The following is a 55,706-nucleotide window of genomic DNA, read 5'->3' as shown; positions in this document are numbered from 1 at the left end:
TGGCAAGCGATTTTATATCGTCAGTTTTTTTGTTCGGAACAAGTTTTGAATCCCTCAGTTTTAATCCAAACCATGCCACAGCAGCAGAGAATTTAAAATCGCCTGATGTGCTTTGCAGCGGAATTGGATTATTAGGTATTACCCTTATGATCTCGGTACTCTTATCCTCATCCGGCTTTTTAGACCTGAATTTTATCGTAGCCAGTTCATCGTTGTACTGATTGGCAGTACCTGTTGGCTGACTGTATTTCAGTTCAGGTGCGGCATTAAAGTAGTCACTTTTTATACCGGTTGGTATAATTTCATAAAGTGCTGTTACGGTATGGCCGCTGCCAAGCTCACCGGCATCTATGGCATCGTTGGCAAAATCCTCATCACGTAGTTTACGGTTTTCATAGCCTATCAATCGGTAAGACTGTACGTGTTTTGGGTTGAACTCGATCTGTATTTTCACATCTTTTGCAATGGCATACATCGACCCTTTAAACTCTTTGTTCAGATACCTGTCGGCTTCCTGCATATTGTCTATGTATGCATAGTTCCCGTTGCCTTTATCGGCAAGTATCTCCATTTTAGAATCTTTGTAGTTGCCCATACCGTAACCAAGGCAGGTAAGGAACACACCACTTTTACGTTTTTCTTCGATAAGGGTCTGCATGTCTGTGTTCGATGAAGCGCCTACATTAAAGTCGCCATCGGTAGCCAGTATTACACGGTTGTTGCCATTTTTTACAAAATTCTCTTGGGCTGTTTTATAGGCAAGCTCGATACCTGCGCCACCTGCTGTACTGCCACCTGCATTAAGGTTATCAAGGGCGGCGAATATCTTTTCTTTCTCGTCACCACTTGTAGAAGGCAATACCAATCCTGCTGCACCTGCATATACTACAATGGCTATCCTGTCTTTTTTACGCATTTGGTTTATCAGTACTTTCATGCTTTGTTTTAGTAAAGGCAATTTATTAGGTTCGTTCATAGAGCCGGAAACGTCTAACAAGAACACAAAGTTGGAAGCCGGCAGGTTATCATCCTGAATTATCTTACCCTGTAGCCCAATCTTCAATAGCTTGTGCTGAGGATTCCACGGTGCATCGCTGTACTCGGTATTGATAGAGAACGGTTCGTTGTTTACCGGCTGTGGATACTGGTACTTAAAGAAATTGATCATTTCTTCAATGCGTACCGCATCTTTTGGAACGGTCTGCCCATTGTTCAGGAATCGTCTGATGTTCGTGTACGAAGCGTTATCCACATCTATCGAAAAAGTTGACAATGGAGTAGTGGCAGGATTTTCGAACTTATTTTCTTCAAACGATTCGTAGTCTTCCTGGTCAACATTTATTAATGCCTGTTTAGGAGCCTCGGTAGTAGTAAAACTCTCTGGATGCTTTTTTTTCTGTTTCTCCAGTTTCTTATTTAGCTTTTCCAGTTTACGTTTTTCTTTATCGGTAAGGGCCTTTTTGGTTTTTACGATGATCACTCCATTAGCACCTCTGCTGCCATAGATTGAAGTAGCTCCGGCATCTTTAAGCACACTAATACTTTCAATATCATTTGGATTTATCTGTTTAAAATCATCAGTTTTCATCGGTACACCATCAATAACATACAGTGGTTCGTTATTTCCATTGATAGAACCAACACCTCTCAATACAATCGTACTGTTCGCTCCCGGTTGCCCTGAACCTGTACTGATGTTAAGTCCCGGTACCTGTCCCTGCAATGTTTGTATAAAGTCAGCATTAGGTCTGCCTTCGATGGTTTTAGAAGTTATAGTTGTGGCAGCAACATTGCTTTGAGGTTTCGTGGTGGTTCTGTAAGTCTCAGCTACTACCGGTGCACTAACGTAACCCTGTGATGTCGCAGTTGAATTTTTAGCTGCTTCTTTGGCTTCTTTTTTAGCCTTTCTTTCTTCTCTGCGCTCCTCACGCATTGCTTTTCGTTCTTCAGCGCTGCGATATGAGGTTGTTCTGTAAGCTTCAACAACAACATCCTCAAGCACATTTGCATCATCACTAAGTTTAAAGTTTACATTTTTGCTCCTGCCAAGTGTAATGGTCTGAGTTTGCATACCAACAAATGAAGCGATAAGCTTTTCACCCTCTTTGGCATCAATCATGTATTTACCGTCAAAATCGGTTTGGGTACCTTTTGTTGTGCCCTGTATTATAACATTTGCTCCCGGTACCGGTAAACCACTACTATCGGTTATAACTCCTGATACCATTTTCTTTTCTACACTGACAGGATTTATAATAGTTGCAACGGGTTCTGCCACAGGCTGAATAGTGACTAAGGTTGCTGGTTCTATGGTCTGCACTTTGTCTTTGCTTTTGGCATTTGGCTCGGTATAATTAACATCTCCTGTAGGGCTGGCTGTTGCGGAGCTTTCCACTACATTATCATTTAAGGTTGGAGTATAGGCATCATATTTTACTGAATACTCCTCTTTCGGTTCATTTGTAACAGCATTCATACCTGAAGCCATGACTTCCATCGGTGCAGTTTTTGTTTCTGTAGTAACAACCTCTTCTTTCCCCTCCGTTTTAGCAGGGTCAAAAGTTTCTTTTACCTTTTGGGTATCTATAACGGTTATGCTATTTTCAGGAGTAAGTTTTGGCGCAATAACAGGGTTGTTTTTTTCGTTGGTCAGCATGAAGAAGCCAACACCCATAAACAGTAAGAATACCGCAGCCATACCAGTGTATTTCCACCAGGCAGCAATCCTGCGCTGTTTTTTATTGTCCAGTTTCTCCTCCACGCGGTTCCATACCGCTTCCATACGGGCAAAATCCTTTTGTTCGGCTTTGCCTGCTGCCTCTTTAAACTGTTCGTATATTTTATCTTGATTTTCCATGACTGTTCTCGTTTTGATAATAAACACTGTTTACTAATTCCTTTAGTTTCGTGCGGGAGACGTTTAATTGTGATTTGGATGTTCCCTCAGAAATATTCAGCATGGAGGCGATCTCTTTATGAGAATAGCCTTCTATGGCATACAGGTTAAATACCGTCCTGCAGCCTTCCGGCAGATGGGTGAGCAGGTTCAGCAGGTCTTCTTCCTCAAGCCCGGCCGACTGGGTTTCGGATGGTTCGCTGCTTCGGCTCATGTCTTCAATGTAGATATTGAAGTTCACATTTTTCTTAAGGCTCATCAGGCAAAGGTTAACCGCAATTTTGCGGGCCCATGCTTCAAAGGCCTTATCTTCTTTCAGTTGGTCAAGTTTGGTAAAAATAGTATAGAAGGCATCGGCCATCGCCTCTTCTATCTCTTCCTCGCTTTTCAGGTACCTTTTGCAGGTATGGTACAGTTTAGGAGCCATAAGCTCATACACCTGCCTCTGTGAGTCCCGGTGCATTTTCCTGCATGCTGATATGAGTTTTTCGTCCATCACAATTTGTCTCTTTTCTATATAGATTATAAAAGTGATGAAAAGGTTGGGAAGGGTATGAAATTTTTTTGTTCAGGGTTTAGCGTTTTGTGTTCTGAGTTTTGCGCAGGAGTGAGCAACCCTGAACCCGAAACCCGAAACTCAAAACTACTTCTCAAGCGTAAGCTTATAAATATTACTTTCGGTAGCATCACTGTCGGTATCTTCGCAAAGAAGGAATTCGAGCTTATCGCCCTGTTTTTTATACAGTGTAAGTCCTTCGAATTTATTTTTATTGGAGATTATCTCAGTAAATTCAACTTCCATAGATTCGGTATCCATACGGCCGATAAGCGTACCCGCAATTTCTCCATCTTTATAGGTAGAGGTTGTTTTTTCGGCAGTTGCCAGAAAATAAAGCTTATCATCTATCAGTATCGCATCGGTAAAGCTGGAAGGCGCTCCGTTTATCAGCGGAAGTTTTACTTCGTTATAGATGAACTGAAACATAGACTCGTTAATATCACCATTCATGGTAAAAACGCCATTCTGTCCTTTAGGGCCATTGCCCCTGTTAAATACATACCATGTATTACCATCATAGGCAACGGCTTCAATGTTAAAATTCTCAGCATTAATTTCGCTGAAATCCTGCATGGCAAGGTAAAGATCGGTAGCATCTATTGGTGGATACACTTTTTTTGACTGACCGTCAACGTGTACTATGGTGTTGCGTTTAGCCGTAGAACCCGAACCGAAAAGATATAGTTCTTCACCAAAGGAGGTCAGTGCTTCAAAATCAGGCTTGTCTTTTTTCGGGACATTTTCAAGCGGTCCATCATACCCTTTTGGCGCAATATTGATTTTGTCCAGTTTTTTATCGGTCAGGCTATAGTCATAAAGTATATGGCTATTGTCAGATACAAGATACAGATTAGTGCCGTTTAATAACAGACCCGATGCAGAGCCTATACCTATGATGTGTAAAAACAGTTCCAGCTGAAACTTTTGCATAACATTATATTTTGAGAAAAATTCTTTACAATTTTAATTCTTACATTTATATAAAGATAAACCAATTATCCATGAAAGCAATCAATCCCGACGATTTTAGAGCCGATCATAAATTCAGTATCAAACACGCCCCAACACAGGTAGATTTAGGACTGACTGATGAACATAAAAAAGACGCTCTTAAAGAAGTCAGCAAAGAGCTTTCCAAACAGCAGGACAAGATGTATGCCAATAATCGTTACAGTGTTTTGGTAGTTCTGCAGGGAATGGATACATCAGGGAAGGATAGTCTTATCAGGGAAGTGTTTAAAAACTTTAATGCCAGGGGAGTAAATGTGTTTAGTTTTAAGCAGCCTACTTCAGCCGAACTGGAGCACGATTACCTCTGGCGCCATTATATAGCCCTGCCCGAAAAAGGCAAGTTTGCTGTATTTAATCGTTCGCATTATGAGAATGTTTTAGTTACACGTGTGCATCCGGAATATCTTTTAAAAGAAAATCTTCCGGGAATTGAAGATGTAAAAGATATACCAAAGGATTTTTGGCAAATGCGTTATGAACAAATTAATCATTTTGAGAAACATATAACCCAAAATGGAATGATTGTGCTTAAGTTCTTTCTGCATTTGGGTAAAGAAGAACAAAGGCAGCGCCTTTTGCGTCGACTGGAGAAGAAAAGCCATAACTGGAAATTTTCACCAGGAGATCTTGACGAAAGGGAAGTTTGGGAAAAATACCAGGAATATTATGAGGATATGATACAAAACACATCGCATAATCATGCGCCCTGGTATGCTATACCTTGTGATGATAAAAAAGCAGCACGATTAATGGTTGCCAGTATTATTCTTGAAGAAATCAAAAAATATGATTTCAGGGAACCTGAAGTAGATGAAAAGGTTCTGGATAATATTCATTTATACGAAAATAAACTTAAGAGTGAGAAGTAACTTGTCGGATATCAGAAGTCCGATACTCTATTTAGTGTACAAATCCAACAGGAGTGGCAACCCTGAACCCAATAACTACTCCAGGAGTAAATCCTGAAGTTCTTCCTGAGAAAAGCAAATCCCCATATGCTCGGCAAGTTCGTTTTCTTCTTCGGCACCGTCAATAAAATAAATGGGTATTTGTGAAGTTGCTTTCCTTTGACGGATGCTGTCGGCAGTTTGCCTGCAATGAGAGGGTTTGGTAGCATAGTTTATCACTATTACATCAGGTTTTAGTAAACCCGTTTTTCGGTAAGCTTCGCTACCATCACGAAGCTCAATGCCTACCACATCTGCATTTTTTTTACAGAAATCTATAAGGGGTGTAGTAAGCTCTTTAGACCAGTCAATAATAAATAATTTCATGGGTAATGTGTTGGCTATTACAAAAATAAAAAACCTGCAGCAATATACCGCAGGTTTTTAGCAAAGGTTAGTTCTGCACTTAGGTTATCTTAGGCATTACAGTTTAAAACCGTAAGCAAGTCTGAGGGCAATCTGGTCAGCATGAAAATCATTCATTCCCTCATACCTAACGCTTACGTCAATATGCTTACTTGCGTATCCTATACCCGGAGCCCATAAAAATGAAGTCTCATCATAGTCGTTTGTTACTGCAAAACCGGCACCTACTTCACCAAGTACGTAAAAACGGTCTTCCCATACAAAGGCTTTAAAACCTGCTTTAACAGGGATAAAACCAAGATCTTTAATTTCGTCATCACCAAACAGATTCGTAAAACCTGTTGTTAATGTTAAGGATGTTTTTTGGGTGAAGTCGTATTGTAATCTTACATCACAACCTAAAGCCCAGTTGAAGTAGTCGCCTGTAGTAACGCCGGCATTAACTCCAAAGCCAAGTTTAAATCCTTGGTCATACCCATCTGTAGAAGATGCACTATCCTGTGCAAAAGCTGTTGCGCCAAATGTTAGCATTGTGGCAAGCAGCAGGCCTCTTAATTTAATTCCCATTTTCATGATTTCTCTTGTTATTGTTAGTTATGGGTAAAATTAGTATGCCTGCATTATTAAAAAACACAACAATTCGTTAATTAGTTGTAATAAATTCATAAAATTAAAGAAATGTAAGGTTAATGTTTTGATTAATAATGTTTTAAGTTTTTCGCTTTTTAATCTCATCCTTCTGCCTACCTTTGCAAAAAAATTGAAGTGAATCTATCTGTTTATACAAAGGAATTTGGAGCTAATATCCGCTTGGCTTACCCTGTAATACTGGGGATGCTGGGACATACGCTCATTAGTGTAGTCGATAATATCATGGTAGGGCGACTAGGTGCTACCGAACTGGCAGCTGTTTCGCTGGGTAACAGTATGGTATTTATTGCTATGTCGGTAGGGATAGGTTTTTCTACAGCTATAACGCCAATGGTGGCACAGGGTGATGCTGCAAAAGATACAGCTACGGTGCGTTCAGCATTTCATCACGGCTTGTTATTATGTACCATACTAGGTATATGCCTGTTTGGGGTTGTGTATCTTGCCAAGCCTTTAATGCAGCTGATGCATCAGCCACAGGAAGTTATCGAACTTGCTTCGCCTTTTGTTGATTGGGTAGCATTTTCATTAGTGCCAATGGTTATTTTCCAGGGGTATAAACAGTTTGCCGACGGTATGTCACAAACAAAGTTTGCTATGTATGCCGTTATTGCTTCAAACATAATACACATTGGTATTAACTACGTACTTATTTATGGCGCGTTCGGATTCCCGAAACTTGGTATTATGGGTGCTGCATTGGGTACGGTAATATCACGTTTGTTTATGCTGGCCTATATGCACATCATGCTTTCGCGTCAGGAGAAAATGAAACAGTATTTTCATGGCTTCAGCTTTAGCGAGATTAAAAAATCAATGCTTAAAAAGATAACAGCACTTGGACTGCCATCGTCTATGCAGATGTTGTTTGAGGTGGCGTTGTTTACAGGAGCGGTATGGATTTCAGGTTCTATTGGTAAAACCAATCAGGCAGCCAACCAAATTGCTTTAAGCTTATCATCTATGACGTTTATGTTCGGGATGGGGCTTAGTGTTGCGGCTATGGTTAGGGTTGGGAACCAGAAAGGGCTCAGGGATTACAAAAACCTGCAAATTGTAGCACGTTCAATTTTTCTTCTGACATTGATATTAGAGATAGGCTTTGCATTAATGTTTATTGCATTCCATACCATATTGCCACATTTCTTCCTGAATATGGAAAATGTAGCACAGCTACAGGATAATACAGAAGTTATTGCTATAGCATCTCAATTATTGATTGTTGCGGCGATATTCCAGATTTCGGATGGATTGCAGGTGGTAGTATTGGGTTCGCTGCGAGGCTTGCAGGATGTTAAGCTGCCAACAATTATAACTTTTATTGCCTATTGGGTAATAGGTTTTCCTGTATCATTTTATTTAGGGATATATACCGAGCTAAAAGCTATGGGTATCTGGATAGGACTATTGTCAGGGCTTACCGTTGCCGCAATATTTTTGTATCTTCGCTTTAATTATTTAACGAATAAGATGATTAAATCAGTTGGTAGTGATCAGTCGCAGTCAACGGAAATAATCGCATAATGTTTGTCATTCTGAGCGTAGCGTAGTCGAAGAATCTTAGAGATTTCTCCACTTCGTTTCACTTCGGTCGAAATGACAGAAACTATAAACTTTACGACTTTAAAACTTTAGACTATATATGGAATTACCAAAATTTGTACTTGCCGATAATACGGATTACCCTGATGATATCTTTATTATCCATTTAGATTACCCTCGTTTTATCATCAATCTTAAAGATGATGAGGTTGAGTTCCTTGAAGAGCCGGAAGATCTTGATGAGAACGAGCTTAACGCAGAGATGGAAGGTCTTATCGAAGCGGCAAACAATTTTTACGATAGGGAAGTAGAACGTTACGAAGGACAATAGAAAGTATTCAGTTTGCAGTGGCAGTAGGCAGTATCTTTAGGACTGAAAACTGTGACTGCGACTGAAAACTATTTAAAATACTTTTCCAACAATACCTGAGCGGCTGCAAAAGGCGATAATTCGTTATTTTGCACCGCTTTTTTGTTTTGTTCCAATAATGCAGCTATATCTTCACGGGTGTAGAAATTATTCTTCAGTTGTTCGTTGATGGTTTCGGTAAGCCAGTAACTGTTCTGTTCGCTTCGGCGAAAGCCAAAAAATCCATTCTCCTGTGTCAGCTTAAGGTATTCGTTTATAGTTTCCCATACATCGGCAACACCATCGTGGGTTATTGCACTACAGGTAGTGACTTTTGGCTGCCATCCTGAATTCTTTGGTGGGAATAAATGCAATGCACGGTTGAACTCCGTTTTAGCAAGTTTAGCTTTTTTAATATTATCGCCATCGGCTTTATTGATAACGATAAGGTCGGCCATTTCCATTATGCCTCGCTTGATCCCCTGAAGTTCGTCACCGGCACCGGCAATCTTAAGTAGCAGGAAGAAGTCGACCATACTGTGTACTGCAGTTTCGCTTTGGCCCACGCCAACAGTTTCTATAATTATGGTATCAAAGCCGCAAGCCTCACACAAGATGATAGCTTCACGCGTTTTGCGTGCCACACCGCCGAGCGTGTCACCCGATGCTGAAGGACGGATATAAGCATTCTCATCTTTTACCAGCTCTTCCATACGGGTCTTGTCGCCTAAAATACTTCCATGTGAAAGTGAGCTGCTTGGATCAACAGCGAGTACGGCAACCTTGCGTCCAAGTGAAGTCAGGTGCTTACCAAAAGCTTCAATGAAGGTACTCTTGCCCACTCCGGGAACACCTGTAATACCTATACGCACCGACTTATCCGCGTGTGGCAGACATTGGTTAATGACATCATTAGCTTTTTCCAGATGCGACGGATTAGTGCTCTCCACCAAAGTAATGGCACGGCTAAGCGCGGTTTTGTCACCGTTTAGTATTCCGTTCACAAGTTCCTGAGCTGTAGGTTGTTTTTTTCTCAGGCGGGTTACATGCTCTATAGATGCTTTACTGATGCTCTCCGGCTGGTCTATGCCATCGACTTCGTGTAGTGCGGTTTTATGGGCTTTGGGCTTATCCACAGTATTAGATTAGAGAAGTAAAATTAAGGTTTTTCCTTGATTTCTTTGCCACGAATTATACGAATTAGCACAAATTAAAATGTCCTTTGTGGTAAACCTTACCACAAAGGACACAAAGTATATTCACCAGGTTATAAAGAATTGGTAAGAGTGGCAACTCTAAACTCTAAACCCGATAACCCAAAACTGATTAGTACGCTGCTGTAAAACGTAACTGGTGATGTTTTGGTGCTTCTACCTCGTCAGCAAGAACTACGGCAAGATCTTCACCTGAAAGGATACTGCGATTGTCAGCATTAAAAACAGGATTTTCAAGACCAAGACGGTAATGGCCTGTACGACCTGTATCAATACCCTGATGCATTTCGATAGCCGGACTGAAGAATGCCCAATCCAGTTCTTTTTCTTCTTTTAGGATGTTCAGGTAATCTCTGGCAGCAGTAGCACCGTCATGATATTCTTTAGGGAATTCCGGAGTATCTACTAACTGCACATTAGGTGCGATGTAAAGGCTGCCGGCTCCACCTATAGTTATGAAACGTTTAACTCCAGATAGTTTAACCGCCTCTTGTATAGATTTAGAACCTTCAAGGAAGTCGTTGTACAGGTTTGGATTAGTCCAGCCTGCGTTATATGAGTTCACTACCGCATTATGTCCTTTAAGGATATCGGCAAGGACCTCTGTGTTAAAGATGTCTGCTTTAACGGTTGAAACATTTGCAGGGACATCTTCCGATGGGTTTCTTGAAATTGCAGTAATCTCATGTCCTCGTGATGCAAATTCTTTTACTAATAATGAGCCCAGAAATCCTGTAGCTCCAACGATTGCTATTTTCATAAGTGTAAATAATTTATATGTAATCTTTATTGTTACAGTTTTGTGTAAAAAATTTTAAAAGTCTTTTGTAAATTCAAGCAACGAGATTTTCTCAAGCTGCCCGCTAATATTTTTATTGATATCGGTGTAAAGTGTTTCCAGGTTTTGGTTGATATTCTTCCCAACAGGGCAGGCCGGATTTGGGTCGTTTTTGGCATAGCCAAGGTGAACCGTTTCAAATGTCATGCAAAAAATGTCTTTTAGGGTAATCTCTTTTGCAGGTTTTAGTAATCGTGTGCCTCCATATTTACCTTCGCGGCTTTCTACGATGCTATGTTTTTTCAGGTTTGCAATTTCTTTGCGAACCAGTACAGGATTAATGTTCATACTACCGGCAAGATATTCGGACGACAGAAAGTCTTCCGGATGCTTGGATAGCAACGAAAGAATGTGAACCGTAATGGCGAATTTGCCTGAAATCATACTGTAATAAATTCTGTTACAAATATAAATAAGTTTTTAATATCTGCAAATTATTTAGTTACAGTATATTTCTGCTGATTTTATTGGGTGTATTGGGCATTGCACCTTAAATTTGTGTTCAAATTATTACACTGCCATATTTAATGGATAACATCATACTGATATTTGTTTGCCTGTTTGCAGGAATCGCCCTGCAGCGTGTGAAAGCTGTTCCGGCGAATGCACACATAGGACTCAACCAGTTTGTTATCAATATTTCGCTTCCGGCGCTTGCACTGTATTATATTCCCAAAATAGAGGTCAGTACAAAACTGCTATATCCATTGGCATCCGGCTGGATTGGATTCCTTTTGGCCTGGCTGTTTTTTGGAGTGTTAGGCAAATGCCTGGGCTGGCCCAAAAAACTCATAGGCTGTCTGATACTAACAGGAGGACTCAGTAATACGTCTTTTGTAGGATTCCCTATTATCGAAGCACTTTACGGCAAAAAAGGGCTAGAGACGGCTATTATTGTCGATCAGCCAGGAACCTTTGTGGTTATAGCTACCTTGGGTATTATTGTCGCAGTGGCTTATTCAAACGAAGCTACAGGGATTTCATCCTTATTCAGGAAGATACTGATATTTCCACCATTTGTGGCATTTTTTGTGGGTGTAATCATGAATAGTTGCGGTTATGATTTTATCGATATGCTGCAATCTGTTTTTCAAAAACTATCTTTTACTGTTACACCTGTTGCCCTTGTTGCAGTAGGATTACAATTGAAGATACAACGAAGAAACAAACACTGGGGATTCTTATCTCTCGGACTTTTTTACAAACTTATACTGATGCCCGCTGTTTTATTTTTGCTTTACAGGGTAATACTTGGAGGACAGGGCATGGAGGTTGATGTCTCTGTAATGGAGGCTGCAATGGCTCCCATGATATCGGCTGCTATACTGGCATCGTCATACAAACTTAAACCAAGGCTTGCAGGCATGATGATAGGGGTAGGGATACCTCTTTCATTTATTACGCTGGCGCTTTGGTATTATATATTGAATACATTTTAATTGCTATGAATAACGTTCAAACGGCTGCTATAAACGGGCAGCGTAAAGAGATAGTACAAAAAACAGTTTACTCCATACTTTTTTCGGTTGCGATAGCCCACATGCTAAACGACCTTTTGCAGGCGGTAATCCCTGCTGTATATCCAATTCTTAAAGACAAATATAATCTGACATTTACCCAGATAGGGCTTATTACGTTTTCCTATCAGCTGGCAGCTTCCATACTCCAGCCTTTTGTGGGTTTTTATACCGATAAAAAACCACAACCTTATTCTAAAATGTTTGGGATGTTGTTCACTCTTGCCGGGATCGTATTATTATCGTATGCCGCAAGTTTCGGGTTTATATTATTATCAGTAGTATTGGTTGGTATCGGTTCATCGATCTTCCACCCTGAAGCTTCAAGAGTTTCGTATCTGGCATCAGGTGGGAAGAGGGGCCTTGCACAATCCATCTTCCAGATTGGGGGTAATACAGGTACGGCTATCGGTCCGTTGCTTATTGCGTGGATAGTCGTTCCGCACGATCAGCATTATATTATTTGGTTCTCAGCTATAGCAATAGTGGCAATGGCTGTTCTTTGGCGTATAGGAAATTGGTATTTCCACCATTTGAATCTTAATGCAGGTAACAAGAAAGAAATTGTATTGCCGGATCTTTCGCAGCGAAGAATCGTTATTTCGGTAATTATATTATTGGTACTTATTTTCTCTAAATACTTTTATGTGGCGAGTATTACCAGTTATTTTACATTTTATCTTATAGACAAATTCCACTTGTCGGTTCAGGATGCACAGTATCATTTGTTTATCTTCCTTCTGTCATTAGCGATAGGTACTTTGTTAGGAGGTCCGCTAGGGGATAAATTCGGGCGTAAATATGTAATATGGTTTTCGGTACTGGGTGTAGCGCCATTTGCTTTGATGCTGCCTTATGCTAATTTGTTCTGGACTACTATTCTTTCGGTTATCATCGGAACATTGCTTGCCTCTGCTTTCCCTGCGATATTGGTATATGCCCAGGAACTTTTACCTAAAAAACTGGGAATGGTTTCAGGTTTATTCTATGGGTTTGCCTTCGGTATGGGCGGGCTTGGTGCTGCTATATTGGGTTATATGGCGGAGAAAACAAGCATAGATTATGTATACGATATATGTGCTTATCTTCCGTTAATAGGTGTAATTGCTATGTTCCTGCCCAATCTTAAGAAAAAGAGCTGATTTGTTCACAAAACTTTAACGTTTTTTCTGTAGTCATGTTCTAAATTTATAGGCTAAACCAAAATTTAAACATTATGTCTACAAAAAAATGGTCAATAGACCCATCGCATTCTGAAATACAGTTTAAAGTAAAACACCTTGTTATCTCTACCGTAACCGGCTCGTTTGACGAGTTTAGCGGTGAGGCAACTACTCCCGAAAATACATTTGAAGGAGGAGAGATAGCAGTCAAAATAAATGCAACCAGTATCAATACCAATAATGCTCAGCGAGACGGACACTTAAAGAGCGCCGATTTTTTTGAAACTGAAGGTCATCCTGAAATAAACATAAAAACGACTTCAATTAAAAAAATTGATGATGATGAATATGCCATTGTTGCCGATGTAACCATGAGAGGGGTGACAAAAGCTATTGAGTTTAAAGCAGAATATGGTGGTACTGCCAATGATGCTTATGGAAATACTAAAGTAGGCCTTGAAGTAAAAGGTAAGCTTAATCGTAAAGATTTTGGACTGAACTGGAATGCAGTTGTAGAAGGTGGTGGTCTTACTGTAAGTGAAGAGGTGAAACTGATTGCTAATCTGCAATTCATTCAGCAATAGTCATGTGGTTGTTTGATACGTCAAAAGATAAGAAGCTGTACCATACAGGTTTGTTTCTTATCAGGGTAGTTGTAGGCTGTTTTATGCTTACGCATGGTGCTAAAAAGTATATGATGCTTTTTTCCGGTGAACCTATACAGTTTGCTGATCCGATAGGAATAGGTCAGGCAAATTCACTTGTATTGGCTTTCGTCGCCGAGTTTGTTTGTTCTGTTTTTATTTTGATAGGTTTTGCCACACGATTAGTAGTCCTGCCACTAATTACAACTATGGCTATAATCGTATTTGTAGTACATGCTCCGGATGGATTTGAAAAACAGGAACTACCGGGCTTATATCTCACTATTTATGTATTACTACTTATAACCGGAAGCGGTAAATATTCTATAGATCATCTTATCTATAAAAAGAGAAGGCCAAAACTGTATCCTTAAGCTCAAATTATAGTATTTTTGAATCGTAGTTACGCTGATAAAATACCATGGAAAATATAATAATACCACAGGAAATGATTGTTTCACTTGAAAAGATAGTGGGGCAGTCATTTCTTTTTTTAGACGAAGAAACCAGAAAACATTACGGTCATGATGAAACGGAAGATTATAACTTTCCACCATCAGTTGTAATAAAACCAGGCAATACGCAGGAGGTTTCAGAAATAATGAAACTTGCAAACGAATATAAAATTCCTGTTGTTCCCATAGGAGGTCGTACCGGATTAAGCGGAGGTGCTCTTAGTATTTATGGAGGTATCGGGCTTTCTATGGAACGTTTCAATAAAATTGAAATTGATGAGCAAAATCTGCAGGGTATTGTTGAGCCGGCCGTTATTACGCAGGTTTTCCGTGAAGCCGCTTTCGAGAAAGGATTGTTTTATCCACCGGATCCAAGCAGCCAGGGTAGTTGTACCATTGGTGGGAATGTTGCCGAAAATGCAGGTGGCGCACGCGCACTTAAATATGGTGTAACAAAGGATTATGTGCTGAATCTGGAAGTTGTCCTGCCTTCCGGCGAAATTATGTGGACAGGTGCCAATACGCTTAAGAATTCCACAGGATATAACCTGACGCAGCTTATGGTGGGTAGTGAGGGTACGTTAGGAATAATCACTAAAATTGTAATGAAGCTTTTGCCAAAGAACTCGCATAACATACTAATGATGGTGCCTTTCTTTAAGTCTGCTCAGGCGTGTGAAGCAGTAGCTGAAATATTTCGTGCAGGAATAGTACCTAGTGCATTGGAATTCATGGAGCGTGATGCTATTGACTGGACACTTAAATATGTTGATGGTGTTAGCCTTGATATAAAAGATGAGGTTGAAGCACATCTCCTTATTGAGGTAGATGGTAATTATCCGGATATGCTTTTTGCAGAAGCGGAAAAGATAATGGGAGTGCTGGATCAGTTTGAGATTGACGAGATTCTTTTTGCGGATAGCGAAGAGCAAAAGAATGCACTTTGGAAAATGCGTCGTGCCGTGGGAGAGGCTGTAAAATCAAATTCGGTATATAAAGAAGAAGATACTGTTGTGCCACGTTATGAGCTACCAACATTATTAGCAGGAATAAAAGCTGCCGGTAAGAAATATGGATTCCATTCTGTTTGTTACGGGCATGCCGGTGACGGCAATCTTCATGTAAATATCATTAAAGGCGATATGAACGACGAAAACTGGAATACTGAAGTGCCTAAAGGGATTCGTGAGATATTTGAGCTTACAGTTTCCCTGAAAGGAACGCTGTCAGGTGAGCATGGCATCGGTTATGTACAAAAGAATTATATGGATATTGCTTTTAATGATACTCAACTGCAACTCATGAAGAGTATAAAGAATATATTCGATCCTAACAATATTCTCAATCCGGGGAAAATATTACCGGACAATTTATAAAAGCAGAACGCTCCTTTTTAGGAGCGTTTTTTTATTCGGTAGGTTTAGGGAAAGCTTTTGTCGCAACTTTACCGATGGTGAGTCCCTGTACTACTATAGAGAATACCACCACAAAATAGGTTATGGCAATAATAATGTCTTTATAAGGACCGTCATTTATTGATAAGGCTAATGCAATAGATACACCTCCGCGGAGACCTCCCCATACCAATACTTTGATGGTACCTTTGCTGAATTTTTCCCTGAACTTAATGAACTTCGTCGGTAGCCATATCGATATGTATCTTGAGAATAATACCAGTGCGATACATGCAATTCCCGGTAGCCAGTAACTATTTATATCTTTTATCACCAACAGGTTAAAGCCTATAAAAAGGAAAAGTATAGCGTTGAGTATCTCATCATTCAGTTCCCAGAATTTATCAAGGTAATCTTTAGTTACAGGAGACATTGCAAATCTCTTCTTGAAATTACCAATTATAAGTCCTGCAAATACCATGGTAAGCGGACCTGAGAAGTGCAGGGTAGAAGCAATCAGGTAACCTCCCATAACTACTGAAAGGGTTATGAGTACAGACACCTTGTAATCGTCAATTTTACGCATGGCTCTCGATGCGCCTATACCCAATGCTGTGCCTAACAGGAAGCCACCACCAGCCTCTTTAACTAGTAGCCATGCAGCATAACTAAAAGTAGGGTTGGGGCCATCCTGTGCCAACTGTAATATTACAGCAAAGACCACAACAGCTATGCCATCATTAAAAAGCGATTCTCCGGCAATCTTGGTTTCAAGTGATTTTTTTACACCGGCCTTTTTAAGGATACTTAGTACGGCAACGGGGTCAGTGGGTGATATTAGTGAACCAAATAACAGGCAATAGAGGTAAGGGAGTGTAATTCCTAAAAGGGGTAATATATAATACAGCAATGTCCCTACCGCAAAGGTTGATATTACTACGCTTACAGTTGAGAATACCATTATAGGGCCACGTTGTTCCCTCAGGTCTTTAAGATTTACATGGATTGCTCCTGCAAAAAGCAGAAAGTTAAGCATGGCTCCCATAAGTACCTGGGTAAAATCGAAACCATGTATGAGGGTAGAGATACGGTGTAAAGTATTAGGGAATGTTTTTCCGAAAAGTACCAGAAAAATAGAAACCGCCATAGCCAATACCATAACGCCTATGGTTGAAGGCAATTTTAAAAAACGGACATTAAAATAGGCAAAGAATGATGCCAGTACAATAAGAACAGAAAGCGAATAATATAACTCCATAGGCAAATAAAGAACATGTCAGTCTCAGGTATCTATTTTCAGCATGATGATTGATGATGATTTTAAAAAGACTTTTTTAGAGACTGTTGCTGAAAATAATAAAAAGTCGATATTTACAAATATATCGAAAAATAGCCTTAAATCCTAATCGGGACAGTGTCTGTTCACAAAAAAAAGCCCTGAAATTTCAGGGCTTTGGGGATGAAGTGTATGATGTATTTATGATTTTTTCTTAACCGATTGTCTTTTGGCTTCTTCTGCTTTTTTGGCTTCAGCATATTTAGCCAGTTTAGCTTGTTCAGGTGTTTGTGGTTCGGCAGAAGCTGCAACTTCTTCGATACCTTCTCCATCAAGTTCTTTCCTGATTACTTCATGAAGTGCTTCTCTGGCGTTTGGAGCAGAAGGATCTATGAAAGTCCATTGGTTAGATGTGCTTTCATCTGCAATAGCAATAATATGAAGGCGTTTTTTTACATCAACAGTATTGTTACTGTCAATATAATAAGCATCTTCAGTACCAAATAGTTTTTTGAAAAATGCTTCTTTTGCTGCTACATTTTCAGGAGCTGTTTTTTCTTTTAGCTCTACCGTTAACATAGTGTCATAATTTATAAGACAAAAAGTAGTGTATTCAGTTTTTTTAACTGCTCCATAATCAATTGATGGTTCTACTCTTACTCTGTGAACAATATAATCAGGGCCTTCAATTTTTTTCTGAAGCTGGTTAATATAATCTTCTTTAGTGACTACATTAAAATAGCCTGGGTATACTGTTCCTATAAGATCTTCATAATTTTCCTGATCTGTCAGGTCAATCATTTTTTGGGTAGCTGCTTTAAGGGAGTACTTGTCCTGTGCCTGACCGCTAAGGGACAATGCCAGAAGCAATGTAGCTGTAAATAATCTTGTTTTCATGATAGTTTAGTGTTTAGCATTTTCAAATATAGGGAATTGAAAAGAAATCATGGAAAAATGCCTCTTAAAATTTAAATTAAAGTTAAAATTGTCAAGATTGTTTTGTGGTGTGGTTGTAAATAAAAAAAGTCCCCAAATTATTTTGGGGACTTTCCTATACATATAGTGTGGATTACTCGTTAACGATGATCCATTCGCCTGTTGCCAGAAGGCCTTCGGCTTTTTTGAATTTCATTGTTTCCGTTTTTCCGCTCATAACGTGTTTTACAGTAACATTGTCGTTGCGGTTAATTTTCGGAGCATCCCTTACAATTGTTTCAACTGTTTGAGGACGACTTTGGCTTTGCTGAGCTACTTCACGTGCCTGTGCAGCCATTTCATCAGTATTCAGTACTTCGTCTTTAGACTCAGTATAGTTTTCCTTTATTACTTCCTGTCTTGCCTCCTGAATGTTGTTAGGGTTTTGTGACGGAAGATCCCCTTTGAAAAGGAATGAAATCACTTCACGGTTAATACCATCCATTGTTTTCTTGAACAGGTTGAAAGCCTCAAATTTATAGATAAGAAGTGGATCTTTTTGCTCGTGAACGGCAAGCTGTACCGATTGTTTTAGCTCATCCATTTTACGAAGGTGTTTTTTCCATGCTTCGTCAACAATGGCAAGTGTGATGTTTTTCTCGAAATCCTTAACCAACGTACGGCCTTCACTTTGGTAAGCTTTTTCAAGGTCAGTAACTACATTAAGGGTTTTGATACCATCTGTAAACGGAACAACGATACGCTCATATTGGCCATTGTTGTTTTCGTATACATTCTTGATCACAGGGAAAGCTTCGGCAGCATTACGCTCTGTTTTAGCATTGTAGTGGTCAAGTACTACCTTGTATATTTTGCCTGCAAGTTCTCTTTCAGAAAGCTTAGCAAATTCTGACTCAGTTACAGGAGAACTGATAGAGAATGTACGGATAAGCTCAAACTCAAAGTTTTTAAAGTCGTTTGCAGGTTTGTTTGTTTCAACGATAAGCTCAGCAGTATCATACATCATGTTAGCCAAATCCACTTTAAGGTGTTCTCCAAAAAGGGCGTGTCTTCTGCGTTTGTATACTACTTCACGTTGCGCGTTCATCACGTCGTCATATTCCAGAAGACGTTTACGTACACCAAAGTTGTTTTCTTCTACTTTTTTCTGAGCACGCTCAATAGACTTGGTCATCATAGAGTGCTGGATAACCTCGCCCTCTTTAAGTCCCATGCGGTCCATGATCTTTGCAACTCTTTCAGAACCGAATAAACGCATCAGGTTATCTTCAAGAGATACGTAGAACTGAGAGCTTCCCGGATCTCCCTGACGACCGGCACGGCCTCGTAACTGGCGGTCTACACGACGTGAATCGTGACGCTCAGTACCTATAATGGCAAGACCTCCGGCTGCTTTAACTTCAGGAGTAAGTTTAATATCGGTACCACGACCTGCCATGTTGGTTGCAATAGTTACAACGCCCGGCTTACCAGCTTCGGCAACAATCTCAGCTTCTTTTTTGTGAAGTTTTGCATTCAGTACGTTATGCGGTACATTACGCATTTTAAGCATACGGCTTAATAACTCTGATATCTCTACTGATGTTGTACCGATAAGTACCGGTCTTCCTGCAGCAGATAATGCAGTTACATCCTCAATAACAGCATTGAATTTCTCACGCATTGTACGGTAGATAAGATCCTGCTCATCTTTACGCGCAATACCTCTGTTAGTAGGGATTTCTACTACGTCAAGTTTATATATTTCCCAGAACTCACCCGCTTCAGTAACAGCAGTACCGGTCATACCGCCAAGCTTGCTGTACATTCTAAAGTAGTTTTGCAGGGTAATGGTTGCAAATGTTTGTGTAACGGCTTCGATTTTTACGTTCTCTTTTGCTTCAATAGCCTGGTGTAGTCCGTCAGAGTAACGACGACCATCCATGATACGTCCTGTTTGCTCATCAACGATAAGTACTTTGTTATCCATGATAACATACTCCGTATCTTTTTCAAATAGGGTATAAGCTTTTAGAAGCTGTGTTAGCGTATGGATACGCTCACTCTTAACAGCAAAATCTTTATAAAGTTCTTCTTTAGCTTCCGCTTCTTCTTCTTTAGAAAGTTTTTGTTTCTCTATTCTTGCAATCTCAGTTCCAATGTCCGGAAGTACAAAGAAATGGCTGTCAGTATCCTGAGAAAGGAACTGAATACCGTTATCGGTAAGTTCAACCTGATTGTTTTTCTCTTCGATTACAAAGTAAAGAGCCTCATCAATTTTGTGCATGTCGCGATTGTTATCGGCCATGTACTGGTTTTCTGTTTTCTGAAGTAGTTGCTTAACACCTTCTTCACTTAAGAATTTGATAAGGGCTTTGTTTTTAGGAAGACCTCTGTGTGCACGAAGCAACAGGAATCCGCCATCTTTGGTATTACCTTCACGGATAAGTTTTTTGGCTTCTGCCAATACTCCATTTATTAATGTTCTCTGAAGGTTTACAAGGTTGTCAATTTTTGGTTTAAGCTCAGTAAACTCATGACGGTCACCCTGAGGTACAGGACCAGAGATGATAAGCGGCGTACGTGCGTCATCTACTAATACTGAATCGACCTCATCGACAATAGCATAATTATGTTTACGCTGTACAAGGTCGTTTGGCGAATGTGCCATATTATCCCTTAGGTAGTCAAAACCAAATTCGTTGTTGGTACCATAAGTGATATCTGCCGCATAAGCTTTTCTACGTGCGTCAGAGTTTGGCTGGTGGTTATCGATACAGTCTACTGTAAGTCCGTGGAATTCGAAAAGCGGAGCTTTCCACGAGCTATCCCTTTTAGCAAGGTAGTCATTCACGGTTACAAGGTGTACACCATTTCCAGTAAGGGCATTAAGATAAAGTGGAAGGGTAGCCACAAGGGTTTTACCTTCACCTGTTTGCATCTCTGCGATTTTACCCTGGTGCAGTACAATACCACCTATAAGCTGTACATCATAATGAATCATATCCCAGGTAATTTCTTTACCTGCGGCATTCCATGAGTTAGCCCATACAGCATTGTCGCCTTCTATAACAATATAAGGTTTTGTTGCCGAAAGCTCCATGTCTTTAGGAGTAGCCTTAACAGTGATAGAAGTATTCTCTTTAAAACGTTTTGCAGTTTCTTTTACTACGGCAAAAGCTTCAGGAAGAATTTCCATCAATGTTTTTTCAGATAACTCATAGGCTTCTTTTTCAAGTGCATCGATAGAAGCATAGATATCTTCTCTTGCATCGATATCCTCGATTTTTTCAACCTCTTCCAGATAAGATGCTATTTTAGCGTCTTTCTCGGCACGAGCCTTACGGATGGTATCTTTAAAATATATTGTTTTCTCCCTTAGCTCGTCATGGCTAAGCTGAGCTAAAGCGCTTTCATAAGACTTGATCTTGTTGATCAGGGGCTGGATGGCCTTAACGTCTTTTTGCGACTTATCGCCTACAAAGGCTTTAAGAATGCTGTTTATTAAACTCATTATTTTGTAATTACTTATATTTAACTGTAATAGGATACAAATTTAGCCAAAAAAAAAGCCTCGCGGAGAGACTTTTCAATTGAATTTTATTTTTTCCTAGTATTCATCCTCGTTCCAAAGATAGTCTTCGTCGGTTGGATAATCCGGCCATATTTCTTCCATCGATTCATAGATCTCACCTTCGTCTTCAATGGATTGAAGGTTTTCTACTACCTCAAGAGGAGCACCGGTCCTGATGGCGTAATCAATAAGCTCATCTTTGGTGGCAGGCCACGGAGCATCACTTAAATATGATGCTAATTCTAATGTCCAATACATCTTCTAAACGATTAAAGTTTATGCAAAAATAAATTTTCTACTGAAATTGTCAAGTAAAAATTTGTTTATTTTATTTAAAAAATTAAGAACGTGTTTTCAGTACCCAGTGTTCAGTAATCAGTATTCAGATTTCTCTGTGTTTACTAATAATAGACAATATGTTCAACTAAAATGTCTACTTCTAGAAGTACTGCTAACTGAGAACTGAATACTGTAAACTAAAAACTCCTTAGAGTTTTTCAGGTATCCACTTCACTTCGTCAGCCTTGAGGTCATGGGACAACTTTCGTGCCAATACAAAAAGGTAGTCAGAAAGTCGGTTCAGATAGGTTAAAACCATCTCGTCAGTAGGCTCCAGGTCGTGTAAATGTACCGAAAGACGCTCTGCACGACGGCATACACACCTTGCAATGTGACAATATGACACCGTTGTATGTCCACCCGGAAGCACAAAATGCGTCATTGGTGGCAGTTCAGTTTCCATGTTGTCAATCTCGTTTTCAAGGAGTTCTACATCGTTGTCGGAAATTTTGGGGATGTTTAGTCTGTCTTTTCCGTTTTTCAAAACTGATTTTTCCGGGTCGGTTGCCAATATGGCACCTACAGTAAACAATCTGTCCTGTATTTTTTCTAATATTTTCTTGTAATCGGGATTAATATCCTGATCGCGGATAAGTCCTATGTGTGAATTAAGCTCGTCTACCGTACCATAGCTTTCAATACGGATATGGTGTTTAGGAACGCGTGTGCCGCCAAACAGGGCAGTAGTGCCTTTGTCTCCGGTTTTAGTGTATACTTTCATTATTTCTGGATTTTAGATTTTAGATCTTAGATTTCAGATTGAGCTTCACTCATGTATTCTAATACTAATAAGGAGTGGCAATCTAAAATCTAAGATCTACAATCTGAAATGTTATTTATGAGGATTAGGATTTACATTATCGCTTTCTATAATTCCGTCGCGAAGGCGGATTACCCTGTGGGCATAAGCAGCGATGTCTTCTTCGTGAGTTACAAGAATCACGGTGTTACCGTTAGCATGGATCTCTCCAAACAGTTTCATGATCTCTACAGAGGTCTTACTGTCAAGGTTTCCTGTAGGCTCATCGGCAAGTATGATGGATGGGTGGTTTACCAGAGCTCTTGCTACAGCAACCCTTTGGCGCTGACCTCCTGATAGCTGGTTGGGTTTGTGGTCCATCCTGTCCTGAAGGCCTACCTGAGTAAGTACTTCGGTGGCTCTGGCATTGCGCTCCGGTTTTTTATAACCTGCATATACCATTGGCAGGGCTACGTTGTCAAGCGCTGTGGTTCGGGGCATAAGGTTGAACGTCTGGAAAACGAAACCAATCTCTTTGTTACGGATGGCGGCAAGTTCATCATCAGCCATACGGCTGACATCTTTGCCGTTTAGGATGTAGTTTCCGCCGGTAGGGGTATCCAGACAACCTAATATATTCATAAGCGTACTTTTACCCGATCCCGATGGTCCCATAAGGGCAACATATTCTCCTTTATTTATATTGAGGTCAATGCCTTTAAGAACTTTTACGATTTCACTTCCTAAAGGGAAATTTCGTGTTATGCCTTTAATCTCTATTATTGGTTCTGACATGATTGATGATTTGAGGCCTAAAAGTAAGGATTTTTTTTGTTTCTGTCCGAAGTCAGAAGTCTGATGTCTGAAGATGTTTAGCAATTAATCGTAGTATCCTATACTGATAAGGTAATTTGAGATGGATGCAGCAATTATAGCTAATATGCTTATTAATAACATTATACTTATAAATCCAAATTTTGAATGTTTTATGCCGGCTTGTTTCTCTTCTTTATATTTTTTGAAGTTAAAATATAGCATCATAATAGCAGCGGGCAAAATAACCCAACTGTATTTTGTTGGATTCATTGCCGTGGGGAACATACTCAGAAACAGAAAGGAAGAGGCCAATTGACGGCCTTTATCTGTAGAGGATTTAGTTTGCATAGTTGGATTTGTTTTGGCTAATATAAAAAAAAACCACCCGCCTCTGCGAATGGTTTTCCAATTATAATAGATTAGTTGTTTATTATTTGCAATAAACGGGTTCAGCACTGCGCGGAAAAGTTTTTTCTTCCTGTATGCTGCCGTCTGTTTTATGTATTATCACCGAACATTTACTATGTGTTTTAGCCATAGCTATAGTTCGGTTTATTACATCCTGCTTGTTGCTCCCTGTTACAGATGTCCTTCCGGACTGTTCCAGCATGCTTTTCCAGCCATTAATGCCGTTTTGTAGTATATGATATATTCTGCGTTCCATGGTAGTATAAATTTTAGTTGTATGATAAAAGTACGCTCATTGGATGTATAAAAATCTTAACTATTTGCCAATTAACAGGTTTTCAACAGGCTAAGGATGTTAAAGTTGAAAAGTTCTAAGTTTTCTATAACGTTTTAGTGATATTTTTTTTAACTTTAGGTAACACAAAACCAAAGGCTTATGAAAAACATTATATTCTTTGTGTCGGTTATGGTATCGCTGGCTATGTGTCCGCTTCAGGATGGTTACCCTGTACCTCCTGATTGTCCTACAAGAATGTTTTATATTCAGCATTCTAATAGTCATAATACTTTTGTGTATGATGCAAATTTTGCCTCGGGTAAAATATTAAAAGAAAACGACCCTATACATGTGTATCGCATTAACTACAATAAAGGCGGTATAAAAGAAGAGCTTACAAATATGCAGCGCAAAATGGCCTATGGTGTCGAGTTTACAAAAACAGGCAGCAATACTTTTGATTTTACGCTTGCCGCCTATCCATCTAAAAAAATGACATTAAAATTGTGCAGCCAGAACAATCCGCGTGTTAGTGTTTATATCAATGGTAAGACAATCCATCTCAAAAGAATGTTCCTTTTCTGTAATAGGCTGGGCACTTCTGTTTCGTCTATTAATTTTTATGGTAGAGATGCGATTTCCGGAAAAGAAATAACAGAGAATTACGCTATTGATGATTAACTGGTTTATAATCTTTATTAAAGGCTCAAAGTACACTTTGGGCTTTTTTTATGCTGTAAATCATGATATGGGATTTCTTAAAAAGTTAATGAATTCTTAAGTATTCTTAATTGATAGTTAAGTGTATTAAATTATTCTTAATGAATTAAGATATGTTTTGCGGTTTGCTCTAATTTTGACTCCATCAAAGTAACTTAAAAAGCAAAACAACCATGAAAAGATTCAATTTAGCATTAGGCGCTGTCCTGATAGCAGCAGGATTTACATCTTGCAAAGACGAGAAAAAAGAAATGGCTAAAACTGAAGTTGACCACTATGTAGTATATGTTGACTCAATAAATGACCTTGATGCTGCGGAAAGAGCTGCAAACTGGGCTGCTATTGATGCAGAGTACCAAAGAAGGGTTACAGAAGCTGAGGCTGCTCTTGCTGCACTTGAAAATGATGCTGATGCACAAAAAAGAGTGAATGACAGCAAAGCTAAATACGATGGCGTAAAAGCACAGGCTGAAACTCAGGCTAAGGCCGAAGCGGTGGCTGCTTCAGGAAACGGATTAGCTGATACACTTTTTGGCCCTGGTAATGTTGTAGGAAACGATATGACATTTGCGTGGGTTAACAAAGACAACATTCTTAGTGTATATCAAAAATTCTACGAGACTTTTGATGCTGAGAAAAACGAATATACAAGACAGGATCTTGATAAAGTTAAAGCATGGTATGAGGCACTTGATGCCCGTAAAAATACTGTTGAAAAAGAAGGTCTTAGCGCTGATGATAACAGAAAAATTGCTGGTATCAAATTAAAATTCGCACCTAAATTCCGTTGGGAACGTATGACGGCTAAAGGTGAAGAGAATCAGGATGCTAAAGACAAAGCAAACTAAGAAGAGTTAAGGTTTTTTATAAATTTGTGTGAGTAAAGAGGGGTATGCTTAGGTGTACCCCTTTTTTATGATTATATAAAGCTTGTTTTAACCGTGGTTTAACTCCTACTGTGGTTTTTGATGTGTAACTTAGATATGTTAATCAATTAAATGCTATAAGTTATGCCGGCTAGAAAATCACCAGTGCCTCAAATTAAGGATATAGACCAGTATGAGGCGTTAAGAAGAAAGGGCTACAGCAAAGAAAAATCTGTAAGAATAGCTAATAGTGAAGGCGCTGAATACCGTGGAGGTAAAGCAAAAAAATATGAAGGCCGCACCAAGCAGGATATTTATAATGAAGCAAAAAAGGTGGGTATTGAAGGGCGTTCTAAAATGACAAAGGCTGAACTTATTCATGCGCTCCGCACCAACTAAGATTGTTTGTATAGCAATCCCCAAAGGTCTCTGGCTCCTAATGTGAAGTCGGCGACCTTTGATGTTTTTGTGCGGATATTAAAATGCTCTTTGGCCTGTTCCGGTCTGAAGAATACAATTCCTAAATGATATGTATCTATGCTTACGGTAATCCTTGGGTCTTTTTTAAGTGTTTCCCAGTCGTATTCTGCCTGTGCTGAATTATGTATTTTGCTTATTACGCAAACCGTTTTGCTTCCAATGTTTGATGAAAGATTCTCTATCTGAGGTAAAATAGCCTGACTGTCCATTGCAGATATATAGATCATATCAAGATTACCGCTGATAGGGGCAAATGTTGATAGGAACCATATCTTATGGTTCAGTTCTTCGGCGCATTTCCTTATGAGTTGGTTAATAGCAGTTGTGTCTTCACCCAAGGCTACCATTCTTTCACATTTCAGGTTTACCATTATCCTGCAAAGAATCTCGGTTGCTTCCTGACTCAAAACACGTGGATTGTCGGTCTTTACCGGAGCGTTGGTTTTTGTAAGCAGCGCTTTAGCGATCTTAAATACAAAAGGAGAGTGTACTCCGTGTAAATTAACTGAGTTCCAAAGAAATGAATTGTATGATAGTGTTGCCATAAGTATTCAGTCGCAGTCACAGTTTTCAGTATGAGTGAACTGTAAACTGTTCACTGAAAACCGTAAACTATTATTCTTCCATTTTAGCGCTTAGTTCAAACCAGCGCTCTGTTTTTTCGTCTATTTTGTTTAGGATAACCTGTAGTTCATCAGCTTTTTTGGCGATATCTCCCTCGGCAACCGATCCGTCCGAAAATTGCTTTTCTATGGCTTCTTTCTCGCGCTCAAGGTCTTTTATTTCCTTTTCTATTTTTTGGTATTCCTTTTGTTCGTTAAAAGTAAGTCCGGCTTTTACATTGCCCTGTTTCCAGGCTTTTTTGTTATCGCTGTCAGGTTTAATTTCTGTTTTAGCCGGTTCTGTACTGTCTTCATATGCACGGAAGTCGCTGTAGTTGCCCGGGAAATCTTCAATTTCTCCCTCGCCTCTGAATACGAAAAGGTGATCTACGATTTTATCCATAAAGTACCTGTCGTGTGAAACTACTAAAAGGCAACCCGGATAATCTAACAGGAAGTTTTCTAGTACGTTAAGGGTGACGATGTCAAGATCGTTGGTAGGCTCATCCAGAATCAGGAAGTTAGGGTTTTGGATAAGTACGGTACACAAGTAAAGTCGCTTTAATTCCCCTCCACTCAGTTTTTCTACAAAGTCGTATTGTTTCTTGCGGTCAAAAAGGAAGCGCTCCAACAGTTGTGCTGCTGATATGATGCGTCCTTTTGTTAGCGGAATGTATTCGCCAAACTCCTTGATGATATCAATTACTTTTTGTTCCGGTTTAGGGTTGATGCCGCTTTGGGTGTAGTAGCCTAACTTTATGGTGTCGCCTACAACAACCTTTCCGGCATCCGGTGGCATGGTTTGGGTAAGTATATTAAGGAAGGTTGATTTTCCTGTTCCATTTTTTCCGATGATACCTATACGTTCGCCACGGTTAAAGTTATAGCTAAAGTTTTCAAGGATTGTTTTGTCTTTGAACTTTTTAGAAACATTGTGAAGCTCTACAACCTTGCTGCCCATGCGTTCCATATTGATCTCCAGTTCCATCTGGTGGTCTTTACGGCGGCTATGAGCTTTTTCCTTGATTACATAGAAGTCATCCTGACGCGATTTTGATTTGGTGGTACGTGCCTTTGGTTGGCGTCGCATCCATTCCAGTTCTTTTACAAAAAGGTTTTTTGCTTTGTCTATGCTTGCATTTTCAGCAGCGATTCGCTCTTCTTTTTTAGCAAGATAATACGAGTAGTTTCCTTTGTATTGATACAGCTTGCCATTCTCAAGTTCGATGATCTCGTTACATACACGTTCCAAAAAGAAACGGTCGTGCGTAACCATAAACAGTGTCATATTTTCTTTAGCGAAGTAGTTTTCCAGCCACTCAATCATTTCAAGGTCAAGGTGGTTGGTAGGCTCATCCAGAATCAGTAAATCGGGTTTGCTGATAAGTATAATAGAAAGTGCTACACGCTTTTTTTGTCCTCCTGAAAGATTTTTAATTTTGAGTTTTATGTCTTCCAGCTTCAGCTTGGATAGGATTTGTTTATATTGGGTTTCAAAATCCCAGGCATTGTGCATATCCATGCGTTCAAAAGCTTTTTGGTAAGCTTCTTCATCGGCAGGGTTTTCAAGTGCTTTCTCGTATTGTTCGATTACTTTGAGGATCTCATTATCCGAAGCAAAAATGCTCTCTTCAATAGTTAGTTCCGGGTTTAGGTTGGGTTCCTGCGACAGGAAAGCCATTTTCATTTCCTTACGCATTACCACCTGTCCGGTATCAGGTGTGTCTTCTCCTGTAATAATTTTCAGGATACTGGTTTTTCCGGTACCGTTTTTGGCTACAAAAGCAATTTTTTGGTCTTTGTTGATTCCGAAAGATATGTTTTCAAAAAGGGTACGTTCCCCGAATGACTTAGATATATTTTCTACTGAAAGGTAATTCACTTGTATGCTGTTTTGTGCAAAAGTAAACTTTTTGTTTAAGGTTTAAAGTTTAAAGTTGTTCTGAAAGTTTTTTACTGATAACTATATATATGATGACCACCACTGTTTATGCGTGCTCTTGTAATTGTTGTACCATCTGCTCGGAAAGTAACATAATACCAAAACCAGAATCCATATAAGGTATACAATGCTTAATGAGAAGCCAAAGTTTTCTTCGGGCCTGAAAGCGAAACTCATTTTTAGTTTAAAGTTGTCTTCAAAAGAATAGCCTTCTGCAAAGAAAAGGGCAGTGCAAAGTATGTGTATAATATATATGTGTATCAGATAGTAAAAGAACGGTACGCGTCCAAAAATATTAAAGATGGCTGTAAAGCGACTTTGAATATTTTCTATTAGAGCCAGAACTATCAGCGCGGGTCCTAATGTCATGCAGGTATATAGGAGAGATGGCGGGTATTTTGTAACATTCAGAAAGGATAACAAAGTATAAGTGCTGTTGCGTTGCGTTTCCCACGGAGCGGGATCACCATAATCGTTCAATAATCGCAATCCTATGAATAAAACTATCAACAGACTCCCGGTTGTAATAAGAGATTTTCTTCGTGTTTCCGGCCTGACTTCACTATTAAACCATTTTCCTATTCCGTAGCCTAAAAGCATAATTCCTGTCCATGGTAATATGGCGTATGCAGTCATAATACGTATACTTCCTACTGCATAAGGTTCAAATTCGGTAATCAGGAAAAAATTAGCGGCTACATCAAGATTGTCGTTGGTTATTATTACGTAATCCATAATGTTATGGAGTAGAGTGAGTGCTATCCCGATGATGACAATCATCCAATACCTGAAGAAAATCAGTCCTGAAAAAATAACCATACTGCTCCCTATGGCCCATATAACCTGAAGGAAGAAAAAGTCAAAAGAAATATTAAAGCTCCATCCAAAGCCTACAAGGGTAAATTCGGCAAACATGAGCCATAGTCCTCTTGTAAATAAAAACCATGAAAGCTCCTTTTTTGTTTTGCGAAGGCTTTGCAGGTAAATTGATGTTCCGGAAAGTAAAACAAAGGTTGGTGCGCAAAAATGAGTGATCCATCTCGTAAAAAAGAGTGCTGGGGTAGTGGTTTCCATGTCGGTTGGGCTGCCATTCATCCCGTTGATGTGAAAGTAATCACGAACGTGGTCTAAAGCCATGATAGCCATAATGATGCCTCGTAACACATCTATCGACTGAATCCTCTTTTTTATAATGTCCATTTATTGGTTGGTTTTGGTAGTGTAAATATAGATTTTATTCACTTTAAATGAGTTGTTAAGACAAAAAGTCATGTAAAGCGACATTTTGTCTGTAAAAATAACATTGGAATAAAAGTTGACTATTACTAAGCAAATATTTGATATAAAACATTTTAAAAATAATATTATGAATATAGTAAAACGTAACGGTGCTCACGGATTTCCTGTAATGGATCAATTTTTTAGAGATATTTTAGGTGGTACTCAGGTAGCTCATGCATTGGTTCCTCCTGTAAATGTAAAAGAGAGCGAGAAAGCTTTTAATCTTGAACTGGTTGCTCCGGGCTTTAAAAAAGAAAACTTCAATATTGAGATTGATAACGATATGCTGACGATTTCTTCTGGAGCTAAAGCGGAATCAATTGAAAAAGAAGAAGGAAAATTTACAAGGAGAGAATTTCGTACCGCTTCATTTAAAAGGTCATTCAAACTGCCTGAAAATGTAAAAGCCGAAGAAATAAATGCTTCTTATACGGATGGTATACTACAGGTTAGTCTGCCCAAAAAAGAAGAAGCCCTGCCGCAGGCAAAAAGATCGATAGAGATTTCATAAATAATGATTGGATTTGGTTAGTTAGTTGATAAAAGCGCCCACTCAAGGGGCGCTTTTGTTTTTAGCCCCCCTCTCTTTTGGAGAGGGGGGTTGGGGGTGAGGTCTTTTAAAATTCTTAAATTCTGTTATCTTTGCCAAATGCAGCTTTCCGTAGTCATACTTAATTATAATGTCCACTATTTTCTGGAACAATGCGTGCTGAGTGTTCGGCAGGCTATTAGGGATGTTGATGCGGAAATAATTGTAGTGGATAATAATTCTGCCGACGATAGCTGCGCTATGATGAAGTCGCGTTTTCCCGGGGTAACGCTTATCGAAAATAAAGACAATGCCGGATTTCCTAAGGGAAATAACATAGGTGTTGCGGCTGCTAAAGGAGAATATGTGTGTATTCTTAATCCTGATACCGTAGTTGCTGAAGATACTTTTATAAAAGCGCTGGAGTTTATCAGGGCGCAAAAAGATTTTGGTATCTGTGGTGTAAAACTGGTAGATGGTACCGGTACTTTTCTGCCGGAGAGTAAACGAGGGGTTCCTACCCCCTGGGTGGCCTTTACTAAAATAGGTGGTTTTTATAAGCTGCTTCCTAAAAAAGAAATATTCAACCGCTATTATGCGCAGCATCTAAACGAAAACCAGAGTGGGAAAGTAGATATTCTTGTTGGTGCGTTTATGATTATGAAACGTGAACTCTATCTTGAAGTAGGGGGGTTTGATGAGGATTGTTTTATGTATAGCGACGATATCGATTTATCGTATACTGTGCTTAAGAAACAGCTTCGTAATTACTATTTTGCTGAAACTTCGGTAATTCATTATAAAGGGGAGAGTACGGTAAAAGATGGTACTTACATGAAACGTTTTCGTGAAGCGATGCAGTTTTTTTATAAAAAACATTTCAGGCGTTCGCCCATGTTTGATGTGATGATGCGTGTTGGTGCTTTCTTTTTTGCTGTGGTTAAGAAGAATAAAACGGCTCCTGCAAGGATACCTGAATATTATGTTTTAATTTCGAATAACGAAAAGCTTCGTTTGTCTTTAGAACAGAAACTTGGTAAAAAAGTGGACAGGGTAGAATCGTTACAAGGAGCACTGCTCAAAAGCAAAAAAGCAGAGATTGTGTTCGATAATGCGACTGTTAGCTTTAAAGATGCGATAGCTTTTATGCAGCAGCATAAAAATGATGGTTATACTTTCAAGATAAAACCTGCGGAATCTTCATTTATTATTGGTAGTAATAGCAGTAATGACAGAGGAGAAGTGATTTTGTTAGAGAATTTGTGATAAAAAGAAAAAAATATATAGTAAGTGAATAATTATTTTAAAAAAAGCAATGGCTTGTTTTTTTTATTAAATTCGCAAACTGAAATAGTAATTTTACCTTTAGGTTATCGATATGGCAAAATTTGAACTAAAATTACCCAAAATGGGTGAGAGCGTTGCTGAGGCAACTATAACAAACTGGTTAAAAAATGTTGGCGACCACATCGCGGCTGATGAAGCTGTTCTTGAAATCGCAACAGATAAAGTTGACTCAGAAGTGCCGTCTGAAGTGTCAGGAACACTTACTGAAATACTTTTTAACGTAAACGACGTGGTTCAGGTAGGCCAGACGATTGCCTATATTGAAACTGAAGGTGGGGTAGTTGTAGATGCTCCTAAAGAGGAAACTACAGTTGCTAATGTTCAGGTTATTGAAAAATCGGTTGAAGCTGCGGCTAATGCAGTTGCTGCTCCGGTGGATTTTTCAGGTTCTGATAAGTTCTACTCACCGTTGGTAAAAAACATTGCAAAAGAAGAAGGTATTTCTCTTGCTGAGCTTGAGGCTATAAACGGCTCAGGTAAAGAAGGCAGGGTTACTAAAAATGATATACTGGATTACGTTAAAAATCGCGGAAGCCAGCCTGCGTCAGTTGCGGCTCCTGCAGCGCCACAGACAATCCAGCAACCGGCAACCAACAACCAACAACCAGTAGCTGCCAAAGCTGCTCCGGTATCGGTTAATGGTGGTGACGAGATTGTAGAAATGGACCGTATGCGTAAGCTTATTTCAGGTTACATGGTACAGTCGGTACAAACATCGGCTCACGTACAATCGTTCATCGAAGTTGATGTAACGAACATTGTAAAATGGAGAGATAAGGTTAAAAATGCATTTGAGAAGAGAGAGGGCGAAAAGCTTACTTTTACTCCAATATTCATGGAAGCTGTAGCTAAAGCGCTTAAAGACTTCCCTGGGATGAATATCTCTGTTGATGGTGAATTCATCATCAAAAAGAAAAATATCAATCTTGGTATGGCAGCAGCTTTACCAAACGGTAACCTGATTGTTCCGGTAATTAAAAATGCAGACCAGCTTAACCTTGTAGGTATGGCTAAGGCTGTAAACGATCTTGGTAACCGCGCTAAAGCAGGTAAACTTAAGCCGGACGATACTCAGGGTGGTACATATACTGTAACTAACGTAGGTACATTTGGTAGTGTGTTCGGTACGCCGATCATTAACCAGCCACAGGTAGGTATCCTTGCTCTTGGAGCTATCCGTAAAGTACCTGCGGTTATCGAAACTCCGGATGGTGACTTTATCGGTATACGTCAGAAAATGTTCCTTTCACATAGCTACGACCACCGTGTGGTAGATGGTGCTCTTGGAGGATCATTCGTTAAGCGTGTTGCTGAATACCTTGAAGCATTTGATGTGAACAGGGATTACTAAGAAATAAATTTTTTATATACTGAAACGCCTCCGATCGGAGGCGTTTTTTATTTGTCTTCTTTTTTGCTTTCTTCCTTATAATGCTTTGCTGCACCTTCAATTCTTCTTTTTATTCTTGCCTGAAGGTTTCTAGGAGCCAATACTTTTACACATTCGCCAAAGCCCAATATCTCTTTTTCAAGTTCAAAGTTCAATATTACATCAATACGGATGATAATACCATCCTGATTGTCGCTCAGTACCTGCTGCGAATGGTGAAGCGGTTTTGTTATAACATAAGGAGCATTCATTTTGTCGAATTGTAATATCACCCTGTGCGCTCGGTCTCTGTGTGATTTCGTAACGCCTATCAGATCGTCAAAATAACGTTCAAAATTTACTCCTGTATATTCAACATAAGGCTCTTTTATTAATGGTTGAAACTCGATAATCCTGTCCAGTGCTAATGTCATGAGATAAGGGTTCTTCTTTTTCATGGCAACAACAAACCAACGATTACGATGCTCTTTAAGGAGGTAGGGGTAATAAATTTCTTTTGAAGGCTTTAAGGCTTTAAAAGACTGGTATTCTAAAAATAAAGCCGTCTTGTTTAAAATTGCCTGGTATAAAGGATTGATATGTTCAATACCCCTAAGCTTTTTATTGTCGTCAAACTGTATGTAGTTGGCAGTCTTCTTCGCTGATTTGTTTACGTTATTTTCCAGTTTGGCAATAAGCTCACTCATCTCGTCAAAGTAGTTGAAACCGTTAAGCTGCTTCAGTACGCTTACCACTTCTTTCATTTTCTCCATATCGGCATCATTTATGGGAGACTTTGTAATGCTATATGCAGGATCTTCGTAGCTGTAGAATTTTTTATCGGTGACTACAATAGGAGCGTTATAGCCAAGGCTGTCACTACGCATCACCTGAATGTCGGCCTGAATGGTGCGCTTGCTAACGCCGCTGGTTATTCCTTCATATTCATATAAGGCATCGGATACCTTTTCTATGATGTCATCCAGTGTCCATTTCCTGAAACGGTTTTTCAGGCATTCGTCTATGGTTTTATAGCGCAGCAGCGCAAGCTTGTTTGTAGCCATTTTGTTGATTTTGACGATTTTTAGCAAAAAATGCTTTTCAAAAATAAGTAAAATTGGTTTTACTGCGCAATGTATCTGCGTAGTAAAAGTTTTATCGATTTGTTTTGAAATTATTTTTGAAGTTAAGTTTTTGATTTACAGTGTTGTTTAAAAATATTTTCAAAATTTTTATTACTGCGCAATTTCACTGCGCACATGCACGCGCATCTTTGCAATGTCAGGATGAGACAACAATTACTCTCCTCACAAACAATAAGATAATAACCTAAAAAGATTCGTATTATGAAATTCAATTTTTTAAACAGGCAAAAAAACGTAACAGTAAATCATGAAGGTGCTAAAGCGTACAAGATGACACCGGAACTTGAATTATATTCTGCTGTGGTTACCACTGGATTGAATGATTCATTTTACGAGTCGGGTAATGAAAGGCTTGAAAGAATTAAAAATCTTATGGCCAAATGTGATACTGAATTTATTGCCAGACTTGCAGTGTATGCAAGGACAGAAATGTATTTGCGATCTGTGCCGATGGTGCTTTTGGTAGAATTAGCAAAACAAACATCAGGTACTGATATTGTGAGCAGGACTGTTAGCAATGTTATTCAGCGTGCCGATGAGATAACCGAATTGCTTTCATACTATCAGATTGCAAACAAACGTACTGAAACTAAAAAACTTAACAGATTGTCTAAACAGGTGCAGAAAGGTCTTGTGATATCCTTCAATAAGTTTGATGAGTACCAGTTTGCCAAATATAACCGTGCGACAGATGTAAAATTAAGGGACGCCTTGTTTTTGGTTCACCCAAAAGCAAAAGATGAATCTCAGCAGGAGATATTCAATAAAATTGCTGCCGATACATTGGCAACACCCTATACATGGGAAACAGAATTGTCTGAATTAGGTAAAACAAAATTTACCAATGCACAAGAGAAAAAAAGAGCTGTAGCCGCCAAATGGGGTGAGTTGATAGAGAGCAGGAAGGTAGGCTACATGGCGTTGATGAGGAACTTAAGGAATATTATTGAAGCTGAAGTTTCGGCAAAGCATATACGAATGGTATGTGAGTACATAGCCAATGAAAAAGCGGTTATGACTTCAAAACAATTGCCTTTCCGATTCCTTTCGGCATACAGGGAGATAAAAGATATTAAATCCGGTTACACTTCGGCAGTATTAAATGCGCTTGAGGATGCCGTGATGCATAGTGCCAAAAACATAAAAGGTTTCGGTTACACTACTTCGGTAGTAATCGCAGCAGACGTTTCGGGTTCGATGCAGCAACCGGTATCGGCTAAAAGCAAAGTGCAGTTGTATGATATAGGTCTTATGCTTGCCATGCTTATGCAGTCACAATGTAAAAATGTAACGACCGGTATGTTTGGTGACCGATGGAAAATAATCAATATGCCGCAACGAAATGTGCTTGCCAATGTTATGGAATTCTACCGTAGGGAAGGCGAGGTAGGTTATGCTACCAATGGCTACCTTGTGATAGAGGACTTAATACAGAGAAGGCATAAAGCGGATAAGGTAATGTTGTTTACCGATGTGCAGATGTATGATACCAAAGGAGTGTTTAACTCTTTTGAAAACTCATGGAACCGTTATAAAACCATAGCGCCAAATGCTAAATTGTATTTGTTTGACCTTGCGGGACATGGTGCTCAACCGCTTGATGTACGCCGAAATGATGTATACCTTATAGCGGGCTGGAGCGACAAGATATTTGATGTGCTTTTTTCTATGGAAGATGCAGGCAATGCATTGACTAAGATAAACAGTATAATGTTGTAAGTATACATTATAATTATTGCCTGTTAGCAAAGGTTTACGATTATGATGATGTGAGTGCTATTGAAGGGGGTGCAGTATCCGACGATAGAGAATGCTATAATCTGCTTGCAGGTTCGAATCCTGCCGTCTGAAAAGATTGAGGGTCCTGAATGGTAACGGCTACGGATATATAGCGCCTTTAATAGACTCACTTTCTTTGAAATAAATATAACAGGTGCCGTAGAGAAGGGTTACTTCGCACTTTTAATGCCCGGGTCGCGGGTTCGAGTCCCGCCATATCCAACGCTGTTTACAGATTGGGTATGTAGCTCAGTTGGTTAGAGCAGGATCTGTCCCTTTTCGTTTTTTGCCCTGTATTTTTAAACAATGGGTGTAGTGCTCCCGTAAACATGCGGATGCGGGAGCTTATTAAAAATATTAAAAAGCAAGGATAGGTGTCGTAGATAAGGAGTTCTTCGTTTCAGGTAGCGTAGTCGCCGGTTCGAGTCCGGCTGTTTCGAAAGAAGCATGGTGTAATTGGTAACACACGTTAGTAAGGCCTTTTCGAATTATTACCCTGTCTGAGTTATTGCAGAAATCTCCCGTAACCGCTGGATGTTACGGGAGAGTGCAAAAGAGAAAGTAAGTGTCGTATAAGAGAGTTACTTCGTTGGGTCGTGGGTTCGATTCCCACCACTGGGTAGGGTTTAGCCGGTGTAGCTCAGTTGGTAGAGCAAACATCTTTCTTACTGTCTTAAAATTGTAGCCTTACGTTATGGAAGTTCTCCCGTTAGCAAGCTGCGGCGGGAGTTTATAAAATATACAGGATGCCGTAGGTGCGGAATACTTCGTCTCAACTCAGGGGAGGAATAGCGCAGTCGTTTATTGCGGCAAGGCTATCCGGTTCGACTCCGGCAATGACGGGCCCCGATAAAAAAATACCTGCACCACTTTTGCTCCTGAAAATATAAAAATATTGAGATGCCGTTAATAAGTGTTACTCCGTTTGGTTGGCAAAATCGGGTTCGAATCCCGAAGTAAAAATCACTTGTTAGTTATAGCTCTTAATAAAAAAAGAGTGCCGTTGCCAGGGTGTTACTTCGACCTAAAAGAACTTTTTACACCCGGCAGTTATTGCCTCTTTTAAATTTTTAATTACAAAAGATTACGATAAAACAAACTAATTTTAAATTTCAAACCATACTGATTATGGAAACTATAGTGAACGGAACCGATTTATTGAATATTGGTTATAAACAAACAGAAGTATTAGGACAAGCGTTGAAGCTTGCTAATTCAAAATACAATGATCAGCCGAAGGAAGAGGTGCTGGCGCTTTTTAAAAAAGTAAAAGACTATCCTGAAAATTTCCTTGATGATGAGGTGCTGGAGCCATTGGCTTCTGCCATGATAGAAGAGGCTAATGCGCCTGTAGTTGAAACAATTCCTTTAAAGGAAACTGCTGAAGTTTACACTGTTTATGGGGAGTCTCATATTGAGCAGGGCGCTAAGGATCAGATGGATGTTGCTATGCGACTTCCTGTAACTGTTGCCGGAGCTTTAATGCCGGATGCGCATCAGGGTTACGGACTACCGATAGGAGGTGTTCTTGCAACAAAAAATGCGATTATACCTTATGGTGTAGGAGTGGATATTGGTTGTAGAATGGCGTTGTCGGTTTATGATATCCCTGAAGAACATTTTCTTTTAAATGAAGCCAAGTATAAAAGGGAACTTGTTGCACATACCAAATTTGGCGCTGGTCACGGATATCATGGGCAGTATAAAGCAGGTCATGAGGTGCTGGATAGAAACGAATTCAATATAGCGCCTTTCATTAAGAAACTTCATGATAAAGCCTGGTCGCAATTAGGAACATCAGGTGGTGGTAACCACTTTGTGGAATTCGGTATTATTGAGTTCGATAAAAGGGATGAGGTGCTGGGGATTGATAAAGGCCGTTATGTGGCATTGCTTACGCATTCAGGTTCAAGAGGATTTGGAGCTACCATAGCAGGGCATTATACAAAACTGGCAAAAGATATAACCAAACTTCCTAAAGAGGCTGCTAACCTTGCTTATTTGGATCTTAACTCTCAGGCAGGACAGGAATACTGGATTGCAATGAACCTTGCAGGTGATTATGCTTCGGCGTGCCATCAGGTGATTCATGATAAGATGAAAAAGGCTCTGGGTGCTGAGGTTTTAGCTAAAGTTGAGAACCATCATAATTTTGCCTGGAAAGAAATCCTGAACGGAGAAGAAGTGATAGTGCATAGAAAAGGCGCTACACCGGCTGGTAAAGGTGTTATGGGTATTATTCCGGGGAGTATGACGGCTCCTGGATTCCTTGTGAGGGGTAAAGGAGAGACTGAGGCGATTAACTCGGCGTCACACGGTGCCGGAAGGCAGATGAGCCGTACACAGGCGATAAAGAATATCACCAAAGCCGATATGAGGCAGATGCTGAAAGATCACGGCGTATCACTTATTGGTGCCGGAAGGGATGAAGCCCCAATGGCTTATAAGGATATCGAGGCTGTTATGGCTTCACAAACCGACCTTGTTGATGTTGTTGCTAAATTTACCCCTAAACTGGTACGTATGGCTGATGACGGAAGCAGAGAAGATTAGGATTTAATTTGAAACGGCCTCGCATTGCGAGGCTGTTTTCTTGTGTATATAGGTGTTTTACTTCTTAATAATCTTTTGTGTGAATGTTTCTTTACCTGATACCAGCTTTATGATATACGTACCGGTTTGAAGATCTGAAATTGAAATTGAAGAATTGATGTTATTGTATTCTTTCATAAGCCTTCCTGAAAGATCGTATATTGTTGCTCTATCTATTGTTGTGCCGTCAGTAGTTTGAAAATGCAAAACGTCTGAAGCTGGATTAGGATAAACTAAAGCATTGCTTTTAGGGAAACTCTTGGTGCCTAATGAACAATCTGCTGTAAATGAATAGGTAGTGTATAAATGTGTAATGTCCCAGTCAGAGTAAGGAAAAGCATTATTTTGAGCAGCTTCAGGGTTGTCAACTTCAATGCAAACATGATTGCTGGGTTCCGGTCCTCCCCAAATGTTTTCAAATTCGTTTATTATGATTTTCATATTAGGATTGTTGTTTCCGTTCTTGAGATTTATGTAATGTACCCCTCCACTAGCGCGTAAATCACTAATATTAGGATTTTGGCTAAGATCTATGTCCTGTATACTGTTCATGGGACCTACATCACCGGGGCCATTCGAAAAATAAAGGGACTCCAGGAGGGTGTTATGAGAAACGTCTATAGTCATAAGCATATTATAAGCACCGCAATCCAGATGTTTTAAATTCACCAACGTGCTAATATTGAGGTTTTCAATCATAGTGTAGTCTATGTCAAGGTTTTCAAGATTTGTAAAAGCCTCGATACCTGTTAGATCGGTAATGTAGTCTAAATCATTAAGGTTTTCATAAGTAATAGAAAGACTTGTTACAGCCAAGGCATCAGTTATTAGAATTTGTCCATTAACTATGTTGTCAGAATCAATTTCCTTATCGATAAGCAATTGTTCAAAAATTGGGTCAGGTATACTGACTGTTTGGGCCGAAAGGCTAAGCGTTCCTGTAGCAAGCAGGGATGTGAGTAATAACTTTTTCATAAGCAATTAATTTTTTAGTTATGATAAATGTAAGAAAAATTTTCAGTTTATGAAAATAAGATTCTTTGTATCCGGCATTTTGAACTTCATTATATTTGTAATAACCATACTTTAAATATAGATGAAAATCTTTTACTTCTTATCCCTGCCTGTAGTGTTTTGTTCTGTGATGCTTTCACAGAAAAATATCTCTTTCCGCGAAAGCGAAAAAGCAATTGTTCAGGATACGGTAAAAGAGTGGGCTGAGGTGAATTTTGAAACTCAGGGGATTCAGAATCGTATGGCGTATGCAGATACGGCTAACTTTATGCATAAGAAGATTTATCCGTGTGCGCGTTGTTTTTTACGCCCTGAAGTGGCTGAGGCTTTAGAGGAGGCAAATCAGAGGGCAAAAGATAAAGGGTATACTTTGGTTATATACGACTGTTATCGTCCGTATGGCTATCAAAAAGTAATGTATGATATTGTAAACGATCCGCGTTATGTTGCTCCACCGGGAAAAGGATCGAATCACAACCGTGGGCGTGCTATTGATCTTTCTCTTGCTGATGAAAGTGGTAATCTGCTGGATATGGGAACGCCATTTGATGATTTTACAGAGCTGTCTCATTATGATGCTGACGGCTTAAGTAAGGAGGCAAGGCATAACAGGAAGTTGTTGCGTACTATTATGAAAAAGGCAGGTTTTACGCCTTATAACAATGAGTGGTGGCATTTTGACTATAAAAAACAAAACTACGAAACGTCAGACTTTAGATGGGATTGCAATTAATTAAGGATTATTTGCGGTCTATTTATTGCTAAAAATTTCGGTAGTAAGGCATCTACTCTTATCTTTGTTCTTCAAGACAAATTTTATTTATGGAACTAAAGCTGCATAAGCCTATATGTTTTTTTGATTTAGAAACTACCGGTACGGATATTACTAAAGACCGTATTGTTGAGATTTCTGTGTTGAAGGTATATCCTAATGGTAATAAAGAAAGCCGTACATGGCTTGTTAATCCTGAAAGACCAATACCGCCTGCAACAACTGCTTTTCACGGGATAACCGATGATAAGGTAGCTAATGAGCCTACATTTAAGGAACTGGCAAATACAATACACAATATGATGAAAGATTCAGACCTTGGAGGATATAATTCTGACAGGTTTGATATTCCATTGTTGGCGGAAGAACTGCTTCGTGCCGGTGTGGACTTTGACATGAAAAACAGAGTGTCGGTAGATGTTCAGACGATTTTTCATAAAAAAGAAGAGCGTACGCTTAGTGCTGCTTATAAATTCTATTGTGGCAAAACACTTGACAATGCTCATACGGCAGAAGCAGATACCAATGCTACCTATGAAATATTAAAATCGCAATTGGAGCGTTATGATGATCTGGAGAATGATATGAGGGCACTTTCTGAATATACTACTCGTAAAAAAGTGGTTGACTTTGCAGGTTTTATTGTTCTGGATGCTGATGGTGAAGAGATATTTACTTTTGGTAAGCATAAAGGGGCTAAGGTAGAAAAAGTGCTTGAGCAGGAGCCGGGCTATTTTGGATGGATTCAGAATGCTGATTTTCCGCTATATACCAAAAAGGTGTTAACAGCAATAAAACTCAGAAAATTAAATAATAAATTGGCTTAATAATTTTCCCGGAATAACGATGAAGATAATTTGCATAGGCAGGAATTATGTGAAACACATAGAGGAGCTGCAAAATGAAAGGCCTGATGAACCTGTTATTTTCTTAAAACCTGATACAGCGGTGGTGCAAAAGCAGTTTCCGTTTGTAATTCCTGAGTTTACCAATGATGTGCATCATGAGGTTGAGGTACTGGTGAAAATAAATAAGGTAGGTAAATATATAGATGCAAAATTTGCACATAAATATTATGACGAAATAGGTTTGGGTATAGATTTTACTGCTCGTGACCTGCAGGCTAAACTTAAAGAAAAAGGGCTGCCGTGGGAAAAGGCTAAGGCTTTTGACGGATCGGCGGTAATTGGAGAGTTTGTTTCAAAAACTGAGTTTGCTGCACTGGATAATATTAATTTTGAACTTACTAATAATGGTAATGTTGTTCAGAGTGGTAATACACAGCATATGTTGTGGAAAATAGATGAGATAATAGCTTATGTTTCGCAGTATTTTACATTAAGGACCGGTGATGTTATTTTTACAGGAACGCCTGAAGGTGTTGCTAAAGTTAGTCAGGATGACGTGCTGGAAGGTTTTATAGAAGGAAGAAAATTATTCAGGATACAGGTAAAATAATGGCGCTATATTATAATTTATCAAAAGTATACGCAATCTCAGATAACGATGTGGAGTTTGCAAAGCAAATAGTAACGCTTTTTCTTGAAGAAGTGCCTGTAGAGGTTGTAAATGTAAGGGAAGGACTTGAGGAAAAAGATTACAACAAGGTGTATCATGCGGCTCATAAGATTAAGCCTACGCTGGATCTTTTAGGGATGGATCTGGCTTACGAGGATGTTTTGGTAATAGAGAGTTGGAGTCGTTCGCGCGGTAAAAGAAAAGAAATTAAGGATACTGTAAAGAGCCTTAAAGATTATATAAGCAAAACGGTAAAAGAACTTAAAAAAGATTACGCCATTTACTAATGAAAGCAGCAGTTGTTACTATAGGTGATGAAATACTGATAGGCCAGATAGTGGATACTAATTCGGCGTATATAGCCAAAGCGCTTGATAAAATTGGTATTGCAGTTTTAGAAACAAGATCTATAAGCGATGAGAGGACACATATTCTTGAAACACTGGCATATTTCCAGAACAGGGTAGATGTTGTAATTGTTACCGGAGGTCTTGGCCCGACTAAGGATGATGTTACCAAAGAATCTTTTTGTGAGTACTTTGATGATCATCTTATTCGTAATGAGGAATTGGAAGCTCATGTTGTTGCGCTTATTGAAAAGGCCATGAAACGGCCTGCTTCTCAAATGAACAAGGATCAGGCGTTGGTTCCTTCGCATGCCAGGATATTGTATAATGAAGTAGGGACTGCTCCCGGAATGTGGATGGAGCGTGCAGATACTGTTTTTATATCGCTGCCGGGTGTTCCTTATGAAATGAAATATATTATAGATAATGCTGTTATACCTGCTTTAATTGAAAAGTATGAGCGACCGTATATTATTCATAAAACAATAATTACACATGGGCAGGGTGAAAGCCTTGTTGCAGAACGTATAGAGGAATGGGAGAATAATCTTCCTGAGTTTATAAAACTGGCTTATCTGCCTAATCCGGGAAGGGTAAGGCTGCGCATGAGTGCCAGGGGAACGGATGAAGCTCTTTTGCAAAATGCTATTGATGCCGAAGCTGAGAAGTTGAAAGTCCTGATTGGTGATATTATTGTAGGTTTTGATGAAGGGGAAACCATTGAGGTGGTTTTAGGAAAATTGCTAAAAGATAAAGGTAAAACACTGGCTGTTGCCGAGAGTTGTACCGGAGGTAAAATAGCGCAAATGATAACTTCGGTAGCCGGTTCATCAGCTTATTTTAAGGGAAGCGCAGTAACCTATGCGACTGAAGCAAAGGTAAATATATTAAAGGTTGAACAACAGCTTATAGATGTGTTTAGTGTTGTTAGTTCACAGGTAGCCGAGAATATGGCTTTAAAAGCTAAACAGCTTTTTGGTTCGGATTATGCGGTATCTACTACAGGTAATGCAGGTCCGCTAAAAGGTGATTCTGCGGTAGAAGTAGGGACTGTTTTTATAGGAATTGCGACTCCTAAAGGTGTTTATAGTGAGAGATTAGACCTTGGACAACCTCGTGAAAAGGTGATTGAAAGGGCGTCAAACAAAGCTTTGGAAAAGATTTATCATGAAATTTTAAAAAACTAATTGATTATGTTTGTGTAATCATTTTATTTTTCTTTTCTTTGCACCCTGAATTTGAATAACGATATAAAAGCGAGAAATAATGTCAAGAGTTTGTGCCCTTACCGGTAAAAAAGCGATGGTTGGAAACAATGTTTCCCACGCAATGAACAAAACTAAAAGGAAGTTTAGTGTAAACTTAGTGAAGAAACGTTTCTATCTTCCTGAGGAAGATAAGTGGATCACACTTAGAGTAGCCGCTTCTACTATCAAGACAATTAACAAAAATGGTATTGCTGCAGTTTTGAAAGAAGCTAAAGCTAACGGGTTTATTAAATAATCCTTACCTAATAAATATATAGCAAGATGGCAAAGAAAGGTAATAGAATCCAGGTGATTTTAGAGTGTACTGAGCACAAAGCTTCTGGCGTTGCTGGAACTTCTAGGTACATTACTACTAAGAACAAAAAGAATACACCAGACAGGTTAGAGATTAAAAAATTCAATCCTATCCTTAAACGTGTGACTGTACATAAAGAAATTAAATAATTTATAAGTCATGGCAAAGAAAACCGTAGCAACTTTACAAACAGCTTCTAAGAGGTTAACTAAAGCTATCAAGATGGTAAAATCTCCAAAAACAGGAGCTTATACTTTCGTTGAGAGCGTTATGGCTCCTGAAGAAGTAGATGCATTTCTTAAGAAGAAATAATATCGTACACAATATATAGAAAAGCTACTTTCATCTAAGAAAGTAGCTTTTTTATTTTCTATATTTACCACGGAAAAACAAAAAACTACAACTGCTTATATGAACTTCTTTAAAAAAATATTTTCTTCTGAAAAGAAAGAAACATTAGATAAAGGACTTGAACAAACCAAAACTTCTTTCTTTTCAAAATTATCTAAAGCTGTTGCCGGTAAAGCAAAAGTAGATGATGAGGTGCTTGATAATCTTGAAGAGGTGCTTGTTTCTTCTGATGTTGGTGTTAATACAACACTTAAGATTATTGAGCGAATTGAAGAACGTGTTGCCAGGGATAAGTATCTGGGGACTGATGAACTTAATAAGATATTAAGAGAAGAGATTGCTTCATTATTGAGCGAAACCAATAGTGGTGAGGCTTCTGAATTTGAAATTCCTGCCAATAAAAAACCTTATGTTATTATGGTGGTTGGAGTTAATGGTGTTGGAAAAACTACAACTATAGGTAAACTAGCATATCAGTTTAAGAAAGCAGGATATAAAGTTGTATTAGGTGCTGCTGACACTTTTAGAGCTGCAGCCATCGATCAGTTACAGGTTTGGGCTGACAGGGTAGGTGTGCCTATTGTCAGACAGCAAATGGGTAGCGATCCTGCGTCGGTTGCTTTTGATACTTTACAAAGTGCTGTAAGCCAGGATGCCGATGTGGTTATTATTGATACTGCCGGACGTCTTCATAACAAAGTGAATTTGATGAATGAGCTTACGAAAGTAAAAAGAGTTATGCAAAAGGTTGTGGAAGATGCTCCACACGATGTATTGCTTGTTTTGGATGGCTCTACAGGACAGAATGCTTTTGAGCAGGCAAAACAGTTTACAGCAGCTACAGAGGTAAGTTGCCTGGCTGTGACTAAACTTGATGGTACTGCTAAAGGGGGAGTAGTAATAGGAATTTCAGATCAGTTCCAGATTCCTGTAAAATATATTGGTGTTGGAGAGGGTATCGAAGATCTTCAGGTATTTAATAAATATGAATTTGTAGATTCGTTCTTTAAATAAAATCACTATACATAATACAAAAAAAGTAACGCAATGCGTTACTTTTTTTGTTAGGAATAATACTATATTTGAAGTTTGTTAACCAACCTAAGTCCTATTTGTTTTTTTATGAGAAAAATTAGCTTACTGTTTTCGTTCTTTTTTACTCTGTGCGCGTTTGCCCAGGATGACTATAAAGGATATTACATAACTGAATCCGGAGAAAAAGTTAATGGCTTTTTTGAATTTTATGATTTTTTCAAAACAGAAAAATTAAAATTTAAAAAGTCAGGAAGTGGAGAATTTTCGCCGCTACCGAAAGATGTTGTAGAATACGGCATTGATGAGGGAAAGCAAAAGTTTGAGAAGCATATTGTTGAAACCGATATGTTGGGTGATAAAACTTACAGTAAAGATCCTCAGTTGTCATCACAGTCACTGTTTCTAAATGTTCTGGTTAAGGGAAAAGCATCGCTTTACTCTTATACTAAAGATTATAATACGTTTTTTTTCTTAAGTAATACTTCTATTAAGCAAGGTGCTGTAGAGCAGCTTATTAATAGAAAATATTTACTTCCGGAAGGTAAAACTGTTGATTCTCCAACATACAGAAGACAATTGTACAATTTGGTAAAGTGTGAGGGGCAGCAAGTTTCTGATTTTATTGCTATAACCTATGATAAAGATGCAATTGTTGGTGTTGTAAAGAAATATAATGAATGTTCCGGATCTAAGTCTGAAATATTTAGCCTTAATAGCAGAAAAGAATTTGCCTATAGTTTCTTTGCCGGAGTGCATTATGCTAATATGGGTATTTCGTATTATACCCCGGCAGTTGCAGACGAGTCTTCGCTGACTTTTTCTGCAGGAGCAGAAGCAGCTTATATTTTCCCTAATGAATCATGGGAGCTATACGCGAGAGGTGAATTTGAGCCATTAAATTATGAATTGGTTGATTCCAAAGATCAGGGGTATAATGTTTTGGAAAGTACTTTTAAAATGAGTGGGTATGCTTTTAACTTCTCATTTGGACCGCGTTATAAACATATCTTATCCAACAGAAGTAATATTTTTATGGAATGTGGTTTTGGGGTTTATCAACCAATAGGAGGTGAATTAGAATGGTATACTACGTTATATCCGCTTAATGATGGAATACCATATAGGGGAGATAATGGTAAATACAATTTGGCGACCAGTTTTGCTCTTAATTTTGGAGTAGGATATACTTTTAATAAGAATTATAGTGTCGCTGTAAAATACATTACAAACAGAGATTATATGGAGGACGTAGATGGTAGTTTTAATACAAAAGTCGGAAGATTGGGACTAGTATTTAGTTACAGGTTATGATAAAAATAAATGCGGTGATCAATTGATCACCGCATTTATTTTTCCCCATAGTTCGTTGTCAAAACCCGATAGCGCCCAGTTTTCTTCATCGGCGGCATCGCCCATTCGGATCACAACCATTTTTCTGGAGGGTATTACATATATCTTCTGGTCATTTTTCCCGAGTGCCATATACATATCGTTAGCGCCATTAGGTACCAGTGATCCATTGAATTGCAATTGCGATTGAGGTAAATGGTAACTTTCCTCACCATTTATCCACCATAGGTAACCGTATGATTTATTAATTTGCTGTGAAGTAGTTGTTGCAGCATTAAGATATTGTGAGTTTATTATCTGAGTGCCGTTCCAGTTGCCATTATTTAAAGCTAAAAGCCCAAAGCGAGCCATGCTTCGTGTTGTGCTCCAATATACGCTCAGGTCTTCACCACTATTGATCCATGATCCGGACATTCCAATCTTATCCCTTAACCTGTTATTAAAATAGTCACTCCAGGTTTGTCCGCTAGCCGCAGCTATTACATCCTGTAATTTTACATATACATTGTCGTAAGCCCATCGTGATCCTCCATCGGCAAGATACTGCAAATCTTCAGGGGCAACGCTGTCACCGCCTTCGTCGTTCAGTCCTGAAGTCATAGTGAGAAGGTGTTTGCAGGTAATAAGGTTTTCCTTATCCAAAGGTGCACTTGTCCATCCTGTTCCTATATAATCAGATACTTTGTTGTTGATGTTTAATAAACCTTCTTCCTGTGCTATGCCGGTTAAAGTAGAGGTAAGCGTTTTTCCGGCGCTTGCCCAATACCAGGGAGTAGTTGCAGTGTGCCCGTTAAAATACTCTTCCATAACAATACGTCCGTTTACAAGGATAATAAACGAGCGTGAATGTTTTATCTGAAGATAATCTAAAAGTGGTTGTATGGCGGCTTCGTTCCAATTGAGGGATGCAGGTGTTTTTGTTTCCCATGCGGTAGCATCGTTGGGAGGGAAGTACATTGTCTCATTGTCCGGATTTTCCGGTGTAGGGCTGTCATCAGACGAACTACATGATGTAAAAAGTAAAAGTCCTGATATTAGTAATAAAATGTTTTTCATGATGTTATAATTGGAGTTTAAATGTAATAAATACTTTCGCATGATATTATAAAAATAGACCATGTTTATTGCCTAAATTTGCTTCAAATAATCATTACTACTTATGAAAAAGTCTATTGTGTTCTTATTTGTGTCTTTTATAGCATTATCGTGTGGTCATACCGTTTCTGATGCTGATTTAGCTAAGCTAAACGGATACTGGGAAATTGAAGAGGCTATTATGGCAGACGGAGAAGCTAAAGAATACAAAGTGAATCCTACGATTGATTATTTTGAACTGAAGGGTAAGGAAGGTTTTCGTAAAAAAGTAATGCCGCAATTTGACGGTACATATCGTGTAAACGATTTGTCTGAGAAAATTGCGATAGTAAATGAAAATGGTAAAACTTATATTAGTTATACCACAGAGTATGCAAAATGGAAAGAAGAGCTTTTAGAGCTTGACGAAGAACATCTGGTAGTAAAAAACCAGCACAATATAGAATACCATTATAAGAAACCGCAACCTTTTTCAGTAAAATAATGGCAAAACGATTTAATGAAGAACAATCGGTAGGAGATGTGCTAAAACAGTTTATGCAGGAGAATAAGCTTCAGACCGGAATGGATAAGATAGATGTGCGGGACGCCTGGAAAAACCTTATGGGTAATGGTGTAAACAATTATACCCGCGACATTATGCTGAAGGGGACAACTCTTTATGTTGAACTTACATCGGCTGTATTAAGAGAGGAACTTAGCTATGGCAAAGCCAAAATTGTTAAGATGATAAACGAAGAACTGAAACGCGAAGTTGTAAAAGATGTAGTGTTACGATAACAAAAATGCCGCTGTAAAGCGGCATTTTTTATATAAAACTATTTGGTTCTAAATTAGAACTGCTCTCTTACAGCAAAGTGGAAAGTGCTCTCGATAGCAGCGTTCTCGTCGCTGTCAGATCCGTGAACTGCGTTCTCACCAATTGAAGTAGCATATTTTTTACGGATAGTACCTTCTGCAGCGTCAGCAGGGTTAGTAGCTCCGATAAGAGTTCTGAATTCCTCAACTGCGTTTTCTTTTTCAAGGATAGCAGCTACGATAGGACCTCTTGACATGAATTCTACAAGCTCGCCATAAAATGGTCTTGCGCTGTGAACAGCGTAAAATGCCTGAGCGTCAGCTACAGTAAGTTGAGTAAGTTTTAGCGATACGATTTTGAAACCTGCATCAGCTATCATTCCTAAAATACCACCGATATGCCCTTTTTCTACTGCATCCGGCTTGATCATTGTGAAAGTCCTGTTTGTTGCCATTGTAATTTTTAAATTTTTGCAAAAGTAGTGGTTTTTAGCCAATAACTATAACTTTTTGGGTTTCTTTATGGGATTTTTTGAAGTATTGAAAACTGCCAATATAATAACAAGATCATCTATAATTTCATAAATAATCAAATATGGAAAAACAGATAATTTGAGTTCTCTGTATTTATGGTCTTTTAAAGGGAATAGATAAGGATCGTCAAAAAGATATCTAAGGTTGTTTTTTAGATCGGCGTAAAATCTGATTCCTAAATTGAATTGTTTTTCTTCGTAATAATCTATGCTTTGATTAATCTGTTTTTGTGCAGTAAGGGAAATAATTACTTTAAATCCCATATTTTTTCTTTATTTCAGCATCAAATTCTTCGAATGTTTTTGCGGACTCAGGTTTTTTTAGGTATTCAGCTTTACTCTCCATAACAATAGATAATTGTTCGTCAGTTAGTAAAACCTCTTCATTACCTGATAATATGGCGTTTATCCTGTCGAGTATTTCAGGATTCTCCACCTTGTCAATGGCATTTTTTATCCTGTTTTTTTCTTCTGTAAGATTCATGGCGTGTATGATTTACAGTAAATTTAATAAAAATTATAGCACGATGATGTTAAACTCATGCTCTAAAGGTTTCAGATTGTCAAACAGTTCCGTTAAAAGTTTACCGTCAAATTCAAGATAGAATTCCGAGAAATTGGCTTTACGCTCCTGCAGGCTCTGGTTAGGGAAAAGCTCATTCTGTATTTGGGCAATACGTTCCAGTTGCTCGGCATGATTGCGTTTTTCGGCTTTTAGCAAACGTTTTTCGAGATTGTCCAGTCCTTTAAGTTGTTTTAATTCCTGTGCTTTTACGGCTCCTGTAAACGAAGCATCTGTTTTAGTAGCTATTGTATTCAGGTTTTCAAACTGCTCTCTCAGGAATTCTTTCTGTGCCGAAAAATCAAGTTTAAACTCAGAGAACGACTGAACCCTCTTATTGATAAGCTGCTGTTGTTTTGAGAAAACATCAGCCCAGGTCAAATATAATTTATCTAGCTTATCGGCTTGTTTTTTAGTTGCTACAAGTACTGAGTTGCGCAAAAGTAATATCGGGAAAGTAACATTAGCTGAGTTAAAATATGATTTCAATTCCAGCCAATAGGCAATCTCGCCACCCCCGCCTATGTAACATAGGTTTGGTAATATCACTTCCTCATATAGCGGACGCATGATAACATTCGGACTGAATTTTTCAGGATTGGATTCCAGCAGTGCCAAAATCTCAGTTTCAGAGAATTTCAGTTCAGTATTATTGATGTGATAGATGCCGTCCTGAAGAAGGATGCGCTCCCTGATGTTGTCTTCTATGTAAAACAGGTTTATTTCCCTAGGGTTGACCTGTATGCTATAATTTTTAAGAAGATGGGCTGTTTCTGCTACTTTTTGATGTGAAGTCTGTTTTAGTAGCTCTTCTTTAACGTGAGGGGCAAAAAGCCTCTTAAGTTCGCTGTCGTCACCATCAATTATGACAAGACCTTCGCTTGCGAATAGCTCATTAGCTAAATAACGAGTGGCATCAGCAAGGTTAGAGTGTTTCAGGTAAGCATTTTCAAAAAGCTCTTTTAGCCAATTTGCATTTTGTCCGATCCCCAGTTCTTTTTCGAAGACATCAAGAACAGCCGTAAGCCCTTCCGTAGATAGTCTTCCAACCGGGCCGGTGCTTTCTCTGGTCCATTTTATCTTCTTATCCCTGAAGTTAAAGTAATTGATCTCTTCAAAATCGTGGTCTTCGGTCGCCATCCAGTAAACCGGAACGAAGTTTTTGTCAGGATAAGCTTCTTTCAGTTGCCTGCTAAGGTTGATTGCCGAAACAATCTTGTACAGGAAGTATAACGGGCCTGTAAATAAATTTAGCTGGTGGCCGGTAGTTACTGTAAAGGTATCGTTGCCGGCCAGCAGTTTTATATTTTGTTGGGTATAAGCCGAAGTGCTGGTTTCTTTATACTGCCTGTTTAAAGCGTTTACAAGCGTTTCGCGAAATGCAGTGGAGTAAGTTGCCTGCTTTTCTTCTATCTGAAGTTTAAAATTCTCAAGATTAGGGAAGCGGTTGTATAAAGGCTTCAGTGTATCTTTCTGGTTAAGGTAATCGTTTATGATTGGAGTGAAATATCCTGAACTCTGGAAGCTGATACAGTCTGATGGCATTTTAGTATAAATTTTCCCGTAAAATTACGCAAAAAACAATTTCAATATCATTTTTAATGACATATCAAATACGTCATAATTTACGAATTAACGGCTTCTTCCCAAACGTCTTTGAGGCTAAGGAAGCTGTTGTAAGCAAATTCGGCGTTAGGGTATTCAATAAGAACCTCGTTTTCTACGTCGATAAGTTCATGGATTCTTTTCTCAGGATTATAAACGTACTCCTTTTTGCTTTCAAGCTGGATCTTAATAAAGTTCGGCTGAAGTTTAATGTTTGTAAAGCCTTCAGCATTTACGGTTATACTTTTTACCTTGCTGAGTTCTACCAGCGTGCCGTTCAGGTTAATTATTTTTTTCATATTCAGTGGGGGTTTGAGCCGGCAAATATACTGAAAATTTCACCTGATATTTAACAATCAATTGATTATAAAATAATATGATAAAATGAGGTTATGCGTATGATGAATATTGTTTATCGGATTAATGAAAAATGACCTTTATATTCTTTTCCTTCTCTTTTTACCACAAACCAATAGTCTGTTGCTGGCAAAGGTTTGTTGTCAAGAGTACCATCCCAGCCTGATTCATTGTTTTTAAAGGCTTTGATGACTTTTCCATATCGGTCAAAGATTATAACGGTTAAGTCATTTTCAAAAAATGATTTATCTATTTTCCAATAGTCATTCACTCCATCATTATTAGGTGTGAAGAATTTAGGATAATTTAAAAGCAAAACTTCGCTTGTATCATATCCGCAGCCATTAACATCCCTTGCATGAACAGTATATATTCCCGGTGTAAGGTTGTTGAAATGATTATCGTACTGATAATGGATGCCATCGATGGAAAATTCATTGTTATTTCCAGAAGAAGCTATTATAGTTATAGAATTATCGTCATCTGTCCAATCGGAAGTAAGTATTTCGGTTATATGTGTTTCAGGTAGAGCAATAACTGTAAAATTAAACGTTGCTTTACATTTAATTGTTCCATGATCGTAATCGGCAGTTACGGCATAATTTCCCGGCTGATTTATTGTGAAAGTACTTCTTGTGGAACCATTTGACCAATTAAAATTACTAAATCCGTGATTTGGACTTATTGTAAGATTATTGCCTTGGCAAATGTAATATTCAGATTCTGAAAGTATAAAAGGTGTTTGTTGAGCAAGCTCTAATTTTAAAGAAACAATTTTAGAACATCCTCCGGGAGATTCTATTCTTGCAAAAATGGTTGTAATGCCGGTACTTATCGGTAAAGCTATAGGGGTGTCAACTCTGTCTATAGTTAGTTTATTTTCGGCACCATTCTCAGAGTAGTAATAACTAAAATCATATCCTATGGTATTAGTTGACAGATAAGAATTATAATCACTAAGATTTACTATTTCTCGGCCATCATTGTTGGCGTCACAAAAAATAGTTTCGTAGTTCTGTGCGGGTATATTGGCGTTGTCAATTGTGACACTGACAATGCAACGTGTAAGGCTTTCACACCCATCAATAGTTTGTGAAGCATAATATGTGGTATTATCAGCTAATGTTGTGTTTACAGACAATAAATCTCCTTCCGTAGCTGTATTATACCATTTTATATTTGTACCCGCTACGATAAGGTTGCTGATAACGGGAGAGTCTCCTGCACAAAAAATCTGTGTAGGGAAAGCAGTTGGTGCAGGTGGGGTATTTATGGTAACGGCAATAGGAACTCTATCGCTTTCACATCCGTTAAGTGTTTGCGTAGCGTAATAGGTTTGATTTTGTAAAGCTGTTATATTATCTAATGGTGTTGTCGATGTTATACTGTCATAGATTTTGACATCTGTTCCGGTTGAAGCTAAATTAGATACAGTCGCATTGCTGTTGATACAGAAAGCTTGTGAAGCTGCTGCCGTAGGTGGCGATGTTGTGATCAATGAAACTGTAATCGCTGTTCTCTGGCTCTCACATCCGTGGGTAGTTTGCGATGCATAATATTGTCCATTTGTCAACGGTGCATTGCTCTCAAGATAATTAGTATTTGTATTATCTGTGTACCATTTTATTTCGGTTCCTGTTGCAGATAAATTAGCAACGGTAGGATTTGTTACTGAACAAAATTGTTGGTTAGCGGCTATTGGTGCTGCCGGGGCTGCACTTATATATGCTGTTACAGCAAGTCTGTCAGGGATGCCACAATTAGTTATTCTTGCGGCATAGTAAACTTGGCCGTCGATTATTGGTGTTGAGGCTTCTAAAGGTATGACAGATGTAGCGTTTTCATACCAGCTAATATTTTGAGTGTTTGGTTTTAAATCTGATATTTTCGGATTTTTGTCGGAGCAAAAATACTGATCGATTTCTCCATTAGGTGCTGTCAGAACGCAATCTGTTAAAACAAAGATATATGCATCATATTCTACATACCAATCGTCCTGTTCAAGAAAATATTCTTCAGGTCCAGGTTGAATATCAGTGTTGGATCCATAAGTCCCTGCAAAATATAACTTGTCTTGCTTCGATTTTGTTTGATAAATGTAAAAATCTCCAATATTCCCAAAAGTATATCCCGTCACAAAATCATAATTTTCATCAAATCGTATAATTACAGATCTTTCAAATGAATAAGGTGTATTAACAAAAAATTCATTATTACTTGGATCAATATCATAAGGTCCTTCCTGTTCCATTGTAGCATTAAGAAAACAATTATAATTTTCATCAATATTAATACTTCGTGTTAAAAAGCCTTCATATTGGAATAGGTATGGGATAACATGTATGAATTCTCCTTCTGAAGAAAGCCATAAAATGTATTGATTGTCATAATTTTCTCCAGGTATAAGCATATGTATTCCTGTAGATGGATCTACGTCGATATCAACATTTGTAAAATTGCTTGATATTACTATTTCTCCATTTGGTGCTATAGCCAAATCATTTAATTCCTGGTTTAAGAATGATTTTTCCCAAATTGTAACCCCATCATCACCGTCAATCTTATACAGTTTTTGTAAAGGAATGTACCCTGTTTGGGTCTGATTCTGCACCAAAGTACGCAAACCATAGATTAAATCATCACCTGATTGTACAGCGACTTTTGAAACAATTGCCGTCTGCAATGTATTATCATTTGGAATAACTTTGTTCCATACAATCTCACCATTATTATTTAATTTTAGTATATAAGCACCTCCCCCAGTATTATTAATGTTAAATTGTGGGTTTTGTGGATCTAGTATAACCGGGTTTAAATAATTTCCATTTATATATATATTTCCAGAAATATCGATGTCAAAATTAACGCCTAAGAAATGTCCCTGATTGTTTTGATGGTTTTTTATGATTTTTGTAAGGATTAAGTTTCCGTTTGAATCAAATTTATTTATAAAAGTGGCTGTCTGGCTAAAGTTTTCATATATATTTATTGAACTCATTGTGTAAATATAACCATCGGGACCTATTTTCATTGTAATTGGGTTACTATATTGAAATGCATCAGGATATAATCCTTTACCCCATAAAAAATTACCATTACTATCCAATTTTACTAAAAATTCATCCCTATAGATTTCTCCGTTATGAGTTAGATTAAAAATTCCGGAGCCAGGATCGAGATCAGTAATTTGGCTAGACGTAATTCCGGAGAGGTATATATTTCCTTGGTCATCCACATCTACAGCACGTGCAGATTGATGTTCTTGTCCGTTGATTACTTTAGCCCATTCTACTTGTTGAGCTTTTCCAGAAATTATATTAAAAAGAAGAATAAGAAATAATGACTTTAAAGCCGTTTTCATTATGAAAAGAAATTTTTGGTAAACTTACAAAAAGTAAATATTTATTTGTACGAAAAAGTGTAGTTTTAAGTAAGGTTTTTAATCCCAAAAATATCCCGTATTTTTGCACTTTAATCCCTGTCTGTTTTGAATACCAAAGCTTTTTTAATAACACCACCTTTTACGCAGCTTAACACGCCTTATCCGGCAACGGCCTACCTAAAAGGTTTCCTGAATACTAAAAACATCGCCTCATTTCAGGCCGATCTTGGTATTGAGGTAATATTAAAACTGTTCTCAAAGCAGGGATTAACGGATTTATTCTCGCGTGTAGAGGCTGGAAGTCTGATGTCCGATGTCAGTGGTGATATGGCTGCATCTTTTACCCAAGACCTAACACCTAATGCCTTGAGGATAATCGCCCTTAAAGACGAATACCTGAAAACAATCGATTCGGTTATGCTGTTTCTGCAGGGAAAGAACCCTACGCTATCGCACCTGATATGCAGTGAGGATTTCCTGCCGGAGGCTTCCCGCTTTGCTCAGCTTGAGGAATTGGACTGGGCGTTTGGTTCTATGGGAACGCAGGATAAGGCAAAACACTTTGCAACACTTTACCTTGAAGATATTTCAGATCTTATTGTTGAGTGCGTCGATCCGCATTTTGGTTTTAGCCGTTATGCCGAAAGACTTGGACGTTCGGCCAATTCGTTTGATGAGTTATACGAAAGCCTGCAACAGCCTTATACCTATATAGATGAATTGTTGCTGGATATACTGCATCAGCGTATGCTGGAAGTAAAGCCAAACCTTGTTGGTTTTTCAGTTCCCTTTCCGGGGAACTTATATGCAGCTTTCCGAAGCGCGCAATACATTAAAGAACATTTTCCGGCTGTAAAGATTACCATGGGAGGCGGTTTTCCG

Annotated in this window: 57 protein-coding genes (2 of these 57 running past the window's edge); 29 read left to right on the top strand and 28 right to left on the bottom strand. The window is 38.7% G+C overall.

Annotation, left to right across the window (positions count from 1 at the left end):
• The 3 genes from ACFSR3_RS03330 to ACFSR3_RS03320 form a co-directional block, all read right to left on the bottom strand.
• Window positions 1-2,857 carry the 5' portion of a YfbK domain-containing protein gene (locus ACFSR3_RS03330; RefSeq protein WP_379819712.1) on the bottom strand. The gene continues 71 nt to the left of window position 1, outside the view, so the window shows 2,857 of its 2,928 coding nt (coding positions 1-2,857); it begins with the start codon at window positions 2,855-2,857; its stop codon lies off the left edge, out of view.
• Complete coding sequence (locus tag ACFSR3_RS03325; RefSeq protein ID WP_114757938.1) at window positions 2,841-3,359, bottom strand: RNA polymerase sigma factor; 519 nt, start codon at window positions 3,357-3,359, stop codon at window positions 2,841-2,843. The genes ACFSR3_RS03330 and ACFSR3_RS03325 overlap by 17 nt, the downstream gene beginning before the upstream one ends.
• A 180-nt stretch (window positions 3,360-3,539) precedes the next feature.
• Window positions 3,540-4,385: a DUF6929 family protein gene (locus ACFSR3_RS03320; RefSeq protein WP_379819711.1), complete on the bottom strand. Its 846-nt coding sequence runs from the start codon at window positions 4,383-4,385 to the stop codon at window positions 3,540-3,542.
• A gap of 71 nt (window positions 4,386-4,456) precedes the next feature.
• On the opposite strand from ACFSR3_RS03320, the gene ACFSR3_RS03315 reads away from it, so the two are divergent.
• Window positions 4,457-5,335 carry a PPK2 family polyphosphate kinase gene (locus tag ACFSR3_RS03315; protein ID WP_379819710.1) on the top strand — a complete coding sequence of 293 codons (879 nt, stop codon included), beginning with the start codon at window positions 4,457-4,459 and terminating at the stop codon, window positions 5,333-5,335.
• A 75-nt stretch (window positions 5,336-5,410) separates the two neighbouring features.
• Here ACFSR3_RS03315 and ACFSR3_RS03310 read toward each other — a convergent pair whose 3' ends face one another.
• Window positions 5,411-5,740, bottom strand: a complete 330-nt coding sequence (locus ACFSR3_RS03310) for a hypothetical protein (RefSeq protein ID WP_379819709.1) — start codon at window positions 5,738-5,740, stop codon at window positions 5,411-5,413.
• A gap of 96 nt (window positions 5,741-5,836) precedes the next feature.
• Window positions 5,837-6,352: a hypothetical protein gene (locus tag ACFSR3_RS03305; protein ID WP_379819708.1), complete on the bottom strand. Its 516-nt coding sequence runs from the start codon at window positions 6,350-6,352 to the stop codon at window positions 5,837-5,839.
• 192 nt (window positions 6,353-6,544) lie between these two features.
• Between ACFSR3_RS03305 and ACFSR3_RS03300 the strand changes: the two genes are divergently transcribed.
• Together ACFSR3_RS03300 and ACFSR3_RS03295 are read left to right on the top strand one after the other, a co-directional pair.
• Window positions 6,545-7,954, top strand: a complete 1,410-nt coding sequence (locus tag ACFSR3_RS03300) for an MATE family efflux transporter (RefSeq protein ID WP_379819707.1) — start codon at window positions 6,545-6,547, stop codon at window positions 7,952-7,954.
• Window positions 7,955-8,072: 118 nt separating this feature from the next.
• The gene (locus ACFSR3_RS03295; RefSeq protein ID WP_114757840.1) at window positions 8,073-8,303 is read left to right on the top strand and encodes a hypothetical protein; all 231 of its coding nucleotides are present in this window, start codon (window positions 8,073-8,075) and stop codon (window positions 8,301-8,303) included.
• Window positions 8,304-8,371: 68 nt separating this feature from the next.
• Here the strand turns inward: ACFSR3_RS03295 and meaB are convergent, their stop codons facing one another.
• The 3 genes from meaB to ACFSR3_RS03280 all read right to left on the bottom strand — a co-directional run bounded on the left by meaB (window position 8,372) and on the right by ACFSR3_RS03280 (window position 10,757).
• Window positions 8,372-9,457: a methylmalonyl Co-A mutase-associated GTPase MeaB gene (gene meaB / locus ACFSR3_RS03290; protein ID WP_379819706.1), complete on the bottom strand. Its 1,086-nt coding sequence runs from the start codon at window positions 9,455-9,457 to the stop codon at window positions 8,372-8,374.
• 190 nt (window positions 9,458-9,647) lie between these two features.
• On the bottom strand, window positions 9,648-10,295 hold the full coding sequence (locus ACFSR3_RS03285) for an NAD(P)-dependent oxidoreductase (protein WP_379819705.1): 648 nt from the start codon (window positions 10,293-10,295) through the stop codon (window positions 9,648-9,650).
• Between the two features lie 54 nt (window positions 10,296-10,349).
• Window positions 10,350-10,757, bottom strand: a complete 408-nt coding sequence (locus ACFSR3_RS03280; RefSeq protein WP_114757837.1) for an Rrf2 family transcriptional regulator — start codon at window positions 10,755-10,757, stop codon at window positions 10,350-10,352.
• A 143-nt stretch (window positions 10,758-10,900) separates the two neighbouring features.
• On the opposite strand from ACFSR3_RS03280, the gene ACFSR3_RS03275 reads away from it, so the two are divergent.
• The 5 genes from ACFSR3_RS03275 to ACFSR3_RS03255 all read left to right on the top strand — a co-directional run bounded on the left by ACFSR3_RS03275 (window position 10,901) and on the right by ACFSR3_RS03255 (window position 15,528).
• Window positions 10,901-11,812: an AEC family transporter gene (locus ACFSR3_RS03275; protein ID WP_379819704.1), complete on the top strand. Its 912-nt coding sequence runs from the start codon at window positions 10,901-10,903 to the stop codon at window positions 11,810-11,812.
• Window positions 11,813-11,817: 5 nt separating this feature from the next.
• Window positions 11,818-13,032 carry an MFS transporter gene (locus ACFSR3_RS03270; protein WP_379819703.1) on the top strand — a complete coding sequence of 405 codons (1,215 nt, stop codon included), beginning with the start codon at window positions 11,818-11,820 and terminating at the stop codon, window positions 13,030-13,032.
• Between the two features lie 74 nt (window positions 13,033-13,106).
• Window positions 13,107-13,637, top strand: a complete 531-nt coding sequence (locus tag ACFSR3_RS03265) for a YceI family protein (protein ID WP_379819702.1) — start codon at window positions 13,107-13,109, stop codon at window positions 13,635-13,637.
• Window positions 13,638-13,639: 2 nt separating this feature from the next.
• Complete coding sequence (locus tag ACFSR3_RS03260) at window positions 13,640-14,071, top strand: DoxX family protein (RefSeq protein WP_379819701.1); 432 nt, start codon at window positions 13,640-13,642, stop codon at window positions 14,069-14,071.
• 47 nt (window positions 14,072-14,118) lie between these two features.
• Window positions 14,119-15,528 (top strand): FAD-binding oxidoreductase, encoded by a 1,410-nt coding sequence (locus ACFSR3_RS03255; protein WP_379819700.1) that lies wholly within the window; start codon window positions 14,119-14,121, stop codon window positions 15,526-15,528.
• 31 nt (window positions 15,529-15,559) lie between these two features.
• Here ACFSR3_RS03255 and ACFSR3_RS03250 read toward each other — a convergent pair whose 3' ends face one another.
• The 8 genes from ACFSR3_RS03250 to ACFSR3_RS03215 all read right to left on the bottom strand — a co-directional run bounded on the left by ACFSR3_RS03250 (window position 15,560) and on the right by ACFSR3_RS03215 (window position 23,869).
• Window positions 15,560-16,804, bottom strand: coding sequence for a cation:proton antiporter (locus tag ACFSR3_RS03250; RefSeq protein ID WP_379819699.1), 1,245 nt, complete (start codon window positions 16,802-16,804; stop codon window positions 15,560-15,562).
• 219 nt (window positions 16,805-17,023) lie between these two features.
• Window positions 17,024-17,719: a hypothetical protein gene (locus tag ACFSR3_RS03245; protein WP_379819698.1), complete on the bottom strand. Its 696-nt coding sequence runs from the start codon at window positions 17,717-17,719 to the stop codon at window positions 17,024-17,026.
• Window positions 17,720-17,891: 172 nt separating this feature from the next.
• Window positions 17,892-21,251, bottom strand: coding sequence for a preprotein translocase subunit SecA (gene secA / locus ACFSR3_RS03240; protein WP_379819697.1), 3,360 nt, complete (start codon window positions 21,249-21,251; stop codon window positions 17,892-17,894).
• 96 nt (window positions 21,252-21,347) lie between these two features.
• Complete coding sequence (locus ACFSR3_RS03235) at window positions 21,348-21,569, bottom strand: DUF2795 domain-containing protein (protein WP_002986941.1); 222 nt, start codon at window positions 21,567-21,569, stop codon at window positions 21,348-21,350.
• A gap of 229 nt (window positions 21,570-21,798) precedes the next feature.
• Entirely contained in the window at window positions 21,799-22,371 is a 573-nt protein-coding gene (locus tag ACFSR3_RS03230) for a cob(I)yrinic acid a,c-diamide adenosyltransferase (protein WP_379819696.1), read from the bottom strand.
• Window positions 22,372-22,482: 111 nt separating this feature from the next.
• Window positions 22,483-23,184 (bottom strand): ABC transporter ATP-binding protein, encoded by a 702-nt coding sequence (locus ACFSR3_RS03225; protein ID WP_114757828.1) that lies wholly within the window; start codon window positions 23,182-23,184, stop codon window positions 22,483-22,485.
• A gap of 84 nt (window positions 23,185-23,268) precedes the next feature.
• Window positions 23,269-23,553, bottom strand: a complete 285-nt coding sequence (locus tag ACFSR3_RS03220; protein ID WP_379819695.1) for a hypothetical protein — start codon at window positions 23,551-23,553, stop codon at window positions 23,269-23,271.
• Window positions 23,554-23,635: 82 nt separating this feature from the next.
• The gene (locus ACFSR3_RS03215) at window positions 23,636-23,869 is read right to left on the bottom strand and encodes a DUF2188 domain-containing protein (RefSeq protein ID WP_114757826.1); all 234 of its coding nucleotides are present in this window, start codon (window positions 23,867-23,869) and stop codon (window positions 23,636-23,638) included.
• A gap of 180 nt (window positions 23,870-24,049) precedes the next feature.
• On the opposite strand from ACFSR3_RS03215, the gene ACFSR3_RS03210 reads away from it, so the two are divergent.
• From ACFSR3_RS03210 to ACFSR3_RS03200, 3 genes are all read left to right on the top strand, one after another.
• A complete protein-coding gene (locus tag ACFSR3_RS03210) occupies window positions 24,050-24,571 on the top strand; it encodes a DUF4833 domain-containing protein (RefSeq protein WP_379819694.1) in 522 nt (173 codons plus the stop codon).
• Between the two features lie 212 nt (window positions 24,572-24,783).
• The gene (locus tag ACFSR3_RS03205; protein WP_379819693.1) at window positions 24,784-25,458 is read left to right on the top strand and encodes a hypothetical protein; all 675 of its coding nucleotides are present in this window, start codon (window positions 24,784-24,786) and stop codon (window positions 25,456-25,458) included.
• A 162-nt stretch (window positions 25,459-25,620) separates the two neighbouring features.
• On the top strand, window positions 25,621-25,875 hold the full coding sequence (locus ACFSR3_RS03200; RefSeq protein ID WP_379819692.1) for a DUF7218 family protein: 255 nt from the start codon (window positions 25,621-25,623) through the stop codon (window positions 25,873-25,875).
• On the opposite strand, the gene ACFSR3_RS03195 is transcribed toward ACFSR3_RS03200, so the two are convergent.
• The 3 genes from ACFSR3_RS03195 to ACFSR3_RS03185 form a co-directional block, all read right to left on the bottom strand.
• On the bottom strand, window positions 25,872-26,501 hold the full coding sequence (locus ACFSR3_RS03195; protein ID WP_379819691.1) for a hypothetical protein: 630 nt from the start codon (window positions 26,499-26,501) through the stop codon (window positions 25,872-25,874). The genes ACFSR3_RS03200 and ACFSR3_RS03195 overlap by 4 nt on opposite strands.
• Window positions 26,502-26,571: 70 nt before the next feature.
• On the bottom strand, window positions 26,572-28,440 hold the full coding sequence (locus ACFSR3_RS03190) for an ABC-F family ATP-binding cassette domain-containing protein (RefSeq protein WP_379819690.1): 1,869 nt from the start codon (window positions 28,438-28,440) through the stop codon (window positions 26,572-26,574).
• 81 nt (window positions 28,441-28,521) lie between these two features.
• Window positions 28,522-29,700 carry a DUF1624 domain-containing protein gene (locus ACFSR3_RS03185; protein WP_379819689.1) on the bottom strand — a complete coding sequence of 393 codons (1,179 nt, stop codon included), beginning with the start codon at window positions 29,698-29,700 and terminating at the stop codon, window positions 28,522-28,524.
• Window positions 29,701-29,866: 166 nt separating this feature from the next.
• On the opposite strand from ACFSR3_RS03185, the gene ACFSR3_RS03180 reads away from it, so the two are divergent.
• From ACFSR3_RS03180 to ACFSR3_RS03170, 3 genes are all read left to right on the top strand, one after another.
• Entirely contained in the window at window positions 29,867-30,292 is a 426-nt protein-coding gene (locus ACFSR3_RS03180; RefSeq protein WP_379819688.1) for an Hsp20/alpha crystallin family protein, read from the top strand.
• Between the two features lie 138 nt (window positions 30,293-30,430).
• A complete protein-coding gene (locus ACFSR3_RS03175; protein ID WP_379819687.1) occupies window positions 30,431-31,576 on the top strand; it encodes a glycosyltransferase family 2 protein in 1,146 nt (381 codons plus the stop codon).
• A 112-nt stretch (window positions 31,577-31,688) separates the two neighbouring features.
• The gene (locus tag ACFSR3_RS03170; protein WP_379819686.1) at window positions 31,689-33,008 is read left to right on the top strand and encodes a dihydrolipoamide acetyltransferase family protein; all 1,320 of its coding nucleotides are present in this window, start codon (window positions 31,689-31,691) and stop codon (window positions 33,006-33,008) included.
• A gap of 47 nt (window positions 33,009-33,055) precedes the next feature.
• Here ACFSR3_RS03170 and ACFSR3_RS03165 read toward each other — a convergent pair whose 3' ends face one another.
• Window positions 33,056-34,090 carry a helix-turn-helix transcriptional regulator gene (locus tag ACFSR3_RS03165; RefSeq protein ID WP_379819685.1) on the bottom strand — a complete coding sequence of 345 codons (1,035 nt, stop codon included), beginning with the start codon at window positions 34,088-34,090 and terminating at the stop codon, window positions 33,056-33,058.
• A 282-nt stretch (window positions 34,091-34,372) separates the two neighbouring features.
• Between ACFSR3_RS03165 and ACFSR3_RS03160 the strand changes: the two genes are divergently transcribed.
• Window positions 34,373-35,890, top strand: coding sequence for a TROVE domain-containing protein (locus ACFSR3_RS03160; RefSeq protein WP_379819684.1), 1,518 nt, complete (start codon window positions 34,373-34,375; stop codon window positions 35,888-35,890).
• 1,188 nt (window positions 35,891-37,078) lie between these two features.
• Window positions 37,079-38,503, top strand: coding sequence for an RtcB family protein (locus ACFSR3_RS03155; RefSeq protein WP_379819683.1), 1,425 nt, complete (start codon window positions 37,079-37,081; stop codon window positions 38,501-38,503).
• Between the two features lie 57 nt (window positions 38,504-38,560).
• On the opposite strand, the gene ACFSR3_RS03150 is transcribed toward ACFSR3_RS03155, so the two are convergent.
• Window positions 38,561-39,517 (bottom strand): T9SS type A sorting domain-containing protein, encoded by a 957-nt coding sequence (locus tag ACFSR3_RS03150; RefSeq protein WP_379819682.1) that lies wholly within the window; start codon window positions 39,515-39,517, stop codon window positions 38,561-38,563.
• Between the two features lie 121 nt (window positions 39,518-39,638).
• On the opposite strand from ACFSR3_RS03150, the gene ddpX reads away from it, so the two are divergent.
• The 10 genes from ddpX to ACFSR3_RS03100 all read left to right on the top strand — a co-directional run bounded on the left by ddpX (window position 39,639) and on the right by ACFSR3_RS03100 (window position 46,453).
• A complete protein-coding gene (gene ddpX / locus ACFSR3_RS03145) occupies window positions 39,639-40,289 on the top strand; it encodes a D-alanyl-D-alanine dipeptidase (protein WP_379819681.1) in 651 nt (216 codons plus the stop codon).
• A gap of 89 nt (window positions 40,290-40,378) precedes the next feature.
• Window positions 40,379-41,155 carry a 3'-5' exonuclease gene (locus ACFSR3_RS03140; protein ID WP_114757816.1) on the top strand — a complete coding sequence of 259 codons (777 nt, stop codon included), beginning with the start codon at window positions 40,379-40,381 and terminating at the stop codon, window positions 41,153-41,155.
• 19 nt (window positions 41,156-41,174) lie between these two features.
• Window positions 41,175-41,786: a fumarylacetoacetate hydrolase family protein gene (locus ACFSR3_RS03135; protein ID WP_379819680.1), complete on the top strand. Its 612-nt coding sequence runs from the start codon at window positions 41,175-41,177 to the stop codon at window positions 41,784-41,786.
• Complete coding sequence (locus ACFSR3_RS03130) at window positions 41,786-42,133, top strand: Hpt domain-containing protein (RefSeq protein WP_379819679.1); 348 nt, start codon at window positions 41,786-41,788, stop codon at window positions 42,131-42,133. The genes ACFSR3_RS03135 and ACFSR3_RS03130 overlap by 1 nt, the downstream gene beginning before the upstream one ends.
• Complete coding sequence (locus tag ACFSR3_RS03125) at window positions 42,133-43,380, top strand: CinA family nicotinamide mononucleotide deamidase-related protein (RefSeq protein ID WP_379819678.1); 1,248 nt, start codon at window positions 42,133-42,135, stop codon at window positions 43,378-43,380. The genes ACFSR3_RS03130 and ACFSR3_RS03125 overlap by 1 nt, the downstream gene beginning before the upstream one ends.
• A 79-nt stretch (window positions 43,381-43,459) precedes the next feature.
• Complete coding sequence (rpmB, locus tag ACFSR3_RS03120) at window positions 43,460-43,696, top strand: 50S ribosomal protein L28 (protein WP_114757812.1); 237 nt, start codon at window positions 43,460-43,462, stop codon at window positions 43,694-43,696.
• A gap of 26 nt (window positions 43,697-43,722) precedes the next feature.
• Window positions 43,723-43,905: a 50S ribosomal protein L33 gene (gene rpmG, locus ACFSR3_RS03115; protein ID WP_035640032.1), complete on the top strand. Its 183-nt coding sequence runs from the start codon at window positions 43,723-43,725 to the stop codon at window positions 43,903-43,905.
• A 10-nt stretch (window positions 43,906-43,915) separates the two neighbouring features.
• On the top strand, window positions 43,916-44,068 hold the full coding sequence (locus tag ACFSR3_RS03110; protein ID WP_114757811.1) for a DUF4295 domain-containing protein: 153 nt from the start codon (window positions 43,916-43,918) through the stop codon (window positions 44,066-44,068).
• Window positions 44,069-44,167: 99 nt separating this feature from the next.
• Complete coding sequence (gene ftsY / locus ACFSR3_RS03105) at window positions 44,168-45,121, top strand: signal recognition particle-docking protein FtsY (RefSeq protein ID WP_379819677.1); 954 nt, start codon at window positions 44,168-44,170, stop codon at window positions 45,119-45,121.
• Window positions 45,122-45,229: 108 nt separating this feature from the next.
• Window positions 45,230-46,453: a hypothetical protein gene (locus ACFSR3_RS03100; RefSeq protein WP_379819676.1), complete on the top strand. Its 1,224-nt coding sequence runs from the start codon at window positions 45,230-45,232 to the stop codon at window positions 46,451-46,453.
• Window positions 46,454-46,471: 18 nt separating this feature from the next.
• On the opposite strand, the gene ACFSR3_RS03095 is transcribed toward ACFSR3_RS03100, so the two are convergent.
• Window positions 46,472-47,548, bottom strand: coding sequence for a serine hydrolase domain-containing protein (locus tag ACFSR3_RS03095; RefSeq protein ID WP_379819675.1), 1,077 nt, complete (start codon window positions 47,546-47,548; stop codon window positions 46,472-46,474).
• A 103-nt stretch (window positions 47,549-47,651) separates the two neighbouring features.
• Between ACFSR3_RS03095 and ACFSR3_RS03090 the strand changes: the two genes are divergently transcribed.
• Together ACFSR3_RS03090 and ACFSR3_RS03085 are read left to right on the top strand one after the other, a co-directional pair.
• Complete coding sequence (locus ACFSR3_RS03090; protein ID WP_379819674.1) at window positions 47,652-48,071, top strand: hypothetical protein; 420 nt, start codon at window positions 47,652-47,654, stop codon at window positions 48,069-48,071.
• Window positions 48,071-48,367 carry a DUF721 domain-containing protein gene (locus ACFSR3_RS03085; protein ID WP_114757806.1) on the top strand — a complete coding sequence of 99 codons (297 nt, stop codon included), beginning with the start codon at window positions 48,071-48,073 and terminating at the stop codon, window positions 48,365-48,367. The genes ACFSR3_RS03090 and ACFSR3_RS03085 overlap by 1 nt, the downstream gene beginning before the upstream one ends.
• 53 nt (window positions 48,368-48,420) lie before the next feature.
• Here ACFSR3_RS03085 and ACFSR3_RS03080 read toward each other — a convergent pair whose 3' ends face one another.
• The 6 genes from ACFSR3_RS03080 to ACFSR3_RS03055 all read right to left on the bottom strand — a co-directional run bounded on the left by ACFSR3_RS03080 (window position 48,421) and on the right by ACFSR3_RS03055 (window position 54,803).
• Complete coding sequence (locus tag ACFSR3_RS03080) at window positions 48,421-48,840, bottom strand: nucleoside-diphosphate kinase (RefSeq protein ID WP_379819673.1); 420 nt, start codon at window positions 48,838-48,840, stop codon at window positions 48,421-48,423.
• Between the two features lie 45 nt (window positions 48,841-48,885).
• A complete protein-coding gene (locus ACFSR3_RS03075; RefSeq protein ID WP_379819671.1) occupies window positions 48,886-49,182 on the bottom strand; it encodes a type II toxin-antitoxin system RelE/ParE family toxin in 297 nt (98 codons plus the stop codon).
• Window positions 49,172-49,402, bottom strand: a complete 231-nt coding sequence (locus ACFSR3_RS03070; RefSeq protein ID WP_379819670.1) for a hypothetical protein — start codon at window positions 49,400-49,402, stop codon at window positions 49,172-49,174. Before ACFSR3_RS03070 ends, ACFSR3_RS03075 begins: the two co-directional genes overlap by 11 nt.
• 33 nt (window positions 49,403-49,435) lie before the next feature.
• Window positions 49,436-51,025: a bacillithiol biosynthesis cysteine-adding enzyme BshC gene (gene bshC / locus ACFSR3_RS03065; protein WP_379819669.1), complete on the bottom strand. Its 1,590-nt coding sequence runs from the start codon at window positions 51,023-51,025 to the stop codon at window positions 49,436-49,438.
• A gap of 80 nt (window positions 51,026-51,105) precedes the next feature.
• Window positions 51,106-51,384: a hypothetical protein gene (locus ACFSR3_RS03060; RefSeq protein ID WP_379819668.1), complete on the bottom strand. Its 279-nt coding sequence runs from the start codon at window positions 51,382-51,384 to the stop codon at window positions 51,106-51,108.
• 113 nt (window positions 51,385-51,497) lie between these two features.
• The gene (locus ACFSR3_RS03055; protein ID WP_379819667.1) at window positions 51,498-54,803 is read right to left on the bottom strand and encodes a T9SS type B sorting domain-containing protein; all 3,306 of its coding nucleotides are present in this window, start codon (window positions 54,801-54,803) and stop codon (window positions 51,498-51,500) included.
• 126 nt (window positions 54,804-54,929) lie between these two features.
• On the opposite strand from ACFSR3_RS03055, the gene ACFSR3_RS03050 reads away from it, so the two are divergent.
• Window positions 54,930-55,706, top strand: partial view of a B12-binding domain-containing radical SAM protein gene (locus ACFSR3_RS03050; RefSeq protein ID WP_379819666.1) — the beginning only. The gene runs 1,464 nt beyond the window's last position; 777 of the gene's 2,241 nt are visible here — the first part of the coding sequence; its start codon is at window positions 54,930-54,932; its stop codon lies off the right edge, out of view.

This window comes from Flavobacterium suzhouense (assembly GCF_042684765.1).
GTDB classification, from domain to species: domain Bacteria; phylum Bacteroidota; class Bacteroidia; order Flavobacteriales; family Flavobacteriaceae; genus Flavobacterium; species Flavobacterium suzhouense.
Note: the sequence above shows the minus strand (reverse complement) of the source record. Positions and strands in the feature narration are given on the sequence as shown.

What these genes read in the sequence shown, in the direction of transcription:
- ACFSR3_RS03325 (WP_114757938.1), bottom strand. Translation starts at nt 3,359, where the DNA reads ATGCACCGGGACTCACAGAGGCAGGTGTATGAGCTTATGGCTCCTAAA.
- ACFSR3_RS03320 (WP_379819711.1), bottom strand. Translation starts at nt 4,385, where the DNA reads ATGCAAAAGTTTCAGCTGGAACTGTTTTTACACATCATAGGTATAGGC.
- ACFSR3_RS03315 (WP_379819710.1), top strand. Translation starts at nt 4,457, where the DNA reads ATGAAAGCAATCAATCCCGACGATTTTAGAGCCGATCATAAATTCAGT.
- ACFSR3_RS03310 (WP_379819709.1), bottom strand. Translation starts at nt 5,740, where the DNA reads ATGAAATTATTTATTATTGACTGGTCTAAAGAGCTTACTACACCCCTT.
- ACFSR3_RS03305 (WP_379819708.1), bottom strand. Translation starts at nt 6,352, where the DNA reads ATGAAAATGGGAATTAAATTAAGAGGCCTGCTGCTTGCCACAATGCTA.
- ACFSR3_RS03295 (WP_114757840.1), top strand. Translation starts at nt 8,073, where the DNA reads ATGGAATTACCAAAATTTGTACTTGCCGATAATACGGATTACCCTGAT.
- ACFSR3_RS03285 (WP_379819705.1), bottom strand. Translation starts at nt 10,295, where the DNA reads ATGAAAATAGCAATCGTTGGAGCTACAGGATTTCTGGGCTCATTATTA.
- ACFSR3_RS03280 (WP_114757837.1), bottom strand. Translation starts at nt 10,757, where the DNA reads ATGATTTCAGGCAAATTCGCCATTACGGTTCACATTCTTTCGTTGCTA.
- ACFSR3_RS03275 (WP_379819704.1), top strand. Translation starts at nt 10,901, where the DNA reads ATGGATAACATCATACTGATATTTGTTTGCCTGTTTGCAGGAATCGCC.
- ACFSR3_RS03270 (WP_379819703.1), top strand. Translation starts at nt 11,818, where the DNA reads ATGAATAACGTTCAAACGGCTGCTATAAACGGGCAGCGTAAAGAGATA.
- ACFSR3_RS03265 (WP_379819702.1), top strand. Translation starts at nt 13,107, where the DNA reads ATGTCTACAAAAAAATGGTCAATAGACCCATCGCATTCTGAAATACAG.
- ACFSR3_RS03260 (WP_379819701.1), top strand. Translation starts at nt 13,640, where the DNA reads ATGTGGTTGTTTGATACGTCAAAAGATAAGAAGCTGTACCATACAGGT.
- ACFSR3_RS03255 (WP_379819700.1), top strand. Translation starts at nt 14,119, where the DNA reads ATGGAAAATATAATAATACCACAGGAAATGATTGTTTCACTTGAAAAG.
- ACFSR3_RS03250 (WP_379819699.1), bottom strand. Translation starts at nt 16,804, where the DNA reads ATGGAGTTATATTATTCGCTTTCTGTTCTTATTGTACTGGCATCATTC.
- ACFSR3_RS03245 (WP_379819698.1), bottom strand. Translation starts at nt 17,719, where the DNA reads ATGAAAACAAGATTATTTACAGCTACATTGCTTCTGGCATTGTCCCTT.
- secA (WP_379819697.1), bottom strand. Translation starts at nt 21,251, where the DNA reads ATGAGTTTAATAAACAGCATTCTTAAAGCCTTTGTAGGCGATAAGTCG.
- ACFSR3_RS03235 (WP_002986941.1), bottom strand. Translation starts at nt 21,569, where the DNA reads ATGTATTGGACATTAGAATTAGCATCATATTTAAGTGATGCTCCGTGG.
- ACFSR3_RS03230 (WP_379819696.1), bottom strand. Translation starts at nt 22,371, where the DNA reads ATGAAAGTATACACTAAAACCGGAGACAAAGGCACTACTGCCCTGTTT.
- ACFSR3_RS03225 (WP_114757828.1), bottom strand. Translation starts at nt 23,184, where the DNA reads ATGTCAGAACCAATAATAGAGATTAAAGGCATAACACGAAATTTCCCT.
- ACFSR3_RS03220 (WP_379819695.1), bottom strand. Translation starts at nt 23,553, where the DNA reads ATGCAAACTAAATCCTCTACAGATAAAGGCCGTCAATTGGCCTCTTCC.
- ACFSR3_RS03215 (WP_114757826.1), bottom strand. Translation starts at nt 23,869, where the DNA reads ATGGAACGCAGAATATATCATATACTACAAAACGGCATTAATGGCTGG.
- ACFSR3_RS03210 (WP_379819694.1), top strand. Translation starts at nt 24,050, where the DNA reads ATGAAAAACATTATATTCTTTGTGTCGGTTATGGTATCGCTGGCTATG.
- ACFSR3_RS03205 (WP_379819693.1), top strand. Translation starts at nt 24,784, where the DNA reads ATGAAAAGATTCAATTTAGCATTAGGCGCTGTCCTGATAGCAGCAGGA.
- ACFSR3_RS03200 (WP_379819692.1), top strand. Translation starts at nt 25,621, where the DNA reads ATGCCGGCTAGAAAATCACCAGTGCCTCAAATTAAGGATATAGACCAG.
- ACFSR3_RS03195 (WP_379819691.1), bottom strand. Translation starts at nt 26,501, where the DNA reads ATGGCAACACTATCATACAATTCATTTCTTTGGAACTCAGTTAATTTA.
- ACFSR3_RS03185 (WP_379819689.1), bottom strand. Translation starts at nt 29,700, where the DNA reads ATGGACATTATAAAAAAGAGGATTCAGTCGATAGATGTGTTACGAGGC.
- ACFSR3_RS03180 (WP_379819688.1), top strand. Translation starts at nt 29,867, where the DNA reads ATGAATATAGTAAAACGTAACGGTGCTCACGGATTTCCTGTAATGGAT.
- ACFSR3_RS03175 (WP_379819687.1), top strand. Translation starts at nt 30,431, where the DNA reads ATGCAGCTTTCCGTAGTCATACTTAATTATAATGTCCACTATTTTCTG.
- ACFSR3_RS03170 (WP_379819686.1), top strand. Translation starts at nt 31,689, where the DNA reads ATGGCAAAATTTGAACTAAAATTACCCAAAATGGGTGAGAGCGTTGCT.
- ACFSR3_RS03165 (WP_379819685.1), bottom strand. Translation starts at nt 34,090, where the DNA reads ATGGCTACAAACAAGCTTGCGCTGCTGCGCTATAAAACCATAGACGAA.
- ACFSR3_RS03160 (WP_379819684.1), top strand. Translation starts at nt 34,373, where the DNA reads ATGAAATTCAATTTTTTAAACAGGCAAAAAAACGTAACAGTAAATCAT.
- ACFSR3_RS03155 (WP_379819683.1), top strand. Translation starts at nt 37,079, where the DNA reads ATGGAAACTATAGTGAACGGAACCGATTTATTGAATATTGGTTATAAA.
- ACFSR3_RS03150 (WP_379819682.1), bottom strand. Translation starts at nt 39,517, where the DNA reads ATGAAAAAGTTATTACTCACATCCCTGCTTGCTACAGGAACGCTTAGC.
- ddpX (WP_379819681.1), top strand. Translation starts at nt 39,639, where the DNA reads ATGAAAATCTTTTACTTCTTATCCCTGCCTGTAGTGTTTTGTTCTGTG.
- ACFSR3_RS03140 (WP_114757816.1), top strand. Translation starts at nt 40,379, where the DNA reads ATGGAACTAAAGCTGCATAAGCCTATATGTTTTTTTGATTTAGAAACT.
- ACFSR3_RS03135 (WP_379819680.1), top strand. Translation starts at nt 41,175, where the DNA reads ATGAAGATAATTTGCATAGGCAGGAATTATGTGAAACACATAGAGGAG.
- ACFSR3_RS03130 (WP_379819679.1), top strand. Translation starts at nt 41,786, where the DNA reads ATGGCGCTATATTATAATTTATCAAAAGTATACGCAATCTCAGATAAC.
- ACFSR3_RS03125 (WP_379819678.1), top strand. Translation starts at nt 42,133, where the DNA reads ATGAAAGCAGCAGTTGTTACTATAGGTGATGAAATACTGATAGGCCAG.
- rpmB (WP_114757812.1), top strand. Translation starts at nt 43,460, where the DNA reads ATGTCAAGAGTTTGTGCCCTTACCGGTAAAAAAGCGATGGTTGGAAAC.
- rpmG (WP_035640032.1), top strand. Translation starts at nt 43,723, where the DNA reads ATGGCAAAGAAAGGTAATAGAATCCAGGTGATTTTAGAGTGTACTGAG.
- ACFSR3_RS03110 (WP_114757811.1), top strand. Translation starts at nt 43,916, where the DNA reads ATGGCAAAGAAAACCGTAGCAACTTTACAAACAGCTTCTAAGAGGTTA.
- ftsY (WP_379819677.1), top strand. Translation starts at nt 44,168, where the DNA reads ATGAACTTCTTTAAAAAAATATTTTCTTCTGAAAAGAAAGAAACATTA.
- ACFSR3_RS03100 (WP_379819676.1), top strand. Translation starts at nt 45,230, where the DNA reads ATGAGAAAAATTAGCTTACTGTTTTCGTTCTTTTTTACTCTGTGCGCG.
- ACFSR3_RS03095 (WP_379819675.1), bottom strand. Translation starts at nt 47,548, where the DNA reads ATGAAAAACATTTTATTACTAATATCAGGACTTTTACTTTTTACATCA.
- ACFSR3_RS03090 (WP_379819674.1), top strand. Translation starts at nt 47,652, where the DNA reads ATGAAAAAGTCTATTGTGTTCTTATTTGTGTCTTTTATAGCATTATCG.
- ACFSR3_RS03085 (WP_114757806.1), top strand. Translation starts at nt 48,071, where the DNA reads ATGGCAAAACGATTTAATGAAGAACAATCGGTAGGAGATGTGCTAAAA.
- ACFSR3_RS03080 (WP_379819673.1), bottom strand. Translation starts at nt 48,840, where the DNA reads ATGGCAACAAACAGGACTTTCACAATGATCAAGCCGGATGCAGTAGAA.
- ACFSR3_RS03075 (WP_379819671.1), bottom strand. Translation starts at nt 49,182, where the DNA reads ATGGGATTTAAAGTAATTATTTCCCTTACTGCACAAAAACAGATTAAT.
- ACFSR3_RS03070 (WP_379819670.1), bottom strand. Translation starts at nt 49,402, where the DNA reads ATGAATCTTACAGAAGAAAAAAACAGGATAAAAAATGCCATTGACAAG.
- bshC (WP_379819669.1), bottom strand. Translation starts at nt 51,025, where the DNA reads ATGCCATCAGACTGTATCAGCTTCCAGAGTTCAGGATATTTCACTCCA.
- ACFSR3_RS03060 (WP_379819668.1), bottom strand. Translation starts at nt 51,384, where the DNA reads ATGAAAAAAATAATTAACCTGAACGGCACGCTGGTAGAACTCAGCAAG.
- ACFSR3_RS03055 (WP_379819667.1), bottom strand. Translation starts at nt 54,803, where the DNA reads ATGAAAACGGCTTTAAAGTCATTATTTCTTATTCTTCTTTTTAATATA.